The sequence below is a fragment of the Phocicoccus schoeneichii genome (assembly GCF_014635565.1).
Taxonomy (GTDB): Bacteria; Bacillota; Bacilli; order Staphylococcales; family Salinicoccaceae; genus Phocicoccus; species Phocicoccus schoeneichii.
Genome location: NZ_BMDB01000002.1, coordinates 170,245 through 227,915 on the forward strand (window position 1 = coordinate 170,245; position 57,671 = coordinate 227,915).

The window sequence follows — 57,671 nt, forward strand, 5'->3', positions numbered from 1 at the left end:
CTATTTCATAAAAATTATAACGGAAATCTGTGGATATATCAATAAATTTTAAAATCAATCCACAGATCAACAACTTATCCACAGGCACTTATAAACGTGCTGTTATCTTGTGGAAAAATACTAAAATTACCTGTGGATAACATTATTATGTGATATAATCTTACACAAGATGTGTGGATAACTCTTGATATCACTCATTTTTAATCGAAATTTTGTCTTGAACTAAGTGATAGTTTCTGTTACTATTAAATAGTTGCTAAAATAAAGACTAGATACACATATAAGTGGAATTATTAATTTGGAGGTGTAGAGATGGTAAAACGTACGTATCAACCAAATAAACGTAAACGTTCTAAAGTACACGGATTCCGCGCAAGAATGGCTACAAAGAATGGCCGTAAAGTTCTTGCTCGTCGTAGAAGAAAAGGAAGAAAAGTGCTTTCAGCATAGTAAAAGATCATCTATCACTAGGTGATCTTTTTTTATGCCAATTCTGATGAGTGTTATTAAAGAGTAAGATTTTGTATAATATAGTAATCATATAATGAGAGTAGCGTATTTTGATGAAGAAGCAGTATAGGATTAAAAAGCAAAGAGATTTTCAATTTGTCTTTAAAAAAGGACGTTCTTTTGCGAACCGTCAATTTGTCGTATACGTTAAAGATAATAAGGAAGTATCACATTTTAGGCTCGGAATCAGCGTATCCAAAAAACTTGGTAATGCAGTGACAAGAAATAAAATAAAAAGACGCATCCGAAATTTCTTTCAAACACACATAGATGAACTTAAGAGTACCGAGTACGTAGTGATTGCGAGGCAGCCTGTTCCAAATATGGAGTACAAAGAAATTGAAAAATCATTATTACATGTCTTAAAAATTGCAAAATGCATAAATAATGGAGGCAACTAAATGTACAAAGTGTATCAAGCAGAAACTGTTGATGAGGCGATAGAAGTGGGACTTAAAGACTTAAACGTTACAGAAGATGATATTAAGATCGACGTCATTGAAGCGGGGAAGCGCGGTATATTTGGATTAGGTAAAAAAGATGCTGAGGTAAAACTCACTGTTATAAACCCTGAACTTAAGATGTATGAAAGTTTAGATGCACTGAAATTTAGACATACAAGGCTTGAAAAAGAAGCAAACATTACTGAGAACAATACAGTAGCAGAAACAAACGTAACAGAAGAAGATTTTACGGAAGAAGAAGCGCGTGACGAAGTAGATGCTGTTACAAAAGAAGTCATTGATGTACCAAACGAAATTATTGAAGACAATACTTTAGTTGAAGACGAAGAAGTAGCTGAAGAAGAAATCGAAGAAGCTCCAGTAATTACAGAAGAGCCAAAATTCACATTTCTAGATGCTGCAGAAAGTACAATGAGTTATGTTCATTCAGTAATTACAGAAATGGGTATCAAGAATGATGTCACTTATACAATAGAAGATAAGGAAATCAATATTGAGATAGAAAGTGATTATGCGTCAAAAATTATCGGTAAACGTGGCGCGACTTTAAATGCAATCCAAGAAATCGCACAGAGCTATTTCAATAGAATTTATACTAGCTATGGACGTGTTATTATCGACACAGAAAATTATAGAATGAAACGTGAAGAGGTTTTAGAAACACTTGCATTAAACATGACTAAGAAAGCATTACAAACTGGACTTCCAGTACACTTAGAACCAATGCCAGCGAACGAAAGAAAAGTCATTCATAACGCTCTAAGTAACGTTACAAATATTAAAACACACTCAGAAGGTGAAGAGCCAAACCGTTACTTGGTAATACAAAAGAAATAAAGGAGACATTTGTATGCAGTTAGAAACGATATCGAGCATTTCAACTCCTATCGGCGAAGGTGCCATCGCGATTGTTCGACTATCAGGTATCGACGCTGTGGAAATTGCAGATAAGCTCTATAGAGGTAAAAATAAGCTTAAAGACGTGGATTCACATACGATTAATTACGGTCATATCGTCGATCCAGAAACGAATGAAACAGTAGAAGAGGTAATGGTAGCCGTTATGCGTGCACCACGCACATATACGCGAGAAGATATCGTGGAAATTAACTGTCACGGTGGTGTGCATACAATTAACCATATTCTACGATTAACATTAAAACATGGTGCTGAAATGGCTGAACCAGGTGAGTTTACGAAACGTGCTTTCTTAAATGGACGTATCGACTTATCACAAGCTGAAGGTATCATGGACTTTATTAGATCTAAAACAGACGAAGCATCAAAAGTTGCGAATCAACAAATGCAAGGTCGTCTGAAAACATATATTGAATCACTTAGACAAGAAATTTTAGAAATTCTAGCACAAGTAGAAGTAAACATCGACTACCCTGAATACGATGATGTTGAAGAAGCGACAACAGCATTCTTATTAGAAGAAGCTGTGAAGATAGAAGAAAAAATTGCGACACTACTAAAAACTTCAAAAGAAGGTCGTATTTTACGTGAGGGGCTCAATACTGTAATCGTTGGTAAACCAAACGTCGGTAAGAGTTCACTTCTAAATTATCTCATCCAAGATAACCGTGCGATCGTGACAGACATTGCGGGAACGACACGTGACATCTTGGAAGAATACGTGAACGTCAACGGAATTCCATTAAAACTTGTTGATACTGCAGGTATTCGTGAGACGGATGACGTTGTAGAACGTATCGGTGTAGAACGTTCGCGTGAAGCATTAAGTAACGCAGAACTCATTCTATACGTTATTGATTACACACAAGAATTAACAGATGAAGACAGAGAAATATTAGAGAACTTACAAGGACGTAAAGTAATCATCATCGTGAATAAGCTTGACTTAACACAAAAGCTAAACGTTGATGAGTTGATTCCTTATGGATTCAATATTGTCCAAACATCCATTACTGAAGGAACAGGCGTAGATGATTTAGAAGAAAATATCAGAGACTTATTCTTCAGTGGAGGACTCAATATGAGTGACTCAACATATGTATCTAACAACCGACACATCCACTTACTCGAATCTGCAAAACAATCGATTCATGATGCGGTTGAAGCAGCGAAACTTGATATTCCAGTGGATATGATTCAAATAGATTTAGTTAAAACGTGGCAATTACTTGGTGAGGTTATCGGACAAGACGTTTCAGAAGAACTCATAGACCAGTTATTTGCCCAATTCTGTTTAGGAAAATAATAGGAGGAAATTGTATGGTAGAGCATAGTAAATATGATGTAATCGTCATTGGTGCAGGACATGCGGGGGTCGAAGCTGGCCTTGCTGCTGCACGTAAAGGTCTTACGACTCTGATGTTAACGATTAACTTAGACAGCATCGCATTCATGCCATGTAATCCGTCTGTTGGTGGACCGGCTAAAGGAATCGTCGTAAGAGAAGTAGATGCTCTAGGCGGTCAAATGGCTAAAGTCATTGACAAGACGCACATACAAATGCGCATGTTAAATACAGGTAAAGGACCTGCCGTTCGTGCACTACGCGCACAAGCAGACAAGGTTCTTTATCAGCAAGAAATGAAACAAGTCCTTGAAGACACTGAAAATTTAGATGTCATGCAAGGCATGGTAGATGAGATTTTAATTGAAGATAAAAAGATCGTGGGTGTGAGAACGAACGTTGGAACAGTATATGATGCGAAATCTGTCATCATTACAACTGGAACGTTCTTACGTGGTGAAATTATCTTGGGTGACCTTAAATATTCAAGTGGTCCAAACCATCAAATGCCTTCAATCAAACTTGCAGATCAGTTGAAAGATTTAGGTTTTGAAATCGTGAGATTCAAAACAGGTACTCCACCACGTGTGAATGCTGATTCAATTGATTATGATAAAACAGAAATCCAGCCAGGAGACGACGTGCCACGTGCATTCAGTTATGAGACAACTGAATTCATCATGGATCAACTTCCTTGTTGGTTAACACATACAAATGAATTTACACACAAAATCATCAACGATAATTTACACCTATCTGCGATGTATTCTGGTTTAATCGAAGGAACAGGTCCGCGTTATTGCCCATCAATTGAAGATAAGATTGTTCGATTTAATGACAAACCACGTCACCAAATCTTTTTAGAGCCAGAAGGCAGACATACGAAAGAAGTTTATGTTCAAGGTCTTTCAACAAGCATGCCTGAAGCGGTGCAAAGAGAAATGCTGAAAACAATCCCTGGTCTTGAGAACGCACGTATGATGCGTACAGGATATGCGATTGAGTATGATGCATTAGTACCCACTCAGTTATGGCCAACGCTTGAAACGAAAAAAATTGAGAACTTATATACGGCAGGTCAAATCAACGGTACAAGTGGATATGAAGAAGCTGCAGGACAAGGACTTATCGCGGGTATCAACGCTGCGAATAAAATCTTAGGACAAGAAGAACTCATCTTAAGTCGTACCGAAGCATATATCGGTGTACTGATTGATGACTTAGTGACAAAAGGTACAAATGAACCCTATCGTCTATTAACATCACGTGCGGAACACCGTCTGATTTTAAGACACGACAATGCAGACATGAGACTTACAGAAATCGGTCACGAACATGGTCTAGTCACAGACGAGCGCTATGACATGTTTTTATCTAAAAAAGAACGTATTGAGAAAGAACTTGAGCGCTTTAGAAATGTGCGTATCAAACCGAATGAACACACTCAAAGTGTTGTTGAAAGTAAAGGCGGTACACGTCTAAAAGATGGTATTCTAGCGATTGAATTACTCCGTCGTCCAGAAATGACTTATCAAGATATCATGACGATTTTAGGCGAAGAGTCACTTCTTACTTCTGATGAACAAGAGCAAGTTGAAATCGAAGTGAAGTACGAAGGGTACATTAAGAAGTCACTTCAACAAGTTGAAAAAATGAAACGCATGGAAGACAAGAAAATTCCTGAAGATATTGATTATGATGCAGTGCATTCACTCGCAAGCGAAGCCAAAGACAAGCTGAAAGAAGTACGTCCATTAGATCTCGCACAAGCATCTCGTATTTCAGGTGTAAATCCTGCGGATATTTCAATTCTACTCGTATATATTGAACAAGGAAAAATCGCGAAAGTGCAAAACTAAAAAGGCTTATCACTAAGCCTTTTTATTAATATAGAGGGATAAATATGACTAAAGACGAATTTATTTTACACTTAAAAAAAGAAGGTATTGAAGTAACAGATATCCAAATGAAACAGTTTGATATGTACTTTAAAATGCTCGTTGAGTGGAATGAGAAAATCAACCTGACAGCAGTGACTGAAGAGAACGAAGTCTATGAAAAGCACTTCTATGATTCCATTACACCACTTTTTTATGCAGACATTGAAGAAGGTGCGAGCCTCTGTGATGTAGGTGCAGGAGCAGGATTTCCATCGATTCCAATGAAGATTCTTCGTCCAGATTTAAAAGTGACGATTGTAGATTCATTAAATAAACGCATCATGTTCTTAAATGAATTGACTGCAAACTTAGAACTCGATAAAATCACACTTGTCCATGATCGTGCAGAGACATTTGGTCAACACACAGCACGTCACATGTTTGATGTTGTAACGGCGCGTGCGGTTGCACGTTTAAACGTTTTAGCAGAACTATGCTTACCACTGGTTAGAACAGGTGGGAAGTTCATCGTTCTAAAAGGAAAGCGTACAATGGAAGAGATTGATGAAGCAGAGTTTGCACTGAAATTACTGGGTGGAAAACTTGAAGCGGTCCATGAGTTATCATTGCCAGAAGAAGAAAGTGATCGTTATATCTTAGAAATTAAGAAGACGAGTAAGACACCGAGAAAGTATCCAAGAAAACCAGGTACACCAAGCAAGAAACCATTACTCAATTAGGGGTGTTATAAATGAAGAAGCCATTTTCGAAACTGTTTAATCTTCTTGATAAAACAGGAAAACATGAAGAAGATAAAATTGAACTGGTACCAGTAGAATCTATCGTTCCGAACCGTTTCCAACCGAGACGTGTATTTAATGATAAATCTATTAAAGAACTTGCCCAGTCAATCAAAAAACATGGTTTACTTCAACCAATCACCCTGCGTCCTATAGAAGAGGGCATGTATGAGATCATTGCAGGAGAGCGCCGTTTTCGTGCAATGAAATCTCTACACTATGAAAATGTAGAATCGATTATCAAATATTTAACAGATCAAGAAGCTGCTGTCATTGCAATCATTGAAAACATACAGAGAGAAAACTTATCACCTTATGAAGAAGCACTTGCATATAAAGAACTGTTATCGATGGAAGATATCACACAGAAAGACCTCGCTATTTCTCTAGGTAAGAGTCAGTCATTCATCGCAAACAAACTCAGACTTTTAAAGCTATCAGATAGCGTTATTTCAGCGTTACAAAACAATGAAATAACAGAAAGACATGCGAGAACAATGCTTTCTTTAGATAACGATATGCAGTATGAAATACTAGAAAAAGTGAAGCGTGATGAACTGAATGTTAAAGACACAGAGCTTGCAGTAAAAAATCGAATAGAGAAAAAGAACGAGCAAATTAACTTCAATGATGATGTCAGTTTCGTCATGAATGATCTTCTTAATGACATTGAAAAGTTAAAAGCACGTGGATTTAAAGTAGACTATGATAAGACAGAAGAGTCTCTGTATCACGAAGTCGTGATACGAATATATAAATAAGAGGTGTGCTATGGATAAGGGACAACTGAAAGAAATTAAAATCAGCGATATTAAACCCAACCCATATCAGCCTCGCCTTACTTTTAAGGAATCATCACAGAAAGAACTCGCAGCGTCGATTGAGCGAAACGGATTACTCCAACCCATCTCTGTAAGAAAATCTATAAAAGGATATACGCTTATTGCAGGAGAACGTCGCTTTCGTGCAATGCAGTCTCTAAAGAAAGAGACCATACAAGCGGTAATCTTAGATCTTACAGACGAAGAGATGATGACGCATTCGATATTGGAAAACTTGCAACGTGAAGATTTGGATTCATTTGAAGAAGCAATGAGCTATAAGAACTACATGGAAGCACTGAATCTAAATCAAGAACAAGTCGCAAAAAATCTAGGTAAATCGAGAAGTTATATCGCAAATACAATTCGACTCCTGAATTTACCCAACCGTGTTGTTCGGATGATAAAAAACAACGAGCTGACAAGTGCACATGGCCGTACGCTTCTCAGCTTAAAAGATCCACTGACAATAGAACACGTGGCTATAAAGTGTCGAGATGAGAAGTGGAACGTGAGAAAGCTTGAACGCTACGTACAAGGGTTTAAGACAGAGCGGGGCTTAAAGCGTGGAAAAAATGATTTAAAAAAACCGAAAATCGTGGAAACGACGGAACAAAAACTAAAAGAAACACTCGGCACAAAAGTAGAAATTAAGCGCGTGAAAAATCGCGGATATATAGAAATTGATTTTACAGACCAAAAAGAGTTTGAAAGAATTGTAAACTACATACTGAACGGAGGAGAATAGTATTGAATTTTGAGTTTTTAAACACATTAATCGTATCAGCAATAGAAAAGCCAATGGATACGAGATTTCTGACTACAATCTACGACAAATTAACAAATCCCGACATTTGGATCAACATCTTAGTACGTGTCGTCTGGTCGATTGGTTTTATCATCATCGGACTGATTGTGATGAAAGTTGTTAAAACACTGATTCAAAACTTCTTCACAATGAAGGCCCGTTCGAAGCTTAAAATTAAAGGCAGTGCAAAACGCAATAAAACTCTGATTAACGTATTGCAAAACATGACAACGATTGTTGTATGGTTCGTCGTTGTTGTAACGATACTAGAAACGTTCAACATTCCGGTAGGTACGCTACTTGCCGGTGCTGGGATTGTCGGCCTAGCCATTGGTTTTGGTGCACAGAGTTTAGTAAAAGACATGATCACTGGATTCTTTATTATCTTAGAAAACCAATTTGATACAGGTGATTTCATCCGTGCGAATACAACAGGTACAACTGTTGCGGAAGGAGAAGTCATTCACTTAGGGTTACGCTCCTCAAAGATAAAAGGGTATAATGGTGAAGTTTACATGATACCGAACGGAACAATTAACGAAGTGGTTAACTTTTCTGTAGAGAATTCCATCGCATTCCTTGACCTTAACTTATCGCTAGAAACAGACACAGCTGAAGTTGAGCGTCTACTTACGAAATACTTTGATATTGAGTGGTCAAATGATCCAAGTCTTGTGGCACAGCCAGCTGTGCTCGGAATTCAAGACTTCCAACAAGGGCAAGCAATGCTACGTATTCAATTTATAACAGAGCCGATGGAGCAATTTGGTGTACTTCGTAAATATCGCGGTAAAATTAAAGATTACCTCAATGCACACGAAATAGAACTTGCTGTACCAGTGATGGATTTTGGTAAAGATACAAGCATGAAGGGGTCATAAATATGGAACACGAATTTGATCTTGGTAGTATTGTAGAGATGAAAAAACCACACCCATGTGGTACAAATGAATTTGAAGTCGTAAGACTTGGTGCGGACATTAAAATTAAATGCCTGAATTGCGAACGTATTATCATGCTTCCAAGAAGAGACTTTAAAAAACGACTGAAACGTATTATTAAACAATAATTTTCACTTAAGGAGATAAAACAAATGGCATTAACAGCTGGAATCGTTGGATTACCAAACGTTGGTAAATCAACATTATTCAACGCAATCACAAAAGCAGGGGCACTTGCAGCAAACTACCCATTCGCAACAATTGACCCAAACGTTGGTATTGTAGAAGTACCAGACGAAAGACTCGATAAACTTACGGAAATCGTTGTTCCGAAAAAAACGGTCCCAACAGCATTCGAGTTCACTGATATCGCAGGAATCGTGAAAGGTGCATCTCAAGGAGAAGGTTTAGGGAACAAATTCCTTTCTCATATCCGCGAAGTAGATGCAATTTGTCAGGTGGTTCGTGCATTTGATGACGACAATATTACACACGTTTCTGGGAAAATTGATCCACTCGACGACATTGAAGTCATCAATATGGAATTAATCTTCGCAGACTTAGAATCTATCGAACGTCGTCTGCCACGTCTAGAAAAAATGGCGCGCCAAAAAGATGCAGATGCGATGGCTGAAGCAGCGATTTTAACTAAAGTGAAAGAAACATTAGAAAACAACCAACCCGTGCGTTCACTCGAAATGACTCCAGAAGAAAAAGCACTCGTTAAACACTTAAATTTCTTAACTCAAAAACCAATTCTATACGTAGCAAACGTTGCAGAAGATGAACTCATGGACCTTGATAATAATGAACACTTAACGCGCATTAAAGAATACGCACGAAATGAAAATGCAGAAGTGGTTGTGATTTCAGCACGTGTTGAAGAAGAAATGGCAGTTTTAGATGATGAAGACAAACAAGAATTCTTAGAAGCACTCGGCTTAGAAGAATCAGGGCTCGATAAACTGATCAGAAGTGCATATGATTTACTTGGACTTGCTACTTACTTCACTGCAGGTGTACAAGAAGTACGTGCATGGACATTCAAGAAAGGCATGACTGCACCAGAATGTGCAGGTATCATCCATACAGACTTCCAAAAAGGATTCATCCGTGCAGAAGTGATGAGTTACGATGACCTTGTTGAATTAGGTAGTGAAGCGGCTGTTAAAGAAGCTGGAAAAGCACGCCTAGAAGGTAAAGAATATATCATGAAAGACGGAGACGTGGTTCACTTTAGATTTAACGTATAAATAATTTTAACGGCAGACAAACGTTTGCCGTTTTTTTATCTAAAATAATTAACTTAGTCAATTGAAAACGCTATTAGATAGTTATATACTGACAAGTGTATGTATATATAAAAGAAAAGGGGTAGTATGGTGGCTACGCTTAACTTAGACGAGTTAAAAAGTTTACTAGAAGTCACAAATAGTAAACTCAAAGATTTAAAGAAATTAGACCTTAATGTGGATATGACTAGAGGTAAACCAAGCTTCGAGCAGATCAGGCTTTCAAGAGACCTCTTAACTAATATCGATGCAGACACATTTGACCGTAACCCTAACGTGTTCAACTACGGTATTGGAGACGGTATTCACGAAGCAAAAGAATTGTTCGCAAGCATGCTAGGAGTGAGTAGCAACGAGATTTATGTTGGAGGAAACTCTAGTTTAAACCTCATGTACGACACAATGCTTAAAGCGATGTACTTCGGAATGGTCGACAGTGATCGTCCATGGATGAAAGAAGATACTGTGAAATTCATTTGCCCAGTGCCTGGATACGACCGTCACTTTGCAATTTGTGAGTCATTAGGTATTGAAATGATTACTGTGGACATGACACCTGAAGGGCCAGATATGGATGCTGTTGAAGAATTAGTTAAAGAAGACGCATCAATCAAAGGAATCTGGTGTGTACCCAAATATTCAAACCCAGATGGCGCAATCTATTCAAAAGAAACAATCGAACGTTTAGCAAGCATGGAAACAGCTGCGAAAGATTTCAAGATTTTCTATGACAACGCATATGCAGTACACTTCTTGGATGGTGAGTTTATCGAACAAGAGAGCATGTTAGACGCATGTAAAAATGCAGATCACCCAAACCGTGTCATCATCTTTGCATCAACGTCTAAAATTACTTTCCCTGGTGCGGGTGTTGGAGTAATCTGTGCGAACAGAGAGAGCTTAGACTACATGGAAAAACTCATCGCAGCTCAATCTATTTCACAAGATAAAGTCAATCAACTGCGACATGTGCTTTTCCTGAAAGATTTCGATACACTTTTAGATCACATGAGAGAACAAGCAGCGATTCTAAAACCAAAGTTTGATATCGTCTTAGACTCACTGAAGAGTACAGTAGAAGACGAAAGAATCGCCACTTGGAGTGAACCACGCGGTGGATACTTCATCAGCGTAGATACGTATCCTGGATGTGCGAAGAAAATCGAAGAAGAGTGCGCGAAACTTGGCTTAAAAATTACAAAGGCAGGTTCAACATACCCGTACTACAATAACCCGAACGACAATAACTTAAGAATTGCACCGTCATTCTTAGGTCGTAGTGATTTAGTCCAAGCAATGGATGTATTCACAACTGTGTTACAAAAGGTTGCGATTGAAGAAATCATTAAAAATGAACATTAATATTTTGTGAGCAACAACTGCTTAAGGTTGTTGCTTTTTTTAATGATGACTGATATAATATCTGATTGTGAGTAATGAAAATTATTCCTTGCCAAAACAACCGAAGTTTTGGCCGTAAAGTCCATAAGGAGGTGTAAAGATGAGAGCATACGAAATTTTATACGTCGTACGTCCGAACATTGAAGAAGACGCGTTAAAAGCTTTAGTTGAGCGTTTTGACGAAGTACTTACTTCAAACGGTGCTACTATCATCGAATCAAAAGAGTGGGGTAAACGTCGTTTAGCTTATGAAATCGAAGATTTCAAAGAAGGTTTTTACCGCATTGTTAAGCTTGATGCAGAAGATTCAACTTCAGTTGATGAATTCGAACGTCTAGCAAAAATCAACAACGATATCATTCGTCATATTGTTGTTCGCGATGAACAAAGAGAAGAAAAGTAAGTTTAAAATAATGGAGATGATTACATGCTGAATCGTGTGGTTTTGGTGGGTCGTCTAACTAGAGATCCTGATTTAAGAGTAAGTCAGAACAACATTTCTGTAGGTAACTTTACACTTGCAGTAAACCGTCCATTCACTGATCAAAATGGTGAACGTGGCGCTGACTTTATCAACTGTGTTGTTTTCCGAAAACAAGCAGAGAACGTACAAAAATTTGTACAAAAAGGAAGCTTAGTTGGGGTTGATGGTAGACTTCAATCGAGAAGTTACGAGAATAAGGATGGACAGCGCGTATACGTTACAGAAGTCGTGTGCGATAATGTTCAATTCTTAGAGCCAAAAGGCAGACAACAAAGCAGTAATCAAGCGGGTAATGCTGCTGAAGCATATCCATCGAATTCTTATGGTAGTGGGAATCAGTCATACGGTTCTAGACAAGAGGAGAACCCGTTCGCGAATTCTACAGGTAATGTAGATATTAGTGATGATGATTTACCATTCTAGGGAAATGTATTCACGAATTACAAATGTGTGTGTAATTTGTTGTGTAAAACTGAAATCATGTGTGAGATTTCGGTTGTGTGTGTAACCGAGACTTTCGTCTCGGTTATTTTTTTACATATTAAATCAGTCTTAATTTATATAAACTTGAGTGGCTAAAGTCGGTCATAATTAAAGAGGAGTATAATAATGAGTCGTTTTCAAATGACGAAAAGAATCGGTGTTTTGATCGTCATGTCGCTATCTTTAATACTTGCGGCGTGTGGCGGGAAAGAAGAACCTAAAAAAACTGAAAAAAAAGAACCTGAAACTGAAGCAGTAGAAGAATCGAAAGAGCCAGAAGTGGTTAAGATTTACATTAAAGAAAATCTTGAAGAAGCGTTTAATGAAATTGTAAATAACTTCGAGAGAGAGTACGAAGATATTGATATTGAGCCTGTCTTTTTAACAAATGAAGAGATTGTTCAAAGGGTTAAAGAAGACGAGGAAAGTTCAGTTGTATTCACGACTGAAAACGCAGTAAAAGAGCTGATTGAAGATGATATTGTTAATATCAAAGATACGAAATTCTTAATGATGGATGAACTGATTCTCTTCACGAAGAGTGAAGACCCGGGGGTAGACCGCGTAAAAGATATGGATCAATCGACACGTGTGGCTATTTTAAATCCAGAGAATTATGAAGAAGGCGAACTTTCTAAGAACATTTTCGAAGACGAAGAGTTCGAAAATGTTAATGATGAAAACTTTGTCATCGGTGATTCAGCAGAAGACGTGATCCAAGATGTCATGAACAATAACGCACAAGTCGGTGTGTTATATCAATCAACGATTGCTAATAACGAAGAACTAAAAACGCTCGTTCGTGCACCAAGACGCGTTGTAGAACCGTTTATTTATCAGCTTGGACTCGTATCGAAAGCTGAAGTTACAGATGCGGAACGTAAAGTGTATGATTATCTATTATCACAAGATGCCCAAGATATTTTAAAGAAGTATGGGTTTGTGGTTTAATTAAATCATATGGCTGAGAGGGTATGATTTAATGAAAAGATTAATTGTTTTATTCGTAATCACACTTTTTCTAGTTGGCTGTGGTACAACGGAAACTGAGGACGCAGCAACTACGACTGAAAGTAAGTCAATTACAGTTTCAGCAGCAGCGAGTTTAACAGATGCACTTCAAGAAATTGAAGATATATTTAAAGAATCGAACCTAGATATCGAGATTGATTTTAACTTCGGCGGTTCAGGTGCTTTAAGAGAACAAATTAAACAAGGTGCACCAGTAGATATGGTTGTTTTTGCGAGTCAAAAAGATTTTGATTTGCTTGGAGAATCTGAAATGTACATAAAAGAACAAAAGTTACTTGAGAATACTTTGGTTCTAGTTACACCAAAAGGTAACGATACAGTGACAGACATTGATTCACTTGTGAATGCAAAAAATATTGCGGTAGGAACAGCTGAAAGTGTGCCTGCAGGTAAATATGCAGAGCAATCATTCAATTCTCTAGGTCTCACAGGAAAAATTGAAGATAAATTTATCTACGCGGAAGATGTTCGCGCAGTATTACAATATGTTGCACAAGACGAAGTAGATGCAGGTGTCGTTTATAAAACTGACGCACTAACGGAAGATAAGGTTGAAATTGTAGATACGTTTCTGAATGATGTTCATGACAAAATTATTTACCCAGCGGGTACTTTAACAGACAATGAATCTGTGAATGCATTCTATAAATTTTTAACAACAGATGAAGCAAAAGATGTTTTTGAAAAATACGGATTTAAAGTAGAGTAGGGATTCTGGATGCTAGAAAATATGTGGGAACCAGTCATATTATCGCTCAAGGTAGCCACCATTGCGCTCATATTCTCCTTCATTATTGGAGTTACTGCTGCCTATTTTTTAGCACGAAAAAATTTCCCAGGAAAAGTAATCGTTGAGACACTCATCATGCTCCCGCTTGTGTTACCACCAACAGTGGTTGGGTTTATCTTAATTATTATTTTTGGTAAACACGGTTTTGTGGGACAATTAATACTAATGCTCTTTGACCAGTCACTACTTTTCACATGGTACGCTGCGGTAATTACAAGTACGGTTGTGGCGATACCTTTAATGTATCAATCAGCGAAGACCGGGTTTTTATCAGTCGATAAAAACATCGAAACTGTCGCGCTTGTGGATGGCGTATCGAAATTTAGGATATTTACGCACATCACGATGCCACTCGCGAAGCACGCACTGATTACAGGATCGATTTTAGCATTCGCACGCGCGCTCGGTGAGTTCGGTGCGACTCTCATGTTTGCCGGAAATATCCCGGGACGAACAACGACTATGCCAACTGCGATATATTCAGCGATCCAAGCAGGGAATATGGAAATCGCGTGGACATATGTTGTCATTATCATTACAATCAGCTTCTTTATGATGTGGTTTATTCGCAGTAAAGAGAATTGACATTGACACTAGAAGTATGTATAATGTTAAAAGCACATACACAACACACACACGTTCGATTTGTAATTGTGGATTCATAACAGGTACCACACATACCAACATTGAATCTATAATAGAGGAGGAACTCAAATGGCAGGTCCAAGAAGAGGCGGTCGTCGTCGTAAAAAAGTTTGTTATTTCACAGCAAACGGAATTACACATATCGACTACAAAGAAGTAGATCTTCTGAAAAAATTCATTTCAGAACGTGGTAAAATCTTACCAAGACGTGTAACAGGAACTTCAGCGAAGTACCAACGTCAGTTAACAACTGCAATCAAACGTGCACGTCACATGGCTTTACTTCCATTCGTTAAAGAAGAAGCATAAGTCGTTAAGATATAGAAACTCCAGGATACAGAGAGGTATCTTGGAGTTTTTTTGTGTTTATCTTTAAGATAGGAACTAATTCAAGTGCTATCTAGAAGATAAACATCTACAAAAAAAGACCGACATAGTCGGTCTCTATTTACTGCTTATTCTTCTGTTTGTTTAAAGTCTACGATGACGCCATCTCCGCCAATCGTGATTGGTTGTTTTCCATCCCATTTTTCAATGAGTTTCTCTTGAATGATTTCAGGAGTGAGTGATTTAGAACGGATTTCGTTTGCTTTCTTTTCCCCTTCTGCTTCGATTACTTTTCTCTCAGCTTCTTGTTTTGCAATCTCTTTATCAGTCTTCGTACGCTCTAGATTTTGCGTTGCTTTTACACGCTCATCAATCGCTTTTTGAGTTTCCTCATCTGGTTGTGGTGGGTTGACGATTACGTCTTCAATGATGATACCAATGTTTTCAAGGTCAGCCGCGAGTCTTTCGAGCGTGCCATTCTTTATTTCTCCAGTCTTTTCACCAAAGGTTTCAATGACAGTGTATTGTGAAACAACTTGTCTTAAAGCATCCTGTGAACGACTTTGTATGTATCCTGCTTGAAGGTCTTCGATACTTACATTACCGAATTTCTTGTATACTGCACTCGCTTTTTCTGGGTCTACGTGATAGTTGAGCGACACTGGCATTGACAGTGCTTTACCATCTACAGTTGCGACTGCGAGTCCGTCGTAGCTCACTGTTTGTGTACGAACTGGGTATTCAATCACGCGCTCTGTTGGCAAGATGATGTGCCAGCCTTGTGCGAGCATTTCATCTTGAACGCCCCCACTGATTTTATAGACGACCCCAACGTTACCGTTATCGATTTTTGTTACAAAAAATGTTAAAAATAAGCCAATTGCTACGACTAAAACGATTGCGGAACCAATTAGCTTACCGATTAGTTTTGTAGATGAAGATCCTTTGCCACCCTTAGGTGAACGTGCTTCGTTTACTTCTTTAACTTTCTTCAATTTGTTTAATTTCCTCCTTCAATTGGTGAATCTCTGTCAGACGTTTCTCATGTTCGGCTATATCTACGTCTGTTTCAAGCAGCGATTCCTCATGAGCAACGAGTAGCTCAAGTCTTTCTATTTCTGCTTTACGATCTAACTCATTTTGTTTTAACTCTCGCCTATATAGAAAATTATCCACACGACGTCGATTTAACATCAGCAAGATAATGATGAGTAAGAGTAAAAAGAAAACGATGATCCCTATACGTAAAATAATCAAATCATCACCTCTATTTAAAGATAGTTATAGTATAACAAAAAAATGGTTATCATATAGATAACCATTCACAAATCATGACTTCTCAGAATTCAGTCCATATTCATCATAAATTTCGTCTAGGCTTAAGTTCTCTTTATTGTGATCAGTCTTCACTTGCTCATCATCCAATCCTTTAACGAGTAAAACAATTTGCCCGCTGTTCACACCTTTTTTGTATTCAGCAAGTTCACGTTCATTAAGATCAAATCGACGAGCTACGAGATCCGTCGAATCACGATCAAATACTTTTCCAACAAGTTTCTCCCAAACGGAACCATCTGCTTTAACAAATTCAATGTCTCTATAATTACGGAATACATTATCTGGACGATTGTTAAAAGAGACGGTCATGTCCGAAGACGAGATACCTTGAGTTTTTAATTCGTCAATTTTTTTAGTGAGTGATCCTTCAGAGTTAAATAAATAAATGTGTGTCATTTGAACGCCTCCTCAAGTTACTTTATATATACCACTTATTACTCACAAAAAAACAGTAAAATGATTGCTTTATTTTGAAAGCGTTTTATTATAAGAGAGAGGTGATGATATGGTTAGGTTAATTGGAGATAAAATCAGAGAAAAGCGCATCAGTTTCGGTTACAGTCAAATGACCGTTGCCAAGATGTGTAATAGTGACTCACAGGCTATGATATCGAGGCTTGAAAACGACCAGGGCGCAGTAAACTACCAACACTTATTTAAAGTATTAAATGTATTAGAACTATCTGTTACTGATGTGATAGAAGAAGAAGTCACAGAAGAGAGTCAGTTGCTAAATGAATTAAGAGAATTGAGACTTCGAAGTGAGTTTAACAAAATGATGCGACTGCTCAAAACGAAGTCGTTAGCGTACTATGAAAAAGATATTAAACGCACAATTTACTATTACTGGTATTCATCTATTTACCATGCAGCTAGAAAGGAATATTATAAAGCCGATCGGTTATTAGATGTTGCAATTGCTGAAATTGAAGAGACCAAGCAATATAAACACTTACTCCCAGAAATACTCATTGCGAAAGGAAATATTGCCTTCGGTAAAGATAAGAACGGGCTCGTCTATTATAAAAGAGCAAATGAATTATACAACCCAGTTTCAAGTCCTGAAACATTTAAAGATATCGTACGCATTAATTATTTGTTTGCGGCAGCCCACTGTCGAACTGAAAAATATAATCTAGCTCACATACATATCAATAAAGCAATCAAAGAATTAAACAAATACGAATCTAATTTTTTGCGTATAAAATTAGAGTTATCTCGCTTAATTTTATTCTATAGGCAAAAAAGTCCAAATTTTGAATCACAAAAACTCTTCTTTTTGGAGTTTGCAAAAGCGCTAGGAAGCCCTACAAATATGGATTCTTTAAATAAATTATTCAAATTTGAATAATTGACTAACTTTTGCTAGTGAATGAATGACGGTTCTGACTATAATGTACGTAAGTTCTAGATGCTAGAACTATCAATTTAAAGGAGGAATCGTTATTATGAAGAAATTATTTCTTCTGGCGTTTTTAACTATTTTGATAGGAGTAGGCACAGGATCATTAGAAATAATAAGCTTAAATGACTGCTTGTGTCCTGACTTTATCTGGTAATGTTAGTATTTGGAAAAGTAAAAAAGAAAGACAAAATCATGTTTAGAGTGACGATTATACAATTATTAGAAAATCGATTACGTGCGTCCTTATGTGATTTTGAAAAAGAACGATGTCGCTATTGCATAGAAATTATGAAGTGTGGGTACAAAGAACACTTTGGAGAGGTGTTTGAATTCTTAGGCATCGAATGTAAGATGACGGACAAAAAAGATACGAATCTGATTAGACGTGTGCTCAGAATGTATGAAGAAATCGAAACAATGTCACCGTCATGTCATACATACAAATTTACGGGTTTTAAAAATGTAAGTCAGCACGCCTATTACATGTTCTTAAATCAGTACGGCAAGAGTACCGTAAAATGCGAGAATTTTAACCCAAAGTATTTAAATGAATACGAAAAGTACTTAGAGAGATATGAAGAACTGGAGTATCCAGTGAATATTGACTCATTAAAAACAGTATTCGAATCAAAACAATATGAAATGATGTAGTTCTAGATGATATCCTCTGATATCATCTTTTTTAATGAAACAGCCTAGGCCGATAAAAACAGCCTAGGCTAAAGATATTTAATAATCATCGCGTTCACTTAAATCAATATGCACAGAATCATCACTTTCTGTACCCACTTCCTCAATTGGTTTTTGTTGTAATGCATCTAATTTTGCGTCTTGTTCCACTTGTAAGACAAGTTTTCCGTCTTCAACTGCTTGATGATACATGCGTGCTTCTTCTTCCGTTAACTTCATGTCATCAGTCACTTTATCTTCAGCAGATTCATCAGAGAATAGTGCCGTAAATTTTTGGAAAAGATTTCCTTCCCCTTTGTGGAGATTTACTTTATAATTTGTATGGATCTCCGAAGTCTGACTGTGTTTTGTGTAAACATGAACGTCAGTAGGGTCGATACCATCAACATCTCTTAACTCTTTAATACGACGAACGAGAGCGGGTACATCTTCAATAATTTCAAATTTTTCAAACATTATTTGCACTTCCTTTTTGATTTAACTACTCAATAATCTCTTTACCCGAATTCCAAAAAGTAAAACGATACCATCAATTTAAGATAAAATGATTACAAAATTTTGAATGTTTGTACTTCTTAATTTCAAGAAAAGAAAACTTTAATTTAATTATCTTCTAGTCTATAATAGTAATAATCAATTTTAGGAGGTCCAAATTAATGTGGGAAAATAAATTCGCAAAAGAAGGATTAACTTTCGACGATGTGCTACTCATCCCAGCACACTCAGAAATTCTGCCAGCAGATGTTGACTTATCTGTAGAGCTTTCTAAGCGTATCAAGTTAAACATTCCGGTACTGAGTGCGGGTATGGATACAGTAACAGAAGCAGCTATGGCAATCTCAATCGCTAGACAAGGTGGACTTGGAGTCATTCATAAGAACATGTCAATCGAGCGCCAACGTGACGAGGTTGAGAAGGTAAAGCGTTCAGAAAACGGTGTAATCACAGATCCGTTTTTCTTAACGAAAGAAGAAAAGGTTTTTGCAGCAGAACACCTAATGAGTAAATACAGAATCTCTGGTGTACCAATTGTAAATAACCCAGAAGAGAAAAAGTTAATTGGTATTATTACAAATCGTGACCTCCGTTTTATTAATGATTATTCAGTCGTTATTGATACTGTAATGACTAAAGAAAATCTAGTGACAGCTCCAGAAGGAACAACGCTCGAGGATGCCGGGAAAATCCTTCAAAATCATCGTATTGAAAAACTACCTATTGTAGATGACAACGGTGTATTAAAAGGCTTAATCACAATTAAAGATATCGAAAAAGTAATTGAATTCCCTAATGCAGCAAAAGACGAAGCTGGACGCTTACTAGTAGCGGCAGCAATCGGTATTGCGAGAGAGACTGACAAACGTGCGGAAGAGCTCGTTAAAGCAGGTGTAGATGCACTAGTTATCGACACTGCACATGGGCACTCTAAAGGTGTACTTGATGCAATTAAAAAAATCGCAGAACGTTATCCAGAAGTAACGATTATTGCAGGTAACGTTGCGACAGCAGAAGGTACGAGAGCTTTAATTGAAGCGGGCGTAGATGTAGTTAAAGTAGGAATTGGTCCAGGATCTATCTGTACGACACGTGTTGTTACTGGTGTAGGTGTACCTCAAATTACAGCGGTTTACGATTGTGCGACAGAAGCAATGAAACACGGTAAAGCGATCATTGCAGATGGTGGTATTAAACTTTCAGGAGACATCGTGAAAGCACTAGCTGCTGGTGGTCATGCGGTAATGCTCGGAAGCTTACTTGCAGGTACGACAGAATCACCTGGTGACGTTGAAATGTTCCAAGGCCGACGCTACAAAACATACCGTGGTATGGGCTCATTAGGCGCAATGGAACAAGGGTCTAAAGATCGTTACTTCCAAGAAGATAAAGAAGCCACAAAATTCGTACCGGAAGGTATCGAAGGACGTACGGAATATAAAGGACCAGTTGCAGACACAATTTACCAGCTGATTGGTGGACTCCGCTCAGGTATGGGTTACACAGGATCAAAAGACCTTAAAGCACTGAGAGAAGAATCACAGTTTGTGCGTATTACAGGTGCGGGACTCATTGAAAGTCACCCACACAATGTTCAAGTAACTAAGGAAGCACCAAACTATTCTATTTAAGACTGGAGTAATATAATCATGGAATTTAGAGAAGAACAAGAGTTTATCTTAGTCATTGACTACGGTAGTCAGTATAACCAACTCTTAACACGTCGTATTCGCGACCTTGGAGTGTATAGTGAATTACACAATCCAAGTATTACAATTGATGAAATCAAGGCATTTAATCCGAAAGCAATCGTACTTTCAGGCGGACCACGTTCTGTTTATAAAGATGATGCATATACAGTAGATCCTGAGATATTTAACTTAGGCATTCCTGTACTTGGTGTGTGCTATGGTATGAACCTCATCGTTCACAATACAGGTGGAGAAGTTGGACCACGTGAAGAAGCTTTCTCAGGTGTAGACACTTTAAAACTAGATTCATCTGTAGAACTATTCAAAGGTTTAGACAATGAAGAAGAAGTTGTAATGAGTTACCATGATGAAGTGAAGTCTATTGGAGAAGATTACGAAGTCATTGCAACAACTGACAGAAACGCTTTTGCAGCAATTAAACATAAAGATTTACCAATCTATGGTATTGAATTCCACCCGGAATCAAAACACACTGTAAATGGTGATGTGTTCATTAAGAATTTCATCAGAGATATCGCTGGTTGTAAAGGCGAATGGACGATGGAGAACTTTATTGAGTTAGAAATCGAGAAGATCAGAGAAGAAGTTGGCGACAAAAAAGTCATCTGTGCCATGAGTGGTGGCGTAGATTCATCAGTAACTGCGGTGTTATTACAACGCGCGATTGGTGACAACTTGACATGTATCTTTGTGGACCACGGCCTATTACGCAAAGGCGAAGCGGACATGGTAATGGAAGAATTTGGTAAAGGATTCAACATTAACATTATTAAAGTAGACGCTCAAGATAGATTCTTAAACAAATTAGCAGGCGTTTCAGATCCAGAACAAAAGCGTAAAATTATCGGTAATGAGTTTATTGAAGTGTTCAATGATGAAGCGGCAAAACTTAAAGGTATTGATTATCTAGCACAAGGTACGATCTACTCAGATATTATTGAGTCAGGTACTGAAACTGCTGAAACAATCAAATCACACCACAACGTTGGTGGATTACCAGAAGATCTAGAATTCAAACTGATCGAACCAATCGCGACGTTATTTAAAGACGAAGTACGCGAACTTGGTTTAGAATTAGGAATTCCAGAACATCTTGTATGGCGTCAACCATTCCCAGGACCAGGACTCGGTATCCGCGTACTTGGTGAAATTACAAGAGAAAAATTAGAAATCGTTAGAGAAACAGACTGGATTTTAAGAGATGAGATTGCGAAAGCAGGCCTCGACAGAGATATTTGGCAGTACTTCACAATACTTCCAGGCATCCGTTCAGTAGGTGTAAAAGACGATGCACGTACATTTGATTATACAATCGGAATCCGTGCAGTAAACAGTGTAGACGGAATGTCATCGAACTTCGCAAAAATTGACTGGGACGTATTAGAAACAATTTCTAAACGCCTAGTAAACGAAGCAAAACACGTCAACCGTGTTGTATATGATATTACGAGCAAGCCCCCTGCAACGATTGAGTGGGAATAATTGTAGTAGAGCTAGAAACCTTTGTGTATCAAGGGTTTTTGGCTCTTTTTTATTTTTCATTGCACTTTTGTTTTCTTAAATAGTCAACAGTGAATTGATTTTTCGGTGAGGAATCATAGTTTTGTTCAGCTTGTTTGAATGTCATGATTCCATTTAGTTTGTTAGCTACTTCAAAGTTGCTATTTGGATAGAGGTGTCCATATGTTCCTAAAGTTGTTTCGATATCTTCATGCCCTAGACGATCTTTAATGATGAGTGAGTTTTCCCCCACACAAATAAGTAACGAAGCATGAAAGTCACGCAATCCATGAATTCTGATTCGGTGAATGTCAGCTAGTTTAGCGTAACGCTCAATAGCATGTGAGAGAGTATGTTTTTGTGTTGGAATGCCTCTTTATAACCATTAATTCTTTTGCTTTTTTAATGATATCTGCTGAAAAAGAAGTTCCAAGGTTTGATTGTACAGTGAAAGAAATACCCAAGGTTAAAATTTCTAATACATAAAAAATATCTCACTTTTAATTGACTCTTTGTCATTGTTTTTTATTGCAAACGCAACAAAAATTGGTTATATTAAGTGCATGTTATTTTTATTGTATTTGCAACAAAAATATATACTAAGAGGTTAATTATGAAGGAAATTCTTAGTGAAATTGGAATGATAGCAAGGGCATTTGATTCTATAAGTAATATAGAATTTAAAGAATATGACCTTACAAAAGGGCAGTATTTGTATATTGTGCGAATATGTGAAAATCCGGGAATCATTCAAGAAAAGTTAGCTGAGATGATAAAAGTAGATCGAACAACAGCAGCTCGTGCTATAAAAAAACTTGAAATGAATGGCTTTATTGAAAAGAAAGAAGATAAACATAACAAAAAAATTAAAAAACTCTTTCCAACAGAGAAAGGAAAAAAAGTTTACTCTTTTATAAAAAGAGAGAATGATTATTCGAATAGTGTTGCGTTGGAGGGATTTTCCAAAAGAGAAATAGAAACGATTTTTCATCTTCTCCAAAGAGTTAGAAAAAACATAGAAGTTGACTGGGAATTTGTAAAAAAGGGGAATAAGAGAGAGTATTGATTTTTAAAAGGAGTGACCTATTTAAATGACTATAAAAATAAAAAAGTGCAACCATGCAGATTTACAATTACTTCAAGAAATAAGCATAGAAACATTTAATGATACATTTAAAGATCAGAATTCAACTGAAAATATGAATACCTATTTGGAAAAGGCATTTAACTTAAAACAATTAGAAAAAGAATTATCAAATATTTATTCGCAATTCTTTTTTGTTTATTTTAATAATGAAGTCGCTGGATATCTAAAGGTCAATACCAAAGAGGCTCAGTCTGAAGAAATGGGCGATGAATCACTTGAAGTTGAGAGGATTTATATAAAGAGAAAATTTCAAAAACAGGGTCTTGGTAAATTTTTGCTCAATAAATCTATAGAAATTGCGATGGAATGTAATAAAAAAATTATCTGGCTAGGAGTTTGGGAAAAGAATGAGAATGCAATTGACTTTTATAAAAAAATAGGTTTTGTTCAAACAGGATCTCACTCTTTTTATATGGGTGATGAAGAACAAATGGACTTTATAATGAGCAAAAAGCTCAAATAACTTTTTGAAAGGTGGATTATCATGTTTATCCCTAAGCATTTTAAAGTCACAGACTTTGATGAAATCAAAGGATTTATTCAAAGTAATTCTTTTGGAATAGTAGTAACCACAAAACAAGGTAAACCTATTGCTACACATTTGCCCTTGGAGTTACATAAACAAGGAGATAATTACTATATAACCGGGCATATGGCTTATGCGAACCCTCAATGGAAAACGATCGAGGTTGAGAATGAAAATGTCCTTGTTATATATCAAGGGCCACATGCTTACATTTCATCTTCTTGGTACAAACATGAAAATGTACCAACATGGAATTACCAATCTGTTCATATATATGGTACAGCTAGTATTATGAGTGAACAGGAGTTAGAGGAAGATCTTAGATTATTATTACAAAAATATGAACGTCATCGTAAGAATGCAGTTTTATGGGAAAAACTTTCTCCACAAACTAAAAAACAAATAAAAGGGATAGTTGGGTTTAAAATTAAAATAGAAGAAGTTCAAGCAGCATATAAATTAAGTCAAAATCGAAATGACGAGGACTACCATAACATTATTGATAAGCTGAATGAGGAAGAAGATTTAAATTCTCATCAAGTTGCAGAAGTGATGAAAAACAGAGAATAATTTAGTTAACTGCTTTAACATAACTAGAATGTATTTAGATCAGACTCAAAGAACAAAACTGGGAAATGTGAATTAAACTTTGAATGTTGGTGTGACTCACAGAATAAAGTTTGAAAACATATTTTAATCTTTGAATTAGAGATTTATTCAAAGAATAAATCATCATAATTGGTTTTATTCCTTGAATAGATCGGCATTCGACGACTAATTCCAAAATTTGCAGATTATCTGTCGAATCCCATCATGATTTGAACGATAATTTTGCTTTTCTGTTTTTATCAGTCAAATAAATAAGGGATTCGACCTTTAATAAGGAAATTCTGTTTTTATCGTCAAATAAATAAAGGATTCGACCTTTAATAAGGGAATTCTGTTTTTATCGTCCATATACCGATCAGATTCGTACGATAATATTGATTTTTGAGTTTTATCGTCCATATACCAATTTAATTTGAACGATAAAAACAATATCTCTAAAATATGGCCCAATCGAGTACATCTGGAGAATAGGAAAGTATATACAAAAATTAGTATCAGAAAACCCATCAAGTGGACCGGGTGTCCGTTCGATGGGTTTTTGAATTTTATGGATTATTCGACCATAAACCTGCATGTTTTAATACCACACGAGGGTGTAGTTTAAGTTGAGTTACGATAAGTTCTGCCAGGTCTTCTGGTTGCATAACTTTTTCTGGGTTTCCGTCTGTTAAGTTCAGTTCTGCTGCCATTTCTGTTGCGACCGTGCTTGGTGTCATCGTGGACACACGGATATTATGCTTACGTACTTCTTGCATGAGTGATTCGCTCAGTCCAATCACTCCAAACTTAGATGCAGAGTATGCACTTGTTACTGGGCCACCCTTTTCACCTGCAGTTGATGAAATATTGATGATGTCCCCAGTCTGACGTTCTATCATCTCAGGCAGGACTGCGTGAGTTGTGTAATATACACCTTTTAGATTCACATCGATAATGTTTGTCCATTCTTCAGGTGTAAGTTCCATGAATCCACCGAACTTAGAAATGCCGGCGTTGTTTAACAGAATATCGATCGGACCGAGCTCTGTTTTAATCGATTCAACGGCCTTCGTGATTTCATCTAAATTAGACACATCTGCAGTTGCGACCGCAACGTTCACATCATATGCTTCAAGCTCTGCTTTCACTTTTTCTAAATTTTCTAGCGTACGCCCGACGAGTCCGAGGTTCACCCCTTCTTTAGCGAGTTCTATCGCAGTTGCGCGACCGATTCCACGACCACCACCTGTAATTAATGCGACTTTATTTTTAATATCTTGCACCAAAATCTCTCCTTAAAATCATGTTAGTATCATAAATATTGTACGACCTATCCTTCAGTGGTTCAAATGTCACGCTTTAGGAATTAATGGTATCCATTTAAATTTTAAAGATAAAAACACAGTTATCATTGTGAGTCCCTCTGCTATTGGGAATACAAGCCAAATCGCGTTTGGTCCAAATAGAATTGGCATAATAAATAGTAGTGGTATAAATATAATAAAACTACGGAATAAGCTAATCATGATTGCGATTCGGATTTTACCGATTGATTGGTAGAATTCTGTGAACACCATGTTGATTCCTAAGAATAAATATCCAATGAAAAATAGTGTGATTCCGATTTTTATATAACTCATTACTTCCGTACCTTCAATACCGAATAGCCATATGATGAGGCTTCTTCCAAATACACCAATCGCGAAAATTAAAGCCCCGACGATGAATCCTGTGAGTATCGCAATACGTACAAACTGTTTTAATCGTTCAAAGAGTTTTGCACCGTAATGATAGCTCGAAATTGGCTGAAGAGAAGCTCCGACACCAATGAATAACATCAAGAACACGGTGTGCATGTAATTCACAACAGCATACGCGACGATCCCTGTTTCTCCGACATAGTGACTGAAAGTAACGTTGAGTCCAATCATCATAACTGCAGCGGATGCTTCCAATATAAAACTTGGAAATCCAATTGAAATAATGTTGCGAACAATAGATGAATCGATCTTTATCTTCACGAGGGCCAGTTGACTTCGTTTAGCTAAAAAATGTGTCACGAGGACTAAAATACCGATAACTGTCGCAAGGACTGTAGCATATGCGGCCCCTTTTACACCCCAGTTGAAGATGAAAATAAAGATGTAATTTAGAATAATGTTTACAACCGATGTGACAACTAAGCCGACCATCGCGAGTGTTGGATTCCCGTCGTTACGTATAAAAATGCTCAGAATGTTTTCTAGCACGAAGAAGATTCCGAATACTAAAATGACGTGTAGATAATCGAGCACATAACTAATGATGGCATCATTTGCGCCGAATAGGTACGCGAGTGGTTCTTCAAATACGAGACATACTCCAATGATAATGCCTGTGACGACAATGGTAATAATAATTGCATGTGTAAAAATTGATTTCGCACGGTGTAAATTATTTTGCCCAAGTGCGATGGAGTACAGCGTTGCACCCCCCATTCCAATCCATAGAGAAAATGCTAGGATGACTGAATAAATAGGTACAGCGATGTTGACTCCAGCAAGTCCGTTATCTCCGACACCGTGGCTCACGAAGAGCCCATCGACTAAAATGTTGATGGCCATGAGCATCATTCCGAATAACGATGGAATTAAATATTTAAGAAAAAGTTTGCGTGGTTGCTCCGTTTGCATTGTAGTGTGTACGTGTTCCATAAAAATACCTCATTGTATATATAAATCTGTTCCGTTTGTTCTTACTATATTATGATAATAAAGTATACGGTAACCATATAGTCAAGGATGGGAGAGATAAAAACTGGAATCTTTAAAAAAGTTATTTACCACTGGAGAATTCGCAAATATTTGTAACGTGAAGAAACAAACACTTTTTCATTATGATGATATTGATTTGTTAAAACCTGAGTATGTAGCTCCGAATGGATATCGGTATTACTCATTTCAACAGGCAGAAGTGTTTACGGTCATTGAAATATTAAAAGAGATTGGCATGTCTTTATCTGACATAAAAGATTTTTTAAATGCCAACAATTTAAAAGAAACAGCTGAGATGTTAACAGAAAAAGCAGAAATGATGCAGCAGAAGATTGAGGCACTACAGCGCACGAAAGAGATTATTCAAAACAAGAAAGAGCAGATCGTAAATGCGATAGAGCTCGATATCGATAGCATTACAATTGAACATTTAGAGAGAGAATACTATGTGTTAAGCAAAAATATTTTAAATAGTACTGACAAAGAATTTACGGAAGCAATCATGTCATTTGTCAAATATACAAAAGAAGAAGCGCTAGATATTGGTTATCCAGTAGGTGGGCTGATTCCAAAAGCACAAATTGAAAAGAACGATTATTTAAATGTGTCCCATCTATTTATGAGAATTAAAGAAAAAGCTTTAAAGCATCCATTTATTAGAAAGTCGTGCACTTTTGCGGTAGGTTATCACAAAGGCTCGTACTTAAAGACGTATGAAACATATGAAAAAATGAAATCTTTTATAGAGAAAAATGGATATCAAATTAGTGGAGATACGATAGAGGAGTACGTCATTGATGGATTAAGTGTAAAAGGTGAAGAAGATTACATTACAAAAATTATGATACAGGTGGAAGAAAAATAAGCAGGCTATAAACCCGTTTCACCAATCTAATGACTCCAAAAATGCGAGAATATCATCTTGAATTTGGAGACGATCTTCTCCGACAGTCATGAGGTGCTTGGAATTTTCATAGCCAGCGCCTTATATTAATATATAGATCATTAGATTGTTTAAGCAAAACAAGCTTATAAACTTAAACCTCTCTTGTATCTTTTTATTTTTGAGTGGTTTTGTCCGTTACACTAGAAAACCGAAAGACAATAAAAATTTTATTTTTGCTGAGTCTGGCTTTCGGTAAGCTAAACAAAACGGACAAAATAAAAATTGGCAAGGGTTTAAAGGTGGAGATTTTTTGAGTGATCTTCTCAAAAAATACTACCTGTCCCTTGCTGATTTTTAAACGAGCACGAGAGCAAAACCCCCCTTTGCTGAGGTGGCAGAGGGCAGGTTTTTTTGGCACTGCCGACAGCCTCGCAGAGCACACACTTTATGAATATAAAGTATAGTGTGTTATACTTTACTTGGAAGTGGTTGAACACGGGATAATTATGGTAAGGGAGGCGTTCATGTGACACTATTGTTTGACCACATCATCTATTTTTCCGAAGACCCTAGAGCAATGAAAGACGAATACCAACAAAAAGGATTCCATACGGTTACCGGCGGCACACACGACATCTGGGGCACGCACAACACACTCTTACACTGCGGACTCTCTTATATTGAATTTTTAGGGATAAAAAACAGACAAACCTTCGAGAGGTACAATGAAGATAATGTAGATTACACGCTCATGTCTTCTATATATAAAGAAAATTATCGTGAGGGTATGCACAACTTTGCACTTCGAACGACTGACATCGAAGCTCTCAGTGCGTCGCTCGAAAAATCAGGATTCGAAATCGATGGACCTCGCACATTCAGAAGAGAAAAAGAAAATGGGGAAGTCGTCTCATGGAAGTTGCTATTCATAAAAGACAATAAGACAAACGTCCCGATGCCATTCATCATTGACTGGGGCATGAGTGACGAAGAGAGACTCGAAAACCTTGAAGCAGGAAACATCTTAGGAGATAACGGAAAACTTTTAGAAATTAAAGTGGCAGTAGAAAATGTGGATAATGCGATTCACGCATTTACCGAGGCCTTTCATCTTAATAGACTTGATGAAAACACACTGGAATTGGGTAAAGTAATACTAACATTTACGGAAGAGTTACAAGAAAATCAGGTAGTAATCGAAAAAGACGGAGAAACATTTGTAATTTAAAGGGAGACTACATTATGAAAAATAGTGCAGTTAATGTTGAAATTGTCATGTCGAATTATCGAAATCCAAAAACTACATGATGATTACATCGTAATCGTCATGTCTAAATCTTAGATTACAAAAACCACGTTACAATTAGACAGTAATCGTCATGTTAAATTTCTAACTTCAATAAACCACGTGACGAATAGGGGTTAATTGTCATGTCTAAACATTAGATTAGAAAAACCACGTTACGTTTAGACTTTAATCGTCATGCTAAATCTCTAATTTCAATAAACCACGTGACGAATAGAAGCTGCCTTGCTATTTAGGATCTTAATTATGTCGTGGTTTTTCATCTTCATAACAACCGCGTCTCGATTAGCTCCTAATCATGTCGTGGTTTTTCATCTTCATAACAACCGCGTCTCGATTAGCTCCTAATCATGTCGTGGTTTTTCATCTTCATAACAACCGCGTCTCGATTCGCTCCTAATCATGTCGTGGAATTCAGAGTTCATAGCAACCGCATCTCGATTAGCTCCTAATCAGGTCGTGGCACCCCGCAACTTTCATATTGACGCCCTATTTACAAACGGAGACACCAGACCATCCCCAAAACTCGCATCACGTTTCGCTCACTCTACGTCCAACTACCACAAGCGCCACGAACACGATTACTGAGAGGGATGCTGCGATCATCATCATATGCCCAGAAAAGTTAATGTATAGGAGTGCGCTTGTAAAGATGCCCGCAACAAATGTTGTCACACCGATTAGAATCACGCGCGACACATGCCATGCATCCTTCTCACGCAGAAAAATCACACGGTACAGTTGCGTCATCAGCTTCTGCACGTTCCCTGTCATAATCCCGTTATTCATTTTCGTAGAACCCACACGGTTAAACACCGTCAGAGTGTACCCAGAGAACGCGCCAAGAACTACCGCAAACCCGTACACCCCAATTAGACTTTCAAAACTCGCTACACCAAATAGCACGATTATCTGTATCAAGATAAAAACAGCAAACTTTCGACTACTATTTTTCGCAGTATACTCCACGAGCGCTTCCGCTAAAAATGCCCCAAGCAAAAATCCACCAAACGAAGCCACATGCGGCAAGATATCCGACAGCCCATTTTGAAGATTCGCCCCGAGTAGCACCAAGTTTCCCGTCTGCGCACTCACTAAGAGATCATCATAATTAAGGAACGCATATGTATCGAGATACCCCATCAAAAATGTACACCACAACGTTAGAGCAGTCATGAGTTTATCTGTTAGTAGCATGTAACCCCTCCTAAAAATTAAATATATAGTGTTATTATACGTTTTGTTAGCATAAATAAAAGGAATTGAATATGGTATAGTGAGAAAAAGGGGAGAATGAAATGAAAATAGGACTGATGGGTGCAGGCGCAATTGGCCAGTACCTGCTTAAAAACATAGAAAATAGCGAGAAGTTGACAGTAACGAGCGTATTTGTGCGCAATATCGAGAAGTATAAGCACTTAGAAGAAACGTTTCATGTGAAATTATTTACGGATATCCATGAATTTTTGAAATCTGACATAGACATTGTGGTGGAGGCGACGAATATAGAAACAGTCGAACAGTATTTCCGCACAATTATAAAAGAAAAAAACATGATGTCTATTTCGATTGGTGCATTCAGTGACGCTGCACTCCTAGAGACTGCACGTGAAGCGGATAGCCATAAATTATACTTACCATCCGGCGGTATCGGCGGACTGGATCTCGTTCAAAACGCGCGCGCACTCGGCAATATCGACTCACTCACATTGACGACAAGAAAACCTGCTGCGTCACTCACAGACGAGGCACTCACTGAAGAAAAGGTGATTTTTGAAGGCAGTGCGAAGGATGCGATTGAAAAGTACCCAAAAAACATGAACATATCCATCATTTTATCGGTAGCGGGCATTGGCACTGAAGACACGAAAGTCGTTCTAGTCGCAGACCCTACAGTAGATAAAAATATCCATAACATTGAAGTAGCAGGTGGATTCGGGCAGGCATCATTTACATTTGTGAACGATCCACTCAAAGAAAATCCGAAAACAAGTGCGCTCGCAGCACTTTCTATTTATGCAACTCTTGAAAGATTAGAAGACAACATTGTGATTGGCTAAACTAAAAAAGAAAGTTGGCAAAATATGAAACGGTTAATAATCGCATTGGTGCTCGTATTGATGATGGGTACACCATATTTAGCAGAAGCAAACGAAATTAATTCCATAGAAACGAAAGTGCATATCAATCAAGACGGTTCAGTAGACGTAACTGAAGTTAGACAACAACATATGGACGAAGGCACCGAGGTGTATATGGTCTTTGATGAAGACAATATGCAAGGAGCGAAAGTGACAAACTTTAGCGTGGAAGGTATGAAAGAGGCAGATCCGTGGCCAGAAGACGGTTCGCTCGAAGAGAAGCGCGGCAAGTACGGCATCATTGAAACAGATGACGGTTTTGAACTCGTTTGGGGAATCGGTGAATACCAAACTCAAACGTATACAGTGCATTACACACTAGAAAACTTAGTGCATAACTTAGAAGATGGACAGTCCATTTACTGGGATTTCAATACGTTCAATGACCTTGAAACGCATCGCGTTCGCATGGAGATTACGTCAGACGTACCCCTCACGAAAGACAACGTGAAGTTCTGGGGATTCGGATTTGACGGATTTTTAGATTTTGAAGGTGACACACTCGTCTGGAAATCAAACGGAACGCTCGACAGCCGTGACTATGCAGTGCTTTTAATGCAGTTTGAGGAAGGTACGTTCAACACAACAAACAATGAAGATTCGACGCTCAAAGAACAACAAGATAAAGCCTTAAAAAACTCTAAATATGAAGAAGAATACTTAGAAGATTCACGCTCAACGAGTGGTGCAAAAGAGAGTATCGTTGGCAAGGTGTTTGGCATTATCGCTGCTATTGTAGGTGGAGTCGTAGCGATTTCTATCGCGTTATATAGTTGGGCAGTTTCAAAAGTGAGAAAACACAAAGGGCATATTGAAAGTGCAAGTAAGTTAAAAGCCCGCAATGATGGATTGATTTCAAGCAAAACGCCAAGCATGGATGACGATGATTACGTCGGTATATACAACACGCTTAAAGTGTTAGGTATGGGCGGATTTGAAACGTTCTTCCAGGCCTATCTAGTGAAATGGCAAGATGAAGGACGCATCACAATCTTAAACGAAGATGGTTCTGATAAGAAATCAATCATCCAACTTAATAACGAAAAAGATTTAGAAGAAGTAAGAAATGGCGACTCTATGTTTGAAGAAGCGGTCACAGCTGTTAAGAAGACGACATATAACGGGACGTTCGAACTTCTTTACTGGTTACTCATTAAAGACGCAGTGAACAGCGATGGTAGCGTAACAAGTAAAGAGATGAAAAAATGGGCGAAGAAAAATGCGAAAGACGTCTCAGAAATTGCAGACTACATGACAGAGTACTCTAAGAGTTACCAAAAGAGACATGGCATCATGGAGTATGAAGAAGTAAAAGTTTGGGGTATCAAAGATGAAATTGTACGTCCAACTGAAAAAGGACAACGCTTCATTGACGAAATCATTCAATACAGCAATTTCTATGAAGAAGACGTTAAAACAGCAAAGAAAGAAAAACGTGCACCTGATTTAGAATCTCACGATATTATCTGGGATATCTTAACATCAGACACTTCGGATATGGAATTACTTGGTAAAAAGTATATGACAGATTATACGTACAATCCGTATATGTCATATCTACTTTACTCAAACAACGTGAACAACAGTTACAACAAAGGACTCGCGTCTGGCGGGTTTTCATCTACAAACGGAACAACTGGTGCATCTGGCGGCGGAGGCGCAACGTCATTCGGCGGCGGAGCTGGTGCCGGTGGTGGAGGTGGCGGGGGTGCCCGCTAGTCTCTATTATTGTAGAAGTGGTATAGTGTAATTAATTCAAAATAAAGGAGTTAGTCCATGTTTAAACAAGATGAAACACTCGATATTTTAAAAGATTTACTCGCAATCAATAGTCCGACTGGTTATACAGTAGACGTGATTGATCACTTAGAAAAAACGATTCAAGATCTTGGTTTTGAAACAGAACGTAATCCTAAAGGTAACTTGATTGTTCCTGTGAATGGTGAAGATACATCTGTGACTCGTGCATTAAGTGGGCACGTAGATACACTTGGACTTATGGTGCGTTCAATTAATAGTGACGGCACACTCAATCTGACTAAGCTCGGCGGACCACTGACACCAACGTTAGACGGAGAATATTGTGACATTATCACGAGAAAGGGCAACATTTATACAGGTACAATTCTCTCGACATCTCCATCGATACACGTCTTCAAAGATGCAGCGAAAAAAGAACGTGATGTCGATAATTTAATCGTAAAAATCGATGAACGTGTAACGTCTAAGGAAGATGTGAATAAGCTCGGTATCGATAATGGTGACTTCGTTGCGTACGATCCGAAAACACAAGTGACAAAATCTGGTTTTGTGAAATCTAGATTCCTAGACGACAAAGCATCAGTCGCGCTACTTGTCTCACTTCTGAAAGCAGTCAAATCAGGTGATGTGAAATTAGCGACAAACGTGACGTTTATCTTCACAGTGTATGAAGAAGTTGGTCACGGAGCAGCGTGGATTCCTGAAGATATCACGGAACTCTTAGCAGTGGACATGGGTTGTATCGGTGAAGACTTAGAATGTACGGAGTTTGATGTGTCAATCTGTGCGAAAGACTCGTCCGGACCCTACGACTACGCACTCACTTCTAAATTAATAGAGTACGCGAAAAAGTTAGAGCTCGATTACGCGGTAGACATCTATCCATTTTACGGCAGTGACGCGAGTGCAGCACTCGGCGGAGGAAGCAACATCCGCGCCGGTCTTATCGGACCAGGCGTTGCGAATAGCCACGGCATGGAACGCACGCACATCGACGCACTAGAAAACACATTCAAACTACTCGTCGAATATGTTAAAAACAAATAGCAAGATAAAAACAGCATGTCCCTTTACGTTTGGGACATGCTGTTTTATATGGTGAAAATTCGAATGTTTGTGGGTTTTTATCGACTGAGAGACTGTTTTTATCCAAAATTTGAAGATGAAAGCCTTTCACTGCAACTAAATTGATAGAAACAGAAATGAACTGTAGTGTGGAGCAGGTATCTTCGCGCTAATGTCTCTCAAATCACGAATAGCGCAACGATCTATAGAGTATCTTCGTGCTAATGTCTCCCAAATCACGATTACCGCAACGATCTATAGAGAATCTTCGCGCTAATGTCTCTCAAATTACGAATAGCGCAACGATCTATAGAGTATCTTCGCGCTAATGTATCTCAAATTACGAATAGCGCAACGATCTGAAGAGAATCCTCGCGCTAATGTCTCCGAAATCACAATTACCGCAACGATCTATAGAGTATCTTCGCGCTAATGTCTCTCAAATCACGATTACCGCAACGATCTATAGAGTATCTTCGCGCTAATGTCTCTCAAGTCACAATTAGCGCAACGATCTGAAGAGTATCTTCGCGCTAATGTCTCTCAAATCACGATTAGCGCAACGATCTATAGAGTATCTTCGCGCTAATGTCTCTCAAATCACGATTACCGCAACGATCTATAGAGTATCTTCGCGCTAATGTCTACCAAATCACAATTAGCGCAACGATCTATAGAGTATCTTCGTGCTAATGTCTCCGAAATCACAATTAGCGCAACGATCTAGAGAGAATCCTCGCGCTAATGTCTCTCAAATTACGAATAGCGCAACGATCTGAAGAGTATCTTCGTGCTAATGTCTCTCAAATCACAATTACCGCAACGATCTATAGAGAATCTTTGTGCTAATTGCTATTTTTATCTGATTAGCGTAATGATCTTTTCTTCAAACTGGTTTTCGAGTTGTCTTTTAACTCAGGTAGCAGAGTTAACGAATGTAAGGTCGGAAGCTATCCAAACTTCCGACCCTAATTTTATTTGCTTCCGAACGCACATTCACTCAACTCACTTCAGCTTTTCATAAGCGCCAATCGCAACCGCCATGTCGTACAGCGATGCGCCAACCGATTTGAACACTGTGATATCAGCATCGTCTCGGTCAAATTGTGTCTCCAATGCTTCGTTCAACTGAATCAATCGGTCGAATTCAAATTTTTCTTGCTTTACGGCTTCAATGAATCCGCCGGCCGATGTTTCTACACCCTTTTTATAATCTGCGATTGAATATTTCGCGCGCCCGATCGTATCTACATTTAATTCTTTGGTGCTCGGCATAAACGCGCCAATTCCGTTAATGTGCGCACCGTCTTTCACATAGGCGTCATCGAACACCGCTTCTCTCGCGGGTGTCGCCGTATTTATAATGTCGCTCTGCTCCGTCAGCACATTGACGTCGTCCACAATTTCGATTTCACAATTCGCGCCGAGTGCCGTGATTTTATCTTTAAACACTTCAGCTTTTTCTAAATGTCGGTTAAATAAAACAATTTTTTCAATATCTCTTACAGATAAAACCCCGAACACCTGTTGAACCGCCATGCGCCCGGTACCAATAACACCAAGCACTTTCGCATCTCTACGCGCTAAGAGATTCGTCGCAATCCCACTCATCGCACCCGTGCGCAATTCAGTCAAATAGGAAGCCGCAACGTTTGCAACCACTTCACCAGATTCTATGTCCGTCAAAATCGAGTACGCTTTCGACACACCATCTCTAATAGACATAATTTTCGTCGCCGACAATCCCTTCTCAATATCGAGTGCAGGAAAGTTCATAATCATATTGTTGTGGCCAGCGGCCATCAACACTTGTTTACGATTCACAATCTTGTCCGCATTCTGACGTTCAAGTATCGCCCTAGTATCTCTAATCGCATCTGCCATAGTGTAGCTCATTACTTCCTCTTCAGTAAAAATTTTCACGTAATCCCTCCTTAAGTCACTATTCCTTTAAAAGACCAACTCTAAACAGACCGTTTCACGCACAAATTTCCATGGAAAACTCAATAAAAGGATATGGGTTGATTAATATATGAACAAATATTAATATATAGATAAGCCAAAAGATAAAAACACGAAAATCGATATAAAGGAGAGACACCGAATGAGCGGATTTGATTTAGACGAGGAAACACTATTTATTGTGTCACATACATTTAAAGCATTAGGAGAAGAATCCAGAATTCGCATCTTAAGCCTACTGTTAGACGGTGAACGTTCAGTCAGTTCAATCGCAGAAACGCTTGATATGAAGCAATCGAACGTGTCTCATCAGCTGAGATTCTTAAAGAACTTAAGGCTTGTGAAATCACGTCGCGACGGTCAATCGGTGTACTACTCGCACGACGACACGCACGTCATAAAAATACTCAGAGAAATGATAGAGCACGCCAGACATAATTAGGGGGAATTACTGTGACGGAACAACTAAACACATGCTGTGGCCCAGAAAAGCACTTTAATGATCATACACATGACCATAATCATGGCAAAACACCTATTGTCTTGTACATGGTTGGACTTGCACTCTTCATCATCGCAATTTTTATACCAAAAGAATATGCGATTGTGACGAACGTCATCCTCGTGATTTCAACACTCATCGCAGGTTATCACGTGGTGATTTTAGAAGGTATCGGGCACACCATTGAAAACACAAAAATCGCTAAGAAGTTCATGCCGAACTCTCACATATTGATGGGACTTGCAGCAATCGGCGCGTCTATCATGGGCAACTTCTTTGAAGCGGCGCTCCTCATTTTAATATTTGCAGGCGCCCATTTCCTAGAAGATTATGCAGAAGGAAAAAGTAACCGTGAGATTAGCAAGTTACTTCAAATGAACCCAACAACCGCACGACTCATCACAGACGAAGGCACCAAAGAAGTCAGCGTAGAATCATTAAAAATTGGAGATAAAATCCAAGTCCTCAATGGAGATCAGGTGCCAATCGATGGCGTGATTTTATCTGGTACAACATCCATCGACGAGTCCGCAATTAACGGTGAAAGCATACCGAAAGAAAAGACGGTGGGCGATACTGTGTTTCAAAGTACAATCAATGGGACGGGATCGTTCACGATGGAAGTGACGAAAGAGAGTGGCGACACTGTATTCGCGCAAATTTTAGCACTCGTAAAAGAAAACCAAAATAACCAAACAAGAGCGGCCAGTATTATTCAAAAATTTGAGCCGAAGTATGTGACCCTCGTGCTCATCGCAGTGCCAGTTGTCATACTGCTGTTCTTCATATTTGGCTTCACATTCTTTGACGCATTTTATAAAGGACTCGTGTTACTCGTTGCGGCGTCTCCATGTGCGCTCGCAGCCAGCACAGTATCCGTGACACTATCGGCAGCATCGAACCTAGCGCGCCGTGGGGTTTTATCAAAAGGAAGTGCCTACCTGACAGAACTCAGTAACGTGAAAGCCATTATGTTCGATAAGACAGGGACACTAACGAATGGCCGTCCAGAAGTCACAGATTACACGTTTTTTGAAGATGAAAACACGCTGACCGATATGATTGTCGCACTCGAAAGAAATTCTAACCACCCGCTCGCAACCGCGATATTAGAGTATTTTGAACCAACAGAAACACTAGACATCGAAACGACAAACCATATCGGAAAAGGACTCGAAGGGACGTATAACAATGACGTGTATCGTATCGGAAAACCAACGTCATTTGAAGGTGTAGACGCTAAAATCACTGAGGCCCAAGAGACGCTGGCGCATTCAGGAAAAACGATTGTCTTTATCGCAAAAAATGAACGCGTGATTGGGCTAATTGCTCTGATGGATACGCCGAAATATCACGCGAAAGAAGCAGTGAATTACTTTAAATCACGTGGTGTGCATACGACGATGATTACGGGAGATAGTAAAGAAACGGGTCACGCAGTAGCGGATTTACTCGGAATAGACGAGGTCATAGCAGACGTGATGCCTGAAGATAAATCGCGCGTTGTCTCTCTACAACAAGAAAAATATGAGACTGTCGCGATGGTCGGCGACGGTGTGAACGATGCACCTGCACTTGTGAAAGCGAATGTCGGAATTGCGATGGGTAACGGTACAGATGTTGCAGTAGAAGTGTCTGACATTGTGCTCATGAATAGTGATTTAGATCGCCTCATGAACACGCACAGCATTGCGACGCGCATGTCTCGCGTCATCTGGCAAAATATCTTCATTGCGATGGCAGTTGTCATGATGCTGATTGTACTCGGACTTACGGGAGTCACGGATATTGCTTGGAGCGTTGTGCTACATGAAGGAAGCACAATTGTAGTAATCTTAAATGGACTGAGATTACTTCTCGGAAAGTAAAATATATCGGAGAAATGCAATGACAAAAAATCAATTGACGTTTACTTATTTGAGCATATTGATGGCGACTATCATCTGGGGACTCAACATGGTTCTCTTAAAAGTGCTTGTGACTGAGTTACCACCAGCAACAATGACCGCATTTCGTATTATGACCGCAGGTATAACGACTTTAATCATCATCGTAAGTTTAAAATCACATCGCAAAATGACGAGATCTGAATGGCGTTATATTCTGATTGGAACGCTCTTCGGAGTCGTTTTGCACCACTTGTTTATTGCGAAAGGACTTGTTCTAATCAACGCATCGAACGCGTCACTGATCTTAGCACTCTTACCCATCACGACTGCTATTATGGGCGTGATGTTTTTAGGAGAACAGATGACGAAATTTCGTCTCGTTGGATTTATCTTGGCGCTTATCGGTGTATTCTTTATTCAAGGCGGAACGTTCAGTAATATGGTGTTCTCGAAAGGAGAACTCTATCTATTTATTGCGATGTTTGTGCAAGCGATGAGTTTCATATTTGTGCGTAAACTGACATTCACACTAGATTCAAAGCAAGCAACATCTGTGATGTTTTTAATCGGTTCGACGGTACTCTTACTTATCAGTATATTTACTGAACCAAGTGGGATAAAGACATTTTTCTCTATGAGTCCACCAACGATGTTTGTGTTTTTATTTTCTGGAATTGTCGCAACGGGTATTGGCTTCATCATCTTTAACGGATCGATACAACGCATTGGTGCAGGAAACACGGTTATCTTTAATAACTTAGTCCCACTATTTGGACTCGTCTTTTCGGCACTGCTTTTAAATGACGTCATCAACCGAGTGCAAATGTCTGGTTTTATCTTCATTGTACTTGGGGTATTATTTGGTACGGGCTACATTGAAACGAAAATTTTTAAACATAACCCCAGCAAGATGAAAACCCAATTGGATGATGATTTGTAATATACTATAGAAAAGAACAAGAGGTGACGCATATGAAGTATTTTCTATCGATGTGTCTGGCGCTCACGCTAGTGCTCGTGGGATGTCAAAATAACGCGCCACAAGAGAGTGAAGTGACTAAAGAAGCGCCGTCAATTGAGCTGAATGATGAGACAGGCAAAAAACTTTTTGTGTTGCCAAACTATAATAATGGAGACGTCACGTTTAGTGGCACAGAGTTTAAGAAAGGTATGACACGGTCAGAAATTTTGGATGTATACGGAAAACCGAACGCAAAGTTTAAGACAGCCGATAAGACTTATGAAATTTATGGCAACATCGGGTTAAACTATGACTCAGATGAAATTGCAGACGTCGTGTACTATATGAATGACGATCTAGACAACGCAGTCTCTGTGCTCGGTGAACCGGAACGCACAAAAGAATCTGCGGGGCTTCATCAATACTCGTATCTTCTAAAAGATAACACTGAAGATGAAATTCATCTTGTCATGTGGTCGAAAGACGGCAAGCAAATCGGGCCTGTGACGATTGAAACCGTTGCGAAAGACGATAAGACGTCGGACAAAGACTCTAAAGATAATGACAAAGACAAAAACAAGGACTCTGAAAAAGATAAAAAAGACAAGAAAAAACCAGAGCCTAAAAATGAGGACGAGCGCGTCGAGCAGTTTATGGAGTCGTATGTCGACAAGCTTGTAGATTACTTTAACGGTGACAGTGAAGCGGTTCTTTCGGATATTCAAGCGGGTAGTAATGCTGAGAAAAAGGTAAAAGAAAACAAGAAGAGCGGTAACTTCAAAAACCAGGAATCTTATGACGTGCGCCTCATTAAATATACGTATGTTAATGATGATTATAATGTGACGATCGAGCGCGACTACAAGCACGATAAGTCAGACGGTAAACAAACAACAACAATTGATTACAAAATGAAAAAAGTTAGTGACAATACATTTAAAATTGTAGATTACACAGAAAAATAACCTAGACAACTGACCTAAGTCAGTTCTCTAGGTTTTTATTGTTCATTGCCTTCATAAATTTTATCGCTTGTGAAGTTAGAGCCACCTGTTATTTTTGGTATATGACTTGCATGACCATCAAGTGATTCATAATCATTCACGTAGAGCAAAATAGCACCTTCAGCAAGTTCTTTTTGGTAGTGTTCATTTTCTTCATCCGTTAAGTCTAATTTGCTTACCACACGACTTTCGGGATGATCACTCGAAAATAGTGACATGAACTTATCCCATGTACTCACCTTTGAAACAAGCGACTCCAAATGATATGTTCGAAACGCTTCGTCATACAAATCTGGCTTTGCGATGACTGCGATTGCCTCTTCCATAACACCAGATTCTCTTAAATCTTTCACGCGTGCATGTACTTCTTCAGGACTACGATATGACTCAATTTTCCTCATTAAAAAACAACTCCTCTTCGTTCAACACTCTTGATAGATACATACCACCTAATTTTAAAAATAAAACTAAAATGACTTTTAAAATATTAAAGTATGGAGATAAAAATTATGATATATTCATGTGTAACGGAATACATATAGGGGGATTCATATGTCAAAAGTTAAAGATGCGCATCTGTTTTATATATTTATTTTTGGAGATCTTTTGATGATTGCCTCCATTATTTTGTGGCTTACAAATGCGTTTCAAGGGTCAATTATTTACACTTTATTTTTAGTGGGGTTATTCATTTCATTCGTGTGTATGATACTTCTATCAATTCGAGGTAAAAAATACAATAATTAGTAACAAAACGATTCCGAGAAAATAAACTTCTCGGTTTTTTTAATTGATAAAATACACAAAATCATGGAAAATATAGTCAATTGAATAAACTATTTATACCAAGGAGACCAAAATGAAAAATAAATTTGGTGTATTATTCGTAGCACTCATGCTTACGTTTGTGTTATCAGCTTGTGGAAAAGGGTCTGAAGAAGTCGAAGACCTATTAAAAGAAAATAAAACTGAGGAGACAAAAGACGGACTTAAAGTCGCAATATCTGTGGATCCAGATGGGTTAGATCCGCATCGCACAACCGCAAGTTCGACGTTTGTCATCACAAATAATATTTACGACACGCTCGTTAAAGTGACAGAAGACGGAGAAATCGTGCCGAGCCTGGCTTCATCTTATGAACAGTCTGAAGATGGCAAGACGCTCACATTTCACTTGCGAGATGATGTGAAGTTCCATGATGGAACAAAGTTCACAGCAAAAGACGTTGCCTATTCATTTGAGCGTATTAGAGATGATTTAGGACCAAGAAAAGATAACTATCAATACATAACAGAAGTCAATGTAATCGACGATTATACGATAGATTTCAAAGCAGAAGCACCATCCGCATCATTCATCAGCGACTTTGCATACCCATGGGCAGCAATTGTTAAAGACGGGTCCGGAGATGACTTAAAGAAATCTCCAGTAGGTACAGGACCATATAGGCTTGTGAACTGGACGCCGCAAGATAATATAGTCTTAGAAGGTGTCGAACACTATAACAAAGGTGCGATTAAAAATGTGGAGTTCAAAATAATGCCAGATTCAACTGCACAGGTAACAAGCTTTAAAAAGGGCGATATTGATTTAATCGAAACTACAGGCGATGTTGTAGAAACATTAGGTGATGCAAAAATCATCGAAATCGACAATAACTCTGTACAGCTTATGGCTATGAACCTAGAAAACGAGCATCTAAAAGACGAAAAACTGAGACAAGCAATCAACATGGCAGTAGACAAAGAAGAACTCATCAACGCAGTGTGGTGGGGCTATGGTAAAGAAATCGGCTCGCACTATCCACCTGTTCTAAAAGGATATGTCGACACAACGAACACTTATCCGTATGATGTAGATAAAGCCAAACAACTCGTGAAAGAGTTAGGCAGAGAAGGCATCACATTAAATATGAAACTTCCAACAGACTATCCAAACTATGTGGCTGCAGGACAGATTATTGCTGAAAAATTAGAAGCAATTGGAATTCATGTTAAAATAGAGACAATAGAATGGGGAACATGGTTAACGGATGTCTATGGTAACCGTGACTATGATCTTACTGTTGTTGGACATACAGGTCGTATTGATGGCTATGATTTACTAGAGAAATATGGAAGCACGCGCTCGGATAACTATTTTAATTATAAAAATGCGGAAGTGGACAATCTTTTATCATCTATTAAAGTAGAATTAGATGATGATACGCGTATGGACATGTATAAGCGTGTCCAAACGATTTTAGCAGAAGAAGTCCCAGCAGTGTATATTCAAGCACCAACACGTATTTACGCAATCAATGAAGATTTGGAAGGATTTACGTCATATCCGATCGATGTTTTTGAACTTAAAGACTTAAAATTTAAAGAGTAATTAATAGGTGATGAATGGTATGAAAGAAATTATAAGACGCATAGTGAGTAGCATTGTCCTTATAATTGTCGTATCATTTATCACTTTTTTTATGTTGATGATGATACCGGGGGACGCGGTGGAGATTAGTCTCGGAACGGAGGCGACTCCAGAACGTGTCAGAGAACTTCGAGCAGCACTTGGGATGGATGCACCATGGTATACGCAATATTTGAGCTGGTTGACCCACGCGATAACGGGTGATTTTGGTGTATCATTTACATATGGAGAAACGGTGACTTCACTTCTTACCAGCCGTTTGCCAGTAACATTATCACTCATGGTGATGGCAATCATCATTGCGGTGCTGGCACTCACGATTGGTGTATTTGCTGCATTAAAACAAAATAAGACATTTGATATTATCGCGAGAACGCTTATGCAAATTGGTGACGCAATGCCACAGTTTTGGATTGCACTCATTTTTCTCGTGTATATAAGTGCGCAGTTTGACGTGTTTCCAATATCTGGATTTACACCGTTTACGGAAAGTGTGTATGGCGGTTTTATGAGCTTACTGTTGCCGGCACTTGTGCTCGCATTTGGTATGATTGCGACGCTTATTAGAATCGTAAGAAGTTCGATGTTACATAGTTTAAAACAAGATTATATGCTCATGACCCGAGTGTCAGGAATGAATCCTGTCGTTGCAATCATTAAATATCCACTGCGCGATGCCTTGATTGCACCACTTACAGTTATTGGTATTCAAATTGCGGGATTAATTTCAGGTGTCATCGTCGTAGAGAGTATCTTCAGTTTGCCTGGAGTCGGCCGACTATTATTTAGTGCGGTCTTAAAGCGAGATCTATTCTTAATTCTAGGGCTCGTGAGTTTTATTGTGACTTCTGTGATCATCATTACTCTTATTACAGACATACTCTATATTCTACTGAATAAGCGAATGAGGAGGGAGGAGTCATGAGGAAGTATGTGTTTATCTTGAGTGTGATACTCTTACTCATTCCATTATCGCTCGGTATAGTGTCATTTTTCTACACCCCATATCCAATTACAGAGATGGACATTGATAATCGGTTTTCTGGGATATCTAAAGCACACTTACTGGGTACGGATCAGTTTGGTAGAGACCTATTATCGAGGTTAATGGTCGCGTCACGCTATGCATTACTTTTAGGGACAGTTTCAGTCACTTTAGGCTTATGTGCCGGGGCTTTCATTGGCGTTATTTCAGCGTTATCAAACAAGTGGATCAGTATGATTTTCTTAAGGTTTATAGATGGGATGCTCGCATTCCCAGGTATTGTACTAGCCATGATGTTTGTGGTTGTGTTTGGCGATGGATTGTATTCTACACTCATCGCAATCGCGATCTTTATGATACCAATATTTGCGCGACTGACGTATTCACTTATCAAAGAACAACAACACGCACTCTATATCGTGGCAGCGAAAAGTATGGGACTATCGACACCTCGAATTGTGTGGCGACATTATCTCCCCGTTATTTTACCAAGACTCGTAACACAATTTAGTGCAAGCATTGGATCTGCAATATTAATAGAATCCGCGCTCTCTTATTTAGGACTTGGTGTCGTTCCACCCAACGCGAGTTTTGGACTGATGTTAAAAGAAGCACAGAGCTTTATGCTCAGTTACCCATATTTAATTTTACCGTCAGGCATCTTGCTCGTAATTACAGTACTTGGGCTGAATTTGATGGGTGACACTTTAAACGATCGACTCATGAAATTAGGTGATACACATGATTGATATGAACGCGCTCGAGGTACGCACAAATGAAGGAAACACACTCGTCCGGCCCTTTGATTTTTATCTTAAAAAGCGAGAAATTGTAGGTATATTTGGTGAATCAGGTTCAGGGAAGACCATATCGACGCAAGCGATGTTTAACTTGTTGCCGCGATCACTCGTGTCGAGCGCTGTTGAAAAAGTGATTGAAGGTAAGAATTTAGATACACTATTACCAAGAGAATATCGCAAACTGATTGGAATAGACGTCGGATATATTCCACAAAATACCACGGAATTTTTACATCCACTGGTCAAAATAAAACATCAAATGCTAGAGGGTTTCGTGACGCATCAATGTGGGACAAAGAAAGAGGGGCTGAAGCGTGCGACAGAACTATTAACGCTTGTTGGGCTTAAGAATCCTAAAAAAGTGTTGAATGGTTATTCATTCGAACTTTCTGGTGGGATGCGCCAGCGCGTCAATATCGCACTCTCATTAATGACGAATCCACGTATCATTATATTAGATGAACCCACGACCGCCCTAGATAGCATCACGGAACACGAAGTGATGGAATTCTTCAAAAAACTGAATCAAGAAGAAGGCGTATCGCTCATTTTAATTACACATAACATGAAGCTGATAGAGAAGTACACGGACCGCGCGTATGTCTTCTATAAAGGAGAAATGGTAGAGACGAATGATACAGAGACGCTATTTAAGTATCCAACGCACCCACATACAAAAGCGCTCGTCCAAGTGACGAGAGAGGAGGATGTGCGATGATTTTATCATGTGAACATGTGTCTAAAAACTTCAAAGATACAATAGCAGTGAAAGATGTGAGTTTGGAACTTGAAGAAGCAGAATCCATCGGAATTGTTGGAGAATCTGGATCCGGAAAGTCGACACTCGCTAATATCCTTGGCGGACTTGTACGTCCAAACTCAGGAACTGTATATTTTGAAGGTGAAAATATCATGGATATGAAAAAACATAACGACCTAAACTTCAGACAAAACGTGCAGTTTGTATTTCAGAGTCCTAAAGAAAGTCTACATCCATACTTGAAGGTGAGAACGTCACTTCGAGAACCATTTTTTGCGAAAGGACGTCCGCGAACGACTAAAAAAGAGATGGATAGAGAGATACTTCGCGCATTAGAACGCGTGCAATTAAATGAAACGGTGTTAGATAAATACCCACACCAGTTAAGTGGCGGACAAGCACAGCGCATATCGATCGTCCGGGCGATGATCACTGATCCGAAAGTAGTAATATTTGACGAAGCCGTCTCCGCACTAGATATACTCGTGCAAAAAGAAGTCATCGAGATTTTGAAGAAGTTACGACACAACATTCGCACATCATATCTCTTCATCACGCACGACATATCCACCGTAAAATCACTGACGGATAGAATCATCGTTATGAAAGACGGAAAGATTGTAGAAACAGGTAAAACAGACGATATTTTGAACAATCCACAAGCCCCCTATACCAAAAAACTTATTGCGAGTGCGATATGAAGTGTTTAAATAGGTCAGGATGAGACGCGATAGATTAAATCGACATTTAAAAATACTATATTTCTCCGTAACGAATGTGATATTAATTTTTTAAAAGAATTTATTATTGAACTTCAAGGGCTGTTTTATATCAAAAAAAATCGACCTCTTTGAAACGAGGTCGATTTTTTAATTATTCTACGTCACTCATCATACGCTTTATTTTAGGGCTGATGAAGATCAATAGGATTGCGAGTACAATCGCTACAAGTCCTGAGTATAAGAAGTATTGCTCTGTACTAATCACCGCATATAATTTAACCATTTGTGCGTTCAGTCCTTGTGCCATCGCGTTTGTTAAGAACCATAGTGACATCATTTGTGAACGGAATGCTTCTGGTGATAATTTTGTTGTTGTTGATAATCCAATAGGTGAAATACAAAGTTCCCCAACTGTTACAAGTAAGAAGCTAAGTACTAACCATAATGGGTTGATTAACTCACCTGTTCCTAAAGGAATCACCATGACAAGATATGCAGAACCTGCTAAGATCGCACCAATCGCAAACTTAATTACTGTTGATGGATTACGTTCTCCAAGTCTAACCCAAAGTCTTGAGAATAATGGTGCTAATAGCACAATAAAGATTGGGTTTAATGACTGGAACCATGCAGCTGGAATTGTGAAGTCAATTGCACCATTTGTTAGGTTTGCAATGCTTAATTCCGTCTTAGTATCTGCGAATGCTGCTAAGATTGTCGCACCTTGTTCTTGAATCATCCAGAATGCAACTGCAACAATGAATAATGGAATGTACGCAATTACGTGAGTACGCTCTGTTTTTGTTACGCTCTTAGATGAAACCATTGTAACCACAAGAACGATTGGTAAAATAACACCAAGAATCGTGATGAGGTTTGCGAAGTTACTAATTGTAAGAGTATTAGTTACGTATGCAATCAAAGTGAACACTGCAATGATAATTAAAGCAGTCACAAGTAAAATCACAAAACGTTTTTTCTGTGCGCCGACTAATGGATTCGTTGGTTTCATACCAAGTTCGCCAAGGTTTTTACGACTGGTTAATAAGTAAGTCACAAGACCAGCAAACATCCCAAATGCTGCAAGTGAGAAACCGATATGGAAACCGTAGTTCACTTGTAACCAACCAATTAGAAGTGGTGAAATTAATCCACCAAGGTTGATAGACATGTAGAAGATTGTGAAACCTGCGTCTACACGATTATCGCCTTTTTCATATAGTAAACCTACATTTGTTGAAATGTTTGGTTTTAACATACCTGTACCGATAATTAAGAATAATAATGCAAGCATCAGTAATGTAAAGTTATTCGGTAAAGCAAGTAGTATATGACCAATCATAATCAGAATACCACCGTAGAAGATCGACGCGCGAATACCAAGTATTCTGTCGGCAATCCAACCACCGATGATACCACTCATGTAAATTAATGCACCATAAATTGAAACAATTTGTAAAGCTGTACTTTGCTCGAGACCAAATCCACCTTTAGCAACTGAATAATAGATATAGTAAGCAAGAATTGCTTTCATACCATAGTAGCTGAAACGCTCCCAGAATTCAGTAAAGAATAAAGTGGAAAGTCCACGCGGGTGTCCAAAGAATCCCTTTTGTGGGACGGACGATACGTTATTATTTTGGGACACTGTTGTTACCCTCCTTAAAAAATGACTTAATAAGTGTAACACATAACAGGTTTATGAGTCATAAAAATTTTCTTACAATTATGTAACTTTTAAACAGATAAATACAGATCAACCATTGAGACTAAAAATGCATTATATAATAGAAGAAACTTTTAAATTCTAAAATTAAAAACCTTTGAAAAACCAACAGTAAGTAAGGGAGACTACTATCTTTGTGAAAAATTGGCTATAATGGGTGAGAGAAACTTTTTGGAGGAATTTTTAAATGACTAGAAAAACGTTTAATGCACCAACTGTAGGAGCATCAGGCCCATACTCTCATGTAGTGGATGCTGGTGACTATGTATATTTCTCAGGGCAGACGGCAATGAACAGAAATGATGTAACTGAAAAGCCTGGCTATGCTGAACAAATGGATATTGCGATCGAAAACTTATTTGATGCGATGGCTGAGGTTGGTGTTAAGGAAACTGAGATTGTTAAAGTGAATATGTTTATTACTTCAATGGATATTTTTGAAGAGATTAACGCGGTGTATGCTGAGAAATTTACGGCGCCGTATCCTGCGCGTACCTGTGTGGCGGTAAAGGAATTGCCACTTGGTGCGGACGTTGAGATTGAGATTGTGGCGAAGCGTGGTCTTTAATATAGAATTTTGACTCCTATCATTTAATTTGATGGGAGTTTTTTTATTGTGTGTAATAACTTAATCTAATGATGTTTTACGGAATATTAACCTATTGATAATAAGGAAATATTACAATTAAGATAATGTATAAAAAATGTATGATTCTGTTTGTTTTAGGGAATAGGGTTTAGGTAAATACATAATTTTCAAAAATTGGAGGGATTTAATAATGAAAAAATTATTAAGTGTATTATTTGTAATGGGATTATCATTCTTATTAGTTGCGTGTGGAGATAGTTCTGATGAGAAAGAAAAAGACACATCAAAAGAAGAAACAGAGACAGAAGAAATAAAAAAAGAAGAACCTGCAGAAGTAACTGATGATGGTAAGGAACTATATGAAGTTGGACAAACGACAGTTGTAGAGAGAGTTACTGGAATTAAATATGAAGTAACACCTACAAAATTTGAAGTATTAACTGACTATAATGGCAAAAATATAGAGGAGTATCTTAGTGGATCTATCGATGCCGATCGTATTCTAGTTATTACATATACTGTGAAAAATATTGGTGAAAAAGAACTACAGCCAAGTCATGATACAGTTATTCATTTTGATGACAGAGAAAATTATTCAGGCTTCCCAATGGAGTTTAGAGATCGAGAAAAAGCGGATGAAATGCTTGCGTCAGGTGAAGAAATTGAATTAGAACAATATTATACAGATCGAATTGATACTAAGGATGAATTCTTAGGCGCGTTTGATTTCGAAGAAGAGGGAGAAACGTGGTATAGATACTCAGTCAGTGATGAGGCAAAAGCATCATTAGACAATACTGAAGAAGACGAAAATTCTGAAGACTCAACTAGCGATAATTCAACAGAAAACAAAGAAGCAATTGAATTTGGAGAAACAGCTACTGTTGAAAAATTCAATGGTGCGAAGTTTGAAGTAACGATTGATAACTTTGAAATCTCAAATGGCAATGAATTAGTTGTAGATTATACAATTAAAAACGTTGGAGAAACAAAGATGATACCCGGATCAGATGCGCTTCTTTACCTTGGTACTGAAGAGGATAAGGGAAAAACAATGCTACTAACAGATTATGAAGAAGCAGAAGAACCCCTTGATCCAGGAGAAGAAATGAAACTTCAGCATACTTATGCTTCAGATGATTTAGACGAAAACAAAGCGTATATATTAAGAGCAGCAACAAATGATTTAGGTGACGGAGAAACTAAGTTTAAAACGAAATAATATATAAACAATAAGGAGTAAACATTATGAAAAAATTATTAAGTGTATTATTTGTGATGGGACTATCATTCTTATTAGTTGCGTGTGGTGATAGTTCGGATGAGAAAGAAACGGATACTTCTAATGAGAAAACTGAAACAGAAGAAGTAAATAAAGAAGAGTCATCAGAAGCAGATGATAAGACTGATGAAAAAGTAGTAGAAGTCGGAGAGACTGTCGATGTAGAAAGTTTTGAGTGGGATGTTCCGTATCAGGTAACCGTAAATTCTGTTGATCTTGTTAGTGAATATAATGGTGAAGATATTACAGAATATGTTAGTAATGCTGATGAGAACATTAAATTTCTTGTGGCGAATACTATAATAAAGAATACTAGTGATGAACCTATGATTACTGGAGAGTACGTGATTCCTAGACTTGGTATTGATACAGAAGGCAGTGGTGAGAATTTCATTTTTGAGTTATCAGAAGAAGAGCTCTCAAAAGAAATTGCACCTGGTGAAGAAGTAGACTTGGATTTTGTATTTATACAAGATCTACTAACTGTTCGTGATCCAGAAGGGAATGTATATTTACATTTCGAAGGAATGACAGATGATCAGAAAACATACAGAATACCTACAAAATAATCAATAATATATCCATGTTTAAACTATACGTGAGATTTAGACATGGATATTCATTAATAGCTTTAAGTGTATATATTAATAAATGTAAAGATAGATAACTAAGGGTGAAGTGATGCCTTTAACAGACCCTGAAAAAGCAAAAGAGCCACTTGAGCCAGGAGAAGAATATGAACTTGAACATACTTATAGTTTAGATGATTTAGACGAAAATAAAGAGTATATATTAAGAGCAGCAACTAATGACGCTGGTGGTGGAGAAACTAAGTTTAAAACGAAATAATATAAACAATAAGGAGTAAAAATCATGAAAAAATTATTAAGCTTACTATGTGTCATGGGACTATCGTTCGTACTAGTTGCGTGTAGTGATAGTTCTGATGAGAAAGAAACGGATACTTCTAATGAGAAAACTGAGACAGAAGAGACTTCAAGTGGTTCTGATCAAGCTCAAGGAACTGAAAATGAAGATGCGGTATATGAAATTGGTGAAACTCTAACAATGGAAAGTTATGAATGGGAAGTTCCTTACCAAGTGACTGTTAAAGCAGTAGATATTACTAGAGAATATAATGGTGAAGATATTACTGAATACGTTGGAAATGCACAAGATACGAATAATTTTGTTGTAGCTAAAACAGTTATAAAAAACACGAGTGATGAACCTATGATTCCAGGTGAGTATGTAGTACCGAGACTTGGGGTTGATATGAATGGTAACGGCGAAAATTTTGTTTTTGAGTTATCTGAAGAAGAGCTTTCAAAAGAAATTGAGCCTGGTGAAGCAGTTGAATTAGATTTTGTGTTTCTAGAAAATTTAGCTCATGCTGATAGTGAAGGAAATTTCTACTTACACTTTGAAGGTTATACGGACAACCAAAAATCTTATAAAGTACCAACTAAATAATAAGGAGTAATCATCATGAAAAAATATTAATTGTGATGAGAAAGTTATTTTATTTTTAGAGAGGCAATAAATGATTTACTCGGTAGAGGGTCTATGGTTGAGTAAAAATATTAATAGGGATAAACAGGTGAATGGATTGATTAGCTAAAATTACAACAACAATTTTATCAATAAAAATGACCAAGTTTATCTCTTTTTTAAAATATTAATTCTTATTTCATAAAAAATTAAAAGTAAAGACAAACTGCTGATATGGTATCAAATTTATAAAGTTAAAAATTGTTTAGAATTCATTAAAATTGTAAATATATAACTAAGGATAAAAAATTCCGAAAAATCATTTACAGCAATATAAACACTGTGTTAGCATAGAATCAAGTTATCCATAAGTTTCTAACAAAGAAAATATGAGCGAAAAACTTCTACAAATTCAAAGGTAAATGGTGAATATCATGCAAAAAATAAAAGTACTATATATAACTGATAATAATGACTCTGAGTATCCAGATTTACTGATGAACTACTTAAATGTAAGCGAATATAGAAATAGATTAAGTATTGAGCAAGTGGATGCTAAGTTGATAAATTCTGAAATGGATTCACTAGACTACATAGCTGTTTTAACGGAGGTTGACCCAACATTATTAGAGCTGAATAATAAAGATAATGTTTTATATTTAACTGAATCTGCTTCTGTAGAAAGTAACTCAATCTTTAAATACCAACCCTTGGATCAAATATTTAAAGCAATTTTAAATTTATATTACGATGATAAAGGAAAATTACTTTCAACAAATGATAGAAAGTCAACCTCTATTATCTCATTTACTTCGGCAAATGGTGGGACAGGAAAAACTGTTTTGTCACTAAATTTCGCAAAGTTTTTAGCATCACATTCTTTAAAAGTATTATATTTATCACTTGAGAGATTAACTTCCTATAACTCTTACCTAGTAGGTGAAAAGGAAAAAAGCTCAGAGTTGTATTATTACTTAAAAGATGATCCCCTTAGATTATTCAATAAACTCCCCCAGCTAATCGATACAGATAAAGAATTAAAAATAGATTTCATACCAACAAATCTAGAACTTGATGAAGTTAAATCACTCACAAAATTGCACTTAGAAGAATTATTAAAAACAATAGTTGATTTAAATGAGTATGATTTCCTAATAATAGACATGGATTCTGAAAATAATATGTTAAGAGAAGAAATTATGAGTAGAAGCCACGAAGTATTTTGGATTTTAAATCCAGATGAAACAAGTTTTATGAAAACTCATTTTCTAATTGACACTGAAGAATATAAAAAAATAGTAGAGAAAAAAATGGTGCATTTTATAATTAATAATTACGGTGGATCCATCTTTTCAAATAAGTCTAATTTTGAATTATCGCCAAAAGCGTATATCGATCATCAATCTGGTTGGCAAAACATCAATGACAGAGAGAAATTGTTAGGCGACTCAAAAATTGGTATTAAACTTCTTAAATGTCTACCTAAAATCTCTATAGGATTAGAGGAGGATGAACATGAAGGAAGAGTTTAATCAAATATCTAGTCTAAAATTTGAAAAACAAGATACTGAGAATCAAATAGTATCTCACTTAACAGAAAAACTTAGAGAAATACTGGATTTCATGTATTCAGTCTCTAATGAAGAATTAAAGGAGTTAGTAGAGGAATTTGTAATTACATATTCTAAACAATTTCCAATAAGTTCCGATGAAATGAGTTTAGTAATTGAAAGAATGTATAACTCATTTCGAGGGCTCGGTGTATTACAGCCTTTGCTAGACGATAGCGATGTCACAGAAATTATGGTCAATAATCATCAAGAAGTCTTTATAGAAAAATTTGGTGAAGTAACAAAATCAAATGTGAGATTTGAATCCCCACAAAAACTAGAGGATACCATTCAAGCAATAGTATCCAAAGTTAACAGAGTCGTAAACGAATCTACCCCAATTGTAGATGCAAGATTAGAAGACGGATCACGTGTTAACGTTGTACTCCCTCCAATAGCCTTAAAAGGAGCAACAATGACTATCAGAAAATTTCCTGAACATGCATTAACAATAGGGGACTTAATTCAATCAAAATCAATTACTCAAGAAGTAGCAGACTTCTTAGAGAATTTAGTTGTTGCAAAATATAATATTTTTATTGGTGGAGGTACAGGCTCAGGTAAAACAACATTCTTAAATGTTTTATCCAACTTTATCCCTAAAAATGAACGAATTATTACTATTGAAGACTCAGCTGAGCTACAAATTAAAAGCGTACCAAACCTTGTAAGTATGGAAACTCGTAATGCTAACACGCAAGGTGAAGGTGAAATTACAATTAGAAATTTAATTAAAGCTTCACTTCGTATGAGACCAAACCGAATTATTGTAGGAGAAGTTCGGGGAGAAGAAGCATTAGATATGTTACAAGCAATGAATACTGGTCATGATGGTTCATTATCAACGGGTCATGCGAACTCAACTTACGATATGCTTAGTAGACTAGAAACCATGGTGTTGAGTGGTGCAGAGTTACCAATCTCCGTAATTAGAAACCAAATCTCAAGTGCCATTGATATTATGATTCACCTATCTAGATTCAGGGATCATTCAAGAAAAGTGGTAGCAGTGTCTGAAATAACAGGTATTGAAAATGGAGAGTTAATACTAAATCCCTTATTTGAGTTCAAAGAAAGAGGTGAGGACAGCAATGGGAAAATAATCGGCCAATTAGAACCAACTGGAAACTCACTACAGGATATCTTGAAACTCCAATTAGCAGGTATGTATGATGTAGCAGAAAAATATGGTAAACAATCTGCAGAGGAGGGTTAGCTATGGATATATCCCAAATTGTAGGTTTAATTGTAGTTGTCATAGCAATATTCGCTTTTATACTCAGAAGATTTAAGGATGAAAATCGACAAAAAAGAAAAAGACTAGAACGGCAAGAAAATGAAAAAAGAAAAAGATCAATAGCTGTAATAAGTAGTAGAAGTAGAACAGATAAATTGATTGACTATAGTTCATATCAGCTAAGTTTTACTGAATATATAATTACGATACTAGTTTCAATGATTGCTATCTTCGTGATTGGTCAACTATTTTATGACAATTTATTTATCACAATACCATTATTGACGTTAGCATTTTTTGCACCTAAATTTAGACGTAAACAATTAATAGAAAAAAGAAAAGAACAACTCACGTTGCAATTTAAGGAAGCGGCGGCATCCCTATCTTCCTCACTTGCGGCAGGTCAGTCAATTGAAAATGCACTTAGAGAAACCTTAAGAGATTTACTACTTCTCTATCCTGATAAAGATACATACATTATCAAGGAGTTAGGCATAATAAATCGACGTGTTGAGAATGGAGAAAGTGTAGAGCGCGCATTTAGTGACTTTGCTCAAAGAACTAATATCGATGATATTATGAATTTCTCAGATGTATTTGTCACTTGTAAAAGAAGTGGTGGAGATTTAGTAGATGTTATAAAGAGAACAGTAGATGTTATTAATGAAAAAATTGAAATACAGCAGGACATTAAAGTATTAGTATCTCAAAAGAAATTCGAATCTCGAATTATTGGGGTTATGCCATTAGCTATGATTGCTTTTTTAAAGTTTACATCCGGAGATTTTGTAGCTCCACTTTATGAATTTGGCACTCCAGGACCTCTAGTGATGACGTTTGCACTTGTTTGTACAATAGTCAGTATGGTTATAAGTCAAAAATTGATGAAGATAGAAATGTAGGTGCAAGAATGAAAATATTTATCTTAATATTAGTGATCTTAATTTTGTACTTATCACTTAAGAAGAAAGAACAATATTCATTATTTTTGACACAATATAAAAAAGAGTTATTACTTCCAGTAATTGCGCCATTCAGTCTGTTTATAGTAGACAAACTAGATATCTATAAGAGGTTTCCAAAACTATCAGGAAATGTACATCAAAAAATGATAACTCTAAGAGGCGTTAGAAATAGCCAAACATTTACAAAAATTCATTTCTCAAAGGTTGTCACAATAGCAACAATAAGCATCCTAGTATTATCAATGATATTTGTTTCACAGGCTGAAAAAGATTATACATTACTATTATTCGCAGCATTTATGATGTGCTTGATACTTTATATGCAATTTAAAGAACTAGACACAAAAGTTAAAAAGAGAAAAGAACAAATTTTAATCGAGTTACCAGAGTTTGTAAATAAAATCATATTACTTGTAAATGCGGGTGAAACTGTACAAGGAGCTATTAATAAATCTGTTTATCAAAACCTTAATAGAATTTACGATTCCCCACTTTACTATGAATTAAACGAAACAATGAATAAATTACAATCAAACGCTTCATTTGAGGATGCAATGAAAGATTTTTCCCAGAGATGCGGTGTACAAGAAGTTTCGGTACTCACTACGACAATCATGATGAACTATAGAAAAGGTGGTACTCAGCTTGCTGATTCTTTAAAGGATTTATCAAAATCCTTATGGGAAAAAAGAAAAACGATTACAAAAATCAAGGGTGAAGAAGCATCATCAAAAATGATTTTCCCTATGATATTTATATTCGGTGCTATATTAATAATTATCATATATCCAGCATTATCAATGTTTTAGAAGTTGAGTTTTAAAATATAAATAAATTTAGGAGTGTTTAGTATGAGAGAATTTTTTGTAGAATTTTGGGAAGATGAAGAAGGTTTAGAAGTTGTAGAAGTATTATTAATTTTAGCGGTATTAGTAGGAATTGCGATTATGTTTAAAGATCAAATCACAAACTGGGCAACAACATTATTTGATACTATTGAATCAAAATTAGGAAATTTCTAAGGAGAGATAATTATGAGAGAATTTTTTGTAGAGTTTTGGGAAGATGAAGAAGGTTTAGAAGTCGTAGAAGTGTTGTTAATTTTAGCAGTATTAGTAGGTATAGCGATTATGTTTAAAGGTCAAATTACAGACTGGGCAACAACATTATTTGACACTATTGAGTCAAAATTAGGTGGATTTTAGTTCACCCTAATATTGAGAGAGGGTGATTAAATGAAGCGATTTTTAAAAGACAATAAGGGAAGTATGACATTAGAGGCAACATTAGTCTTTCCTTCCCTTTTCTTATTTATTTTATTAACAACATTTGTATGTATCATAGTTTTTCAAATGGGTATGGCGAAATATGCAGCGTATCAAGTATCTAACACAGTCGCGTTTAATTATTCCAGCTCTAAAAAAGATGAAAACGGTATGTTGGCAAGTCCCGAATATCTAACTGGAAATTCAGCTGGAGATGGACTTTATTGGAGATTAGGTGAAGGGATGTCAGAAGTCCTTGGACAATTTGGCTTTTCTGGTGGTAGTAATTTAGAAGGTCAAAAATTCAGTCCATATGCTGGTCAATCTTATAAATCTATATCGATAGACAATATATCATCTACAGGGACTGTTTTTCTCTATAAAAAGATCGATGTCGAGACATCAATTGGTATATACATCCCGGAATTTGCACAAAACATTATCGGTGCTGAAAAAGTGAAGGGTAAATCTTCGAGCATTGTTACAGATACACCTGAACTAGTTAGAGAATATAATTTTATCAAATTTTTACTTAGTTTCTTAGATGTAAAGCTTACAGGTACACCAATTACCGACACTGTCAAAGAATGGTTACCGTAAGGAGGATTACATGTTTAAAAATTTTATTAAAGATGAAAAGGGCGTTATAACATTAGAAGCCGCACTTGTAATACCAATAATGGTAACCTTTATATTGATCTTGGTTGGAATCGTTCAAGTTGGTGTCGCTGAAATGGCTCTTCAAGAGACCGTTTCTGAGACAGCGGAAACGATGGCGCACTATAGTTATGTATCAGAGAAAGTATCGGATTATGCCCATAGTGAAGCGGATGCGATGTTAAGCGAAGCAGTATCTAAAGGTGGGAAATATACTAATCACAATAGTATTGTAGGATATTTTTTAGAATATGGTAAATCCACAATCAGTGGTCCTATATCCGATAAAATAGATGGTATTTTAGACGGGGCTACAGAAAGTATAGGAAATAACCTGGGGAAAGAATTATATAAAGAGAGAGTCGGAAATGGTACTTTTTTTAATGGTGATAATGTACAAATTACAACGACATTAAATAAACCATATGTGGAGGTAGAAGGTATTGTGACATTGCCGCTAACCTTACCATTTTTCTCTAAAGATTTAAAAATAAAGAAAAAAGCTGTTGAACGACAATGGGTAGGTAAAAGTTAGGGGTGTAAAAAGTGAAGGAATTTAAACGCTATATAAAGTCCTTTTTATTTAAAAAGGATGGG

General features: G+C 37.4%; 63 protein-coding genes and 1 pseudogene (1 of these 64 running past the window's edge). 53 read left to right on the forward strand and 11 right to left on the reverse strand.

The window, feature by feature from the left end:
* Window positions 1-312 precede the first annotated feature (312 nt).
* The 18 genes from rpmH to rpsR all read left to right on the forward strand — a co-directional run bounded on the left by rpmH (window position 313) and on the right by rpsR (window position 14,923).
* Window positions 313-450, forward strand: a complete 138-nt coding sequence (gene rpmH / locus IEU51_RS05975; RefSeq protein WP_186076455.1) for a 50S ribosomal protein L34 — start codon at window positions 313-315, stop codon at window positions 448-450.
* Window positions 451-563: 113 nt separating this feature from the next.
* Window positions 564-911, forward strand: a complete 348-nt coding sequence (gene rnpA / locus IEU51_RS05980; RefSeq protein WP_186086087.1) for a ribonuclease P protein component — start codon at window positions 564-566, stop codon at window positions 909-911.
* Window positions 912-1,811 carry an RNA-binding cell elongation regulator Jag/EloR gene (jag, locus tag IEU51_RS05985; protein ID WP_186086084.1) on the forward strand — a complete coding sequence of 300 codons (900 nt, stop codon included), beginning with the start codon at window positions 912-914 and terminating at the stop codon, window positions 1,809-1,811.
* Between the two features lie 13 nt (window positions 1,812-1,824).
* Window positions 1,825-3,198 carry a tRNA uridine-5-carboxymethylaminomethyl(34) synthesis GTPase MnmE gene (gene mnmE, locus IEU51_RS05990; RefSeq protein ID WP_186086081.1) on the forward strand — a complete coding sequence of 458 codons (1,374 nt, stop codon included), beginning with the start codon at window positions 1,825-1,827 and terminating at the stop codon, window positions 3,196-3,198.
* 14 nt (window positions 3,199-3,212) lie between these two features.
* Window positions 3,213-5,096 carry a tRNA uridine-5-carboxymethylaminomethyl(34) synthesis enzyme MnmG gene (gene mnmG, locus IEU51_RS05995; RefSeq protein WP_186086078.1) on the forward strand — a complete coding sequence of 628 codons (1,884 nt, stop codon included), beginning with the start codon at window positions 3,213-3,215 and terminating at the stop codon, window positions 5,094-5,096.
* 44 nt (window positions 5,097-5,140) lie between these two features.
* The gene (gene rsmG, locus IEU51_RS06000) at window positions 5,141-5,857 is read left to right on the forward strand and encodes a 16S rRNA (guanine(527)-N(7))-methyltransferase RsmG (protein ID WP_186086075.1); all 717 of its coding nucleotides are present in this window, start codon (window positions 5,141-5,143) and stop codon (window positions 5,855-5,857) included.
* Window positions 5,858-5,868: 11 nt separating this feature from the next.
* Window positions 5,869-6,678, forward strand: coding sequence for a ParB/RepB/Spo0J family partition protein (locus IEU51_RS06005; protein ID WP_186086072.1), 810 nt, complete (start codon window positions 5,869-5,871; stop codon window positions 6,676-6,678).
* A gap of 10 nt (window positions 6,679-6,688) precedes the next feature.
* Entirely contained in the window at window positions 6,689-7,486 is a 798-nt protein-coding gene (locus IEU51_RS06010) for a ParB/RepB/Spo0J family partition protein (protein WP_186086069.1), read from the forward strand.
* 2 nt (window positions 7,487-7,488) lie between these two features.
* The gene (locus IEU51_RS06015; RefSeq protein WP_229713887.1) at window positions 7,489-8,427 is read left to right on the forward strand and encodes a mechanosensitive ion channel family protein; all 939 of its coding nucleotides are present in this window, start codon (window positions 7,489-7,491) and stop codon (window positions 8,425-8,427) included.
* A gap of 2 nt (window positions 8,428-8,429) precedes the next feature.
* A complete protein-coding gene (locus IEU51_RS06020; RefSeq protein WP_186086066.1) occupies window positions 8,430-8,615 on the forward strand; it encodes a DUF951 domain-containing protein in 186 nt (61 codons plus the stop codon).
* A gap of 24 nt (window positions 8,616-8,639) precedes the next feature.
* The gene (gene ychF, locus IEU51_RS06025) at window positions 8,640-9,740 is read left to right on the forward strand and encodes a redox-regulated ATPase YchF (protein ID WP_186086063.1); all 1,101 of its coding nucleotides are present in this window, start codon (window positions 8,640-8,642) and stop codon (window positions 9,738-9,740) included.
* A 126-nt stretch (window positions 9,741-9,866) separates the two neighbouring features.
* Window positions 9,867-11,141 carry an aminotransferase class I/II-fold pyridoxal phosphate-dependent enzyme gene (locus IEU51_RS06030; protein WP_186086060.1) on the forward strand — a complete coding sequence of 425 codons (1,275 nt, stop codon included), beginning with the start codon at window positions 9,867-9,869 and terminating at the stop codon, window positions 11,139-11,141.
* Window positions 11,142-11,280: 139 nt separating this feature from the next.
* Window positions 11,281-11,583 (forward strand): 30S ribosomal protein S6, encoded by a 303-nt coding sequence (rpsF, locus tag IEU51_RS06035; protein WP_186086057.1) that lies wholly within the window; start codon window positions 11,281-11,283, stop codon window positions 11,581-11,583.
* 24 nt (window positions 11,584-11,607) lie between these two features.
* Window positions 11,608-12,087, forward strand: a complete 480-nt coding sequence (gene ssb / locus IEU51_RS06040) for a single-stranded DNA-binding protein (RefSeq protein WP_186086054.1) — start codon at window positions 11,608-11,610, stop codon at window positions 12,085-12,087.
* A gap of 186 nt (window positions 12,088-12,273) precedes the next feature.
* Window positions 12,274-13,098, forward strand: a complete 825-nt coding sequence (gene modA / locus IEU51_RS06045) for a molybdate ABC transporter substrate-binding protein (protein WP_186086051.1) — start codon at window positions 12,274-12,276, stop codon at window positions 13,096-13,098.
* Window positions 13,099-13,129: 31 nt separating this feature from the next.
* A complete protein-coding gene (modA, locus tag IEU51_RS06050; RefSeq protein ID WP_186086048.1) occupies window positions 13,130-13,888 on the forward strand; it encodes a molybdate ABC transporter substrate-binding protein in 759 nt (252 codons plus the stop codon).
* 9 nt (window positions 13,889-13,897) lie between these two features.
* Window positions 13,898-14,554 carry a molybdate ABC transporter permease subunit gene (modB, locus tag IEU51_RS06055; protein ID WP_186086045.1) on the forward strand — a complete coding sequence of 219 codons (657 nt, stop codon included), beginning with the start codon at window positions 13,898-13,900 and terminating at the stop codon, window positions 14,552-14,554.
* Window positions 14,555-14,683: 129 nt separating this feature from the next.
* Complete coding sequence (gene rpsR, locus IEU51_RS06060; RefSeq protein WP_186076434.1) at window positions 14,684-14,923, forward strand: 30S ribosomal protein S18; 240 nt, start codon at window positions 14,684-14,686, stop codon at window positions 14,921-14,923.
* Between the two features lie 146 nt (window positions 14,924-15,069).
* On the opposite strand, the gene IEU51_RS06065 is transcribed toward rpsR, so the two are convergent.
* The 3 genes from IEU51_RS06065 to IEU51_RS06075 all read right to left on the reverse strand — a co-directional run bounded on the left by IEU51_RS06065 (window position 15,070) and on the right by IEU51_RS06075 (window position 16,675).
* Entirely contained in the window at window positions 15,070-15,936 is an 867-nt protein-coding gene (locus IEU51_RS06065; RefSeq protein WP_186086026.1) for a prohibitin family protein, read from the reverse strand.
* On the reverse strand, window positions 15,923-16,198 hold the full coding sequence (locus IEU51_RS06070) for a hypothetical protein (protein WP_186086024.1): 276 nt from the start codon (window positions 16,196-16,198) through the stop codon (window positions 15,923-15,925). The genes IEU51_RS06065 and IEU51_RS06070 overlap by 14 nt, the downstream gene beginning before the upstream one ends.
* Window positions 16,199-16,270: 72 nt before the next feature.
* Window positions 16,271-16,675 carry a general stress protein gene (locus tag IEU51_RS06075; protein WP_186086021.1) on the reverse strand — a complete coding sequence of 135 codons (405 nt, stop codon included), beginning with the start codon at window positions 16,673-16,675 and terminating at the stop codon, window positions 16,271-16,273.
* Window positions 16,676-16,784: 109 nt separating this feature from the next.
* Here IEU51_RS06075 and IEU51_RS06080 point away from each other — a divergent pair, with 109 nt between their 5' ends.
* Both IEU51_RS06080 and IEU51_RS06085 read left to right on the forward strand, forming a co-directional pair.
* Window positions 16,785-17,630: a helix-turn-helix domain-containing protein gene (locus tag IEU51_RS06080; RefSeq protein ID WP_186086018.1), complete on the forward strand. Its 846-nt coding sequence runs from the start codon at window positions 16,785-16,787 to the stop codon at window positions 17,628-17,630.
* Window positions 17,631-17,837: 207 nt separating this feature from the next.
* A complete protein-coding gene (locus IEU51_RS06085) occupies window positions 17,838-18,335 on the forward strand; it encodes a hypothetical protein (protein ID WP_186086015.1) in 498 nt (165 codons plus the stop codon).
* Window positions 18,336-18,413: 78 nt separating this feature from the next.
* Here the strand turns inward: IEU51_RS06085 and IEU51_RS06090 are convergent, their stop codons facing one another.
* On the reverse strand, window positions 18,414-18,830 hold the full coding sequence (locus IEU51_RS06090) for a general stress protein (protein WP_186086012.1): 417 nt from the start codon (window positions 18,828-18,830) through the stop codon (window positions 18,414-18,416).
* Window positions 18,831-19,030: 200 nt separating this feature from the next.
* Here IEU51_RS06090 and guaB point away from each other — a divergent pair, with 200 nt between their 5' ends.
* Both guaB and guaA read left to right on the forward strand, forming a co-directional pair.
* On the forward strand, window positions 19,031-20,500 hold the full coding sequence (gene guaB, locus IEU51_RS06095; RefSeq protein WP_186086009.1) for an IMP dehydrogenase: 1,470 nt from the start codon (window positions 19,031-19,033) through the stop codon (window positions 20,498-20,500).
* Window positions 20,501-20,518: 18 nt separating this feature from the next.
* Window positions 20,519-22,063: a glutamine-hydrolyzing GMP synthase gene (gene guaA, locus IEU51_RS06100; protein WP_186086006.1), complete on the forward strand. Its 1,545-nt coding sequence runs from the start codon at window positions 20,519-20,521 to the stop codon at window positions 22,061-22,063.
* A gap of 49 nt (window positions 22,064-22,112) precedes the next feature.
* On the opposite strand, the pseudogene IEU51_RS06105 reads toward guaA, so the two are convergent.
* Window positions 22,113-22,454: pseudogene (locus IEU51_RS06105) on the reverse strand (tyrosine-type recombinase/integrase); the annotation flags it as partial.
* Between the two features lie 240 nt (window positions 22,455-22,694).
* Between IEU51_RS06105 and IEU51_RS06110 the strand changes: the two are divergent.
* The 3 genes from IEU51_RS06110 to IEU51_RS06120 are packed head-to-tail and all read left to right on the forward strand — an operon-like array spanning window position 22,695 to window position 24,324.
* Complete coding sequence (locus IEU51_RS06110) at window positions 22,695-23,147, forward strand: MarR family winged helix-turn-helix transcriptional regulator (protein WP_186086004.1); 453 nt, start codon at window positions 22,695-22,697, stop codon at window positions 23,145-23,147.
* 25 nt (window positions 23,148-23,172) lie between these two features.
* Window positions 23,173-23,691 carry a GNAT family N-acetyltransferase gene (locus IEU51_RS06115; RefSeq protein ID WP_186086001.1) on the forward strand — a complete coding sequence of 173 codons (519 nt, stop codon included), beginning with the start codon at window positions 23,173-23,175 and terminating at the stop codon, window positions 23,689-23,691.
* 21 nt (window positions 23,692-23,712) lie between these two features.
* Window positions 23,713-24,324 carry an FMN-binding negative transcriptional regulator gene (locus IEU51_RS06120; protein WP_186085999.1) on the forward strand — a complete coding sequence of 204 codons (612 nt, stop codon included), beginning with the start codon at window positions 23,713-23,715 and terminating at the stop codon, window positions 24,322-24,324.
* Window positions 24,325-24,908: 584 nt separating this feature from the next.
* Here IEU51_RS06120 and IEU51_RS06125 read toward each other — a convergent pair.
* Window positions 24,909-25,625: a 3-ketoacyl-ACP reductase gene (locus IEU51_RS06125; protein ID WP_186085996.1), complete on the reverse strand. Its 717-nt coding sequence runs from the start codon at window positions 25,623-25,625 to the stop codon at window positions 24,909-24,911.
* Between the two features lie 69 nt (window positions 25,626-25,694).
* Window positions 25,695-27,035: an MATE family efflux transporter gene (locus IEU51_RS06130; protein WP_186085993.1), complete on the reverse strand. Its 1,341-nt coding sequence runs from the start codon at window positions 27,033-27,035 to the stop codon at window positions 25,695-25,697.
* Between the two features lie 103 nt (window positions 27,036-27,138).
* Between IEU51_RS06130 and IEU51_RS06135 the strand changes: the two genes are divergently transcribed.
* On the forward strand, window positions 27,139-27,960 hold the full coding sequence (locus IEU51_RS06135) for a MerR family transcriptional regulator (protein WP_268234192.1): 822 nt from the start codon (window positions 27,139-27,141) through the stop codon (window positions 27,958-27,960).
* Window positions 27,961-28,507: 547 nt separating this feature from the next.
* On the forward strand, window positions 28,508-29,209 hold the full coding sequence (locus IEU51_RS06140) for a VOC family protein (RefSeq protein WP_186085986.1): 702 nt from the start codon (window positions 28,508-28,510) through the stop codon (window positions 29,207-29,209).
* 609 nt (window positions 29,210-29,818) lie between these two features.
* Here IEU51_RS06140 and IEU51_RS06145 read toward each other — a convergent pair.
* Window positions 29,819-30,484, reverse strand: a complete 666-nt coding sequence (locus IEU51_RS06145; RefSeq protein WP_186085983.1) for a YoaK family protein — start codon at window positions 30,482-30,484, stop codon at window positions 29,819-29,821.
* A 101-nt stretch (window positions 30,485-30,585) separates the two neighbouring features.
* Here IEU51_RS06145 and nadX point away from each other — a divergent pair, with 101 nt between their 5' ends.
* Genes nadX through IEU51_RS06160 form a run of 3 tightly spaced genes read left to right on the forward strand, consistent with a single transcriptional unit; the run spans window position 30,586 to window position 34,236 of the window.
* A complete protein-coding gene (nadX, locus tag IEU51_RS06150; RefSeq protein WP_186085980.1) occupies window positions 30,586-31,347 on the forward strand; it encodes an aspartate dehydrogenase in 762 nt (253 codons plus the stop codon).
* Window positions 31,348-31,371: 24 nt separating this feature from the next.
* Window positions 31,372-33,147, forward strand: a complete 1,776-nt coding sequence (locus IEU51_RS06155) for a DUF2207 domain-containing protein (protein WP_186085977.1) — start codon at window positions 31,372-31,374, stop codon at window positions 33,145-33,147.
* Window positions 33,148-33,204: 57 nt separating this feature from the next.
* Window positions 33,205-34,236 carry a M42 family metallopeptidase gene (locus IEU51_RS06160; RefSeq protein ID WP_186085975.1) on the forward strand — a complete coding sequence of 344 codons (1,032 nt, stop codon included), beginning with the start codon at window positions 33,205-33,207 and terminating at the stop codon, window positions 34,234-34,236.
* 1,023 nt (window positions 34,237-35,259) lie between these two features.
* Here IEU51_RS06160 and IEU51_RS06165 read toward each other — a convergent pair.
* Window positions 35,260-36,177 carry an ornithine cyclodeaminase family protein gene (locus IEU51_RS06165; protein ID WP_186085973.1) on the reverse strand — a complete coding sequence of 306 codons (918 nt, stop codon included), beginning with the start codon at window positions 36,175-36,177 and terminating at the stop codon, window positions 35,260-35,262.
* Window positions 36,178-36,358: 181 nt separating this feature from the next.
* Here IEU51_RS06165 and IEU51_RS06170 point away from each other — a divergent pair, with 181 nt between their 5' ends.
* From IEU51_RS06170 to IEU51_RS06185, 4 genes are read left to right on the forward strand one after another with little or no spacing between them, the layout of a single operon-like run.
* A complete protein-coding gene (locus IEU51_RS06170) occupies window positions 36,359-36,658 on the forward strand; it encodes an ArsR/SmtB family transcription factor (protein WP_186085970.1) in 300 nt (99 codons plus the stop codon).
* An 11-nt stretch (window positions 36,659-36,669) separates the two neighbouring features.
* Window positions 36,670-38,586 (forward strand): heavy metal translocating P-type ATPase, encoded by a 1,917-nt coding sequence (locus tag IEU51_RS06175; RefSeq protein WP_229713889.1) that lies wholly within the window; start codon window positions 36,670-36,672, stop codon window positions 38,584-38,586.
* 19 nt (window positions 38,587-38,605) lie between these two features.
* Window positions 38,606-39,547: a DMT family transporter gene (locus IEU51_RS06180; protein ID WP_186085967.1), complete on the forward strand. Its 942-nt coding sequence runs from the start codon at window positions 38,606-38,608 to the stop codon at window positions 39,545-39,547.
* A gap of 32 nt (window positions 39,548-39,579) precedes the next feature.
* The gene (locus IEU51_RS06185; RefSeq protein ID WP_186085964.1) at window positions 39,580-40,533 is read left to right on the forward strand and encodes a hypothetical protein; all 954 of its coding nucleotides are present in this window, start codon (window positions 39,580-39,582) and stop codon (window positions 40,531-40,533) included.
* 35 nt (window positions 40,534-40,568) lie between these two features.
* Here IEU51_RS06185 and IEU51_RS06190 read toward each other — a convergent pair whose 3' ends face one another.
* On the reverse strand, window positions 40,569-40,973 hold the full coding sequence (locus IEU51_RS06190; protein WP_186085961.1) for a general stress protein: 405 nt from the start codon (window positions 40,971-40,973) through the stop codon (window positions 40,569-40,571).
* Window positions 40,974-41,431: 458 nt separating this feature from the next.
* On the opposite strand from IEU51_RS06190, the gene IEU51_RS06195 reads away from it, so the two are divergent.
* From IEU51_RS06195 to IEU51_RS06215, 5 genes are read left to right on the forward strand one after another with little or no spacing between them, the layout of a single operon-like run.
* The gene (locus IEU51_RS06195) at window positions 41,432-42,946 is read left to right on the forward strand and encodes an ABC transporter substrate-binding protein (protein ID WP_208455156.1); all 1,515 of its coding nucleotides are present in this window, start codon (window positions 41,432-41,434) and stop codon (window positions 42,944-42,946) included.
* A gap of 19 nt (window positions 42,947-42,965) precedes the next feature.
* A complete protein-coding gene (locus IEU51_RS06200; RefSeq protein ID WP_229713891.1) occupies window positions 42,966-43,910 on the forward strand; it encodes an ABC transporter permease in 945 nt (314 codons plus the stop codon).
* On the forward strand, window positions 43,907-44,719 hold the full coding sequence (locus IEU51_RS06205) for an ABC transporter permease (protein WP_186085956.1): 813 nt from the start codon (window positions 43,907-43,909) through the stop codon (window positions 44,717-44,719). Before IEU51_RS06200 ends, IEU51_RS06205 begins: the two co-directional genes overlap by 4 nt.
* Window positions 44,712-45,488 carry an ATP-binding cassette domain-containing protein gene (locus IEU51_RS06210; protein WP_186085953.1) on the forward strand — a complete coding sequence of 259 codons (777 nt, stop codon included), beginning with the start codon at window positions 44,712-44,714 and terminating at the stop codon, window positions 45,486-45,488. Before IEU51_RS06205 ends, IEU51_RS06210 begins: the two co-directional genes overlap by 8 nt.
* Complete coding sequence (locus IEU51_RS06215; protein ID WP_186085951.1) at window positions 45,485-46,231, forward strand: ABC transporter ATP-binding protein; 747 nt, start codon at window positions 45,485-45,487, stop codon at window positions 46,229-46,231. The genes IEU51_RS06210 and IEU51_RS06215 overlap by 4 nt, the downstream gene beginning before the upstream one ends.
* 172 nt (window positions 46,232-46,403) lie before the next feature.
* Here the strand turns inward: IEU51_RS06215 and IEU51_RS06220 are convergent, their stop codons facing one another.
* A complete protein-coding gene (locus IEU51_RS06220; protein ID WP_186085949.1) occupies window positions 46,404-47,900 on the reverse strand; it encodes a peptide MFS transporter in 1,497 nt (498 codons plus the stop codon).
* Between the two features lie 265 nt (window positions 47,901-48,165).
* Between IEU51_RS06220 and IEU51_RS06225 the strand changes: the two genes are divergently transcribed.
* The 14 genes from IEU51_RS06225 to IEU51_RS06290 all read left to right on the forward strand — a co-directional run.
* Window positions 48,166-48,546: a RidA family protein gene (locus IEU51_RS06225; RefSeq protein ID WP_186085946.1), complete on the forward strand. Its 381-nt coding sequence runs from the start codon at window positions 48,166-48,168 to the stop codon at window positions 48,544-48,546.
* A 211-nt stretch (window positions 48,547-48,757) separates the two neighbouring features.
* Complete coding sequence (locus tag IEU51_RS06230; RefSeq protein ID WP_186085943.1) at window positions 48,758-49,789, forward strand: LptM family lipoprotein; 1,032 nt, start codon at window positions 48,758-48,760, stop codon at window positions 49,787-49,789.
* Window positions 49,790-49,815: 26 nt separating this feature from the next.
* Window positions 49,816-50,418, forward strand: coding sequence for an LptM family lipoprotein (locus tag IEU51_RS06235; protein ID WP_186085940.1), 603 nt, complete (start codon window positions 49,816-49,818; stop codon window positions 50,416-50,418).
* A gap of 112 nt (window positions 50,419-50,530) precedes the next feature.
* Entirely contained in the window at window positions 50,531-50,698 is a 168-nt protein-coding gene (locus tag IEU51_RS06240) for a hypothetical protein (protein WP_186085937.1), read from the forward strand.
* Window positions 50,699-50,722: 24 nt separating this feature from the next.
* Complete coding sequence (locus IEU51_RS06245; RefSeq protein ID WP_186085934.1) at window positions 50,723-51,322, forward strand: hypothetical protein; 600 nt, start codon at window positions 50,723-50,725, stop codon at window positions 51,320-51,322.
* Between the two features lie 452 nt (window positions 51,323-51,774).
* The gene (locus IEU51_RS06250) at window positions 51,775-52,872 is read left to right on the forward strand and encodes an AAA family ATPase (RefSeq protein WP_186085931.1); all 1,098 of its coding nucleotides are present in this window, start codon (window positions 51,775-51,777) and stop codon (window positions 52,870-52,872) included.
* Entirely contained in the window at window positions 52,850-54,166 is a 1,317-nt protein-coding gene (locus IEU51_RS06255) for a CpaF family protein (RefSeq protein ID WP_408634887.1), read from the forward strand. Before IEU51_RS06250 ends, IEU51_RS06255 begins: the two co-directional genes overlap by 23 nt.
* 2 nt (window positions 54,167-54,168) lie before the next feature.
* Window positions 54,169-55,089 (forward strand): type II secretion system F family protein, encoded by a 921-nt coding sequence (locus IEU51_RS06260; RefSeq protein WP_186085925.1) that lies wholly within the window; start codon window positions 54,169-54,171, stop codon window positions 55,087-55,089.
* 8 nt (window positions 55,090-55,097) lie between these two features.
* Entirely contained in the window at window positions 55,098-55,961 is an 864-nt protein-coding gene (locus tag IEU51_RS06265) for a type II secretion system F family protein (RefSeq protein ID WP_186085906.1), read from the forward strand.
* Between the two features lie 42 nt (window positions 55,962-56,003).
* The gene (locus tag IEU51_RS06270) at window positions 56,004-56,174 is read left to right on the forward strand and encodes a Flp1 family type IVb pilin (protein ID WP_186085888.1); all 171 of its coding nucleotides are present in this window, start codon (window positions 56,004-56,006) and stop codon (window positions 56,172-56,174) included.
* A 12-nt stretch (window positions 56,175-56,186) separates the two neighbouring features.
* Window positions 56,187-56,357, forward strand: coding sequence for a Flp1 family type IVb pilin (locus IEU51_RS06275; protein WP_186085885.1), 171 nt, complete (start codon window positions 56,187-56,189; stop codon window positions 56,355-56,357).
* Window positions 56,358-56,387: 30 nt separating this feature from the next.
* Complete coding sequence (locus IEU51_RS06280) at window positions 56,388-57,017, forward strand: TadE/TadG family type IV pilus assembly protein (protein ID WP_186085883.1); 630 nt, start codon at window positions 56,388-56,390, stop codon at window positions 57,015-57,017.
* 10 nt (window positions 57,018-57,027) lie between these two features.
* Window positions 57,028-57,609 carry a TadE/TadG family type IV pilus assembly protein gene (locus IEU51_RS06285; protein ID WP_186085880.1) on the forward strand — a complete coding sequence of 194 codons (582 nt, stop codon included), beginning with the start codon at window positions 57,028-57,030 and terminating at the stop codon, window positions 57,607-57,609.
* An 11-nt stretch (window positions 57,610-57,620) separates the two neighbouring features.
* Window positions 57,621-57,671, forward strand: partial view of a TadE/TadG family type IV pilus assembly protein gene (locus IEU51_RS06290; protein ID WP_186085877.1) — the start only. 2,190 nt of this gene lie beyond the right edge of the window; the window shows 51 of its 2,241 coding nt (coding positions 1-51); it begins with the start codon at window positions 57,621-57,623; its stop codon lies off the right edge, out of view.

Bases quoted from the DNA above. Each gene is read 5' to 3' on its own strand.
- IEU51_RS06110 (WP_186086004.1), top strand. From the start codon at position 22,695: ATGAAGGAAATTCTTAGTGAAATTGGAATGATAGCAAGGGCATTTGAT.
- nadX (WP_186085980.1), top strand. From the start codon at position 30,586: ATGAAAATAGGACTGATGGGTGCAGGCGCAATTGGCCAGTACCTGCTT.
- modB (WP_186086045.1), top strand. From the start codon at position 13,898: ATGCTAGAAAATATGTGGGAACCAGTCATATTATCGCTCAAGGTAGCC.
- rpmH (WP_186076455.1), top strand. From the start codon at position 313: ATGGTAAAACGTACGTATCAACCAAATAAACGTAAACGTTCTAAAGTA.
- IEU51_RS06010 (WP_186086069.1), top strand. From the start codon at position 6,689: ATGGATAAGGGACAACTGAAAGAAATTAAAATCAGCGATATTAAACCC.
- IEU51_RS06120 (WP_186085999.1), top strand. From the start codon at position 23,713: ATGTTTATCCCTAAGCATTTTAAAGTCACAGACTTTGATGAAATCAAA.
- IEU51_RS06115 (WP_186086001.1), top strand. From the start codon at position 23,173: ATGACTATAAAAATAAAAAAGTGCAACCATGCAGATTTACAATTACTT.
- ychF (WP_186086063.1), top strand. From the start codon at position 8,640: ATGGCATTAACAGCTGGAATCGTTGGATTACCAAACGTTGGTAAATCA.
- IEU51_RS06225 (WP_186085946.1), top strand. From the start codon at position 48,166: ATGACTAGAAAAACGTTTAATGCACCAACTGTAGGAGCATCAGGCCCA.
- IEU51_RS06180 (WP_186085967.1), top strand. From the start codon at position 38,606: ATGACAAAAAATCAATTGACGTTTACTTATTTGAGCATATTGATGGCG.
- IEU51_RS06250 (WP_186085931.1), top strand. From the start codon at position 51,775: ATGCAAAAAATAAAAGTACTATATATAACTGATAATAATGACTCTGAG.
- IEU51_RS06030 (WP_186086060.1), top strand. From the start codon at position 9,867: ATGGTGGCTACGCTTAACTTAGACGAGTTAAAAAGTTTACTAGAAGTC.
- IEU51_RS06160 (WP_186085975.1), top strand. From the start codon at position 33,205: ATGTTTAAACAAGATGAAACACTCGATATTTTAAAAGATTTACTCGCA.
- IEU51_RS06200 (WP_229713891.1), top strand. From the start codon at position 42,966: ATGAAAGAAATTATAAGACGCATAGTGAGTAGCATTGTCCTTATAATT.
- rsmG (WP_186086075.1), top strand. From the start codon at position 5,141: ATGACTAAAGACGAATTTATTTTACACTTAAAAAAAGAAGGTATTGAA.
- IEU51_RS06020 (WP_186086066.1), top strand. From the start codon at position 8,430: ATGGAACACGAATTTGATCTTGGTAGTATTGTAGAGATGAAAAAACCA.
- IEU51_RS06130 (WP_186085993.1), bottom strand. From the start codon at position 27,035: ATGGAACACGTACACACTACAATGCAAACGGAGCAACCACGCAAACTT.
- IEU51_RS06230 (WP_186085943.1), top strand. From the start codon at position 48,758: ATGAAAAAATTATTAAGTGTATTATTTGTAATGGGATTATCATTCTTA.
- IEU51_RS06090 (WP_186086012.1), bottom strand. From the start codon at position 18,830: ATGTTTGAAAAATTTGAAATTATTGAAGATGTACCCGCTCTCGTTCGT.
- guaA (WP_186086006.1), top strand. From the start codon at position 20,519: ATGGAATTTAGAGAAGAACAAGAGTTTATCTTAGTCATTGACTACGGT.
- modA (WP_186086051.1), top strand. From the start codon at position 12,274: ATGAGTCGTTTTCAAATGACGAAAAGAATCGGTGTTTTGATCGTCATG.
- rpsF (WP_186086057.1), top strand. From the start codon at position 11,281: ATGAGAGCATACGAAATTTTATACGTCGTACGTCCGAACATTGAAGAA.
- IEU51_RS06185 (WP_186085964.1), top strand. From the start codon at position 39,580: ATGAAGTATTTTCTATCGATGTGTCTGGCGCTCACGCTAGTGCTCGTG.
- IEU51_RS06075 (WP_186086021.1), bottom strand. From the start codon at position 16,675: ATGACACACATTTATTTATTTAACTCTGAAGGATCACTCACTAAAAAA.
- IEU51_RS06240 (WP_186085937.1), top strand. From the start codon at position 50,531: ATGCCTTTAACAGACCCTGAAAAAGCAAAAGAGCCACTTGAGCCAGGA.
- IEU51_RS06195 (WP_208455156.1), top strand. From the start codon at position 41,432: ATGAAAAATAAATTTGGTGTATTATTCGTAGCACTCATGCTTACGTTT.
- IEU51_RS06170 (WP_186085970.1), top strand. From the start codon at position 36,359: ATGAGCGGATTTGATTTAGACGAGGAAACACTATTTATTGTGTCACAT.
- IEU51_RS06265 (WP_186085906.1), top strand. From the start codon at position 55,098: ATGAAAATATTTATCTTAATATTAGTGATCTTAATTTTGTACTTATCA.
- jag (WP_186086084.1), top strand. From the start codon at position 912: ATGTACAAAGTGTATCAAGCAGAAACTGTTGATGAGGCGATAGAAGTG.
- modA (WP_186086048.1), top strand. From the start codon at position 13,130: ATGAAAAGATTAATTGTTTTATTCGTAATCACACTTTTTCTAGTTGGC.
- IEU51_RS06145 (WP_186085983.1), bottom strand. From the start codon at position 30,484: ATGCTACTAACAGATAAACTCATGACTGCTCTAACGTTGTGGTGTACA.
- IEU51_RS06190 (WP_186085961.1), bottom strand. From the start codon at position 40,973: ATGAGGAAAATTGAGTCATATCGTAGTCCTGAAGAAGTACATGCACGC.
- IEU51_RS06275 (WP_186085885.1), top strand. From the start codon at position 56,187: ATGAGAGAATTTTTTGTAGAGTTTTGGGAAGATGAAGAAGGTTTAGAA.
- IEU51_RS06155 (WP_186085977.1), top strand. From the start codon at position 31,372: ATGAAACGGTTAATAATCGCATTGGTGCTCGTATTGATGATGGGTACA.
- IEU51_RS06205 (WP_186085956.1), top strand. From the start codon at position 43,907: ATGAGGAAGTATGTGTTTATCTTGAGTGTGATACTCTTACTCATTCCA.
- IEU51_RS06245 (WP_186085934.1), top strand. From the start codon at position 50,723: ATGAAAAAATTATTAAGCTTACTATGTGTCATGGGACTATCGTTCGTA.
- mnmG (WP_186086078.1), top strand. From the start codon at position 3,213: ATGGTAGAGCATAGTAAATATGATGTAATCGTCATTGGTGCAGGACAT.
- IEU51_RS06085 (WP_186086015.1), top strand. From the start codon at position 17,838: ATGTTAGTATTTGGAAAAGTAAAAAAGAAAGACAAAATCATGTTTAGA.
- IEU51_RS06285 (WP_186085880.1), top strand. From the start codon at position 57,028: ATGTTTAAAAATTTTATTAAAGATGAAAAGGGCGTTATAACATTAGAA.
- rnpA (WP_186086087.1), top strand. From the start codon at position 564: ATGAAGAAGCAGTATAGGATTAAAAAGCAAAGAGATTTTCAATTTGTC.
- IEU51_RS06235 (WP_186085940.1), top strand. From the start codon at position 49,816: ATGAAAAAATTATTAAGTGTATTATTTGTGATGGGACTATCATTCTTA.
- IEU51_RS06005 (WP_186086072.1), top strand. From the start codon at position 5,869: ATGAAGAAGCCATTTTCGAAACTGTTTAATCTTCTTGATAAAACAGGA.
- IEU51_RS06215 (WP_186085951.1), top strand. From the start codon at position 45,485: ATGATTTTATCATGTGAACATGTGTCTAAAAACTTCAAAGATACAATA.
- IEU51_RS06080 (WP_186086018.1), top strand. From the start codon at position 16,785: ATGGTTAGGTTAATTGGAGATAAAATCAGAGAAAAGCGCATCAGTTTC.
- mnmE (WP_186086081.1), top strand. From the start codon at position 1,825: ATGCAGTTAGAAACGATATCGAGCATTTCAACTCCTATCGGCGAAGGT.
- IEU51_RS06260 (WP_186085925.1), top strand. From the start codon at position 54,169: ATGGATATATCCCAAATTGTAGGTTTAATTGTAGTTGTCATAGCAATA.
- IEU51_RS06270 (WP_186085888.1), top strand. From the start codon at position 56,004: ATGAGAGAATTTTTTGTAGAATTTTGGGAAGATGAAGAAGGTTTAGAA.
- IEU51_RS06280 (WP_186085883.1), top strand. From the start codon at position 56,388: ATGAAGCGATTTTTAAAAGACAATAAGGGAAGTATGACATTAGAGGCA.
- ssb (WP_186086054.1), top strand. From the start codon at position 11,608: ATGCTGAATCGTGTGGTTTTGGTGGGTCGTCTAACTAGAGATCCTGAT.
- IEU51_RS06210 (WP_186085953.1), top strand. From the start codon at position 44,712: ATGATTGATATGAACGCGCTCGAGGTACGCACAAATGAAGGAAACACA.
- rpsR (WP_186076434.1), top strand. From the start codon at position 14,684: ATGGCAGGTCCAAGAAGAGGCGGTCGTCGTCGTAAAAAAGTTTGTTAT.
- IEU51_RS06255 (WP_408634887.1), top strand. From the start codon at position 52,850: ATGAACATGAAGGAAGAGTTTAATCAAATATCTAGTCTAAAATTTGAA.
- guaB (WP_186086009.1), top strand. From the start codon at position 19,031: ATGTGGGAAAATAAATTCGCAAAAGAAGGATTAACTTTCGACGATGTG.